The 55,807-nt window shown below is 66.1% G+C and carries 53 protein-coding genes (1 of these 53 cut by a window edge); 29 read left to right on the forward strand and 24 right to left on the reverse strand.

Annotation, left to right across the window (positions count from 1 at the left end):
- Positions 1 to 190: 190 nt before the first annotated feature.
- A complete protein-coding gene (locus ACSQ24_RS28695) occupies positions 191 to 1,210 on the reverse strand; it encodes a glycosyltransferase family 2 protein (protein ID WP_436098199.1) in 1,020 nt (339 codons plus the stop codon).
- Positions 1,211 to 1,368: 158 nt separating this feature from the next.
- Here ACSQ24_RS28695 and ACSQ24_RS28700 point away from each other — a divergent pair, with 158 nt between their 5' ends.
- Complete coding sequence (locus tag ACSQ24_RS28700) at positions 1,369 to 2,523, forward strand: glycosyltransferase (RefSeq protein WP_436098200.1); 1,155 nt, start codon at positions 1,369 to 1,371, stop codon at positions 2,521 to 2,523.
- Positions 2,524 to 2,540: 17 nt separating this feature from the next.
- Here ACSQ24_RS28700 and ACSQ24_RS28705 read toward each other — a convergent pair whose 3' ends face one another.
- The 3 genes from ACSQ24_RS28705 to ACSQ24_RS28715 form a co-directional block, all read right to left on the reverse strand.
- Positions 2,541 to 4,010, reverse strand: a complete 1,470-nt coding sequence (locus ACSQ24_RS28705) for a mannose-1-phosphate guanylyltransferase/mannose-6-phosphate isomerase (RefSeq protein WP_436098201.1) — start codon at positions 4,008 to 4,010, stop codon at positions 2,541 to 2,543.
- A complete protein-coding gene (locus ACSQ24_RS28710) occupies positions 4,007 to 4,771 on the reverse strand; it encodes a hypothetical protein (protein ID WP_436098202.1) in 765 nt (254 codons plus the stop codon). Before ACSQ24_RS28710 ends, ACSQ24_RS28705 begins: the two co-directional genes overlap by 4 nt.
- A gap of 111 nt (positions 4,772 to 4,882) precedes the next feature.
- Positions 4,883 to 5,110 (reverse strand): hypothetical protein, encoded by a 228-nt coding sequence (locus ACSQ24_RS28715; RefSeq protein WP_436098203.1) that lies wholly within the window; start codon positions 5,108 to 5,110, stop codon positions 4,883 to 4,885.
- Between the two features lie 247 nt (positions 5,111 to 5,357).
- On the opposite strand from ACSQ24_RS28715, the gene ACSQ24_RS28720 reads away from it, so the two are divergent.
- The 8 genes from ACSQ24_RS28720 to ACSQ24_RS28755 all read left to right on the forward strand — a co-directional run bounded on the left by ACSQ24_RS28720 (position 5,358) and on the right by ACSQ24_RS28755 (position 15,427).
- A complete protein-coding gene (locus ACSQ24_RS28720; protein WP_436098204.1) occupies positions 5,358 to 6,638 on the forward strand; it encodes a polysaccharide biosynthesis/export family protein in 1,281 nt (426 codons plus the stop codon).
- A gap of 72 nt (positions 6,639 to 6,710) precedes the next feature.
- On the forward strand, positions 6,711 to 7,334 hold the full coding sequence (locus ACSQ24_RS28725; protein WP_436098205.1) for a LuxR C-terminal-related transcriptional regulator: 624 nt from the start codon (positions 6,711 to 6,713) through the stop codon (positions 7,332 to 7,334).
- 295 nt (positions 7,335 to 7,629) lie between these two features.
- Complete coding sequence (locus ACSQ24_RS28730; RefSeq protein WP_436098206.1) at positions 7,630 to 8,322, forward strand: sugar transferase; 693 nt, start codon at positions 7,630 to 7,632, stop codon at positions 8,320 to 8,322.
- A gap of 73 nt (positions 8,323 to 8,395) precedes the next feature.
- Positions 8,396 to 9,553 (forward strand): glycosyltransferase, encoded by a 1,158-nt coding sequence (locus ACSQ24_RS28735; protein ID WP_436098207.1) that lies wholly within the window; start codon positions 8,396 to 8,398, stop codon positions 9,551 to 9,553.
- A 37-nt stretch (positions 9,554 to 9,590) separates the two neighbouring features.
- Positions 9,591 to 10,283 (forward strand): class I SAM-dependent methyltransferase, encoded by a 693-nt coding sequence (locus ACSQ24_RS28740; protein WP_436098208.1) that lies wholly within the window; start codon positions 9,591 to 9,593, stop codon positions 10,281 to 10,283.
- 67 nt (positions 10,284 to 10,350) lie between these two features.
- Positions 10,351 to 11,754: a hypothetical protein gene (locus ACSQ24_RS28745; protein ID WP_436098209.1), complete on the forward strand. Its 1,404-nt coding sequence runs from the start codon at positions 10,351 to 10,353 to the stop codon at positions 11,752 to 11,754.
- On the forward strand, positions 11,751 to 13,754 hold the full coding sequence (locus ACSQ24_RS28750) for a glycosyltransferase (RefSeq protein ID WP_436098210.1): 2,004 nt from the start codon (positions 11,751 to 11,753) through the stop codon (positions 13,752 to 13,754). The genes ACSQ24_RS28745 and ACSQ24_RS28750 overlap by 4 nt, the downstream gene beginning before the upstream one ends.
- Positions 13,751 to 15,427, forward strand: a complete 1,677-nt coding sequence (locus ACSQ24_RS28755; protein ID WP_436098211.1) for a hypothetical protein — start codon at positions 13,751 to 13,753, stop codon at positions 15,425 to 15,427. The genes ACSQ24_RS28750 and ACSQ24_RS28755 overlap by 4 nt, the downstream gene beginning before the upstream one ends.
- An 81-nt stretch (positions 15,428 to 15,508) precedes the next feature.
- On the opposite strand, the gene ACSQ24_RS28760 is transcribed toward ACSQ24_RS28755, so the two are convergent.
- The 3 genes from ACSQ24_RS28760 to ACSQ24_RS28770 form a co-directional block, all read right to left on the reverse strand.
- Positions 15,509 to 16,651, reverse strand: a complete 1,143-nt coding sequence (locus tag ACSQ24_RS28760; protein ID WP_436098212.1) for an acyltransferase family protein — start codon at positions 16,649 to 16,651, stop codon at positions 15,509 to 15,511.
- Positions 16,635 to 18,128 (reverse strand): oligosaccharide flippase family protein, encoded by a 1,494-nt coding sequence (locus ACSQ24_RS28765; RefSeq protein ID WP_436098213.1) that lies wholly within the window; start codon positions 18,126 to 18,128, stop codon positions 16,635 to 16,637. The genes ACSQ24_RS28760 and ACSQ24_RS28765 overlap by 17 nt, the downstream gene beginning before the upstream one ends.
- Positions 18,129 to 18,222: 94 nt before the next feature.
- Positions 18,223 to 20,199: a hydrolase gene (locus ACSQ24_RS28770; protein ID WP_436098214.1), complete on the reverse strand. Its 1,977-nt coding sequence runs from the start codon at positions 20,197 to 20,199 to the stop codon at positions 18,223 to 18,225.
- Between the two features lie 264 nt (positions 20,200 to 20,463).
- Here ACSQ24_RS28770 and ACSQ24_RS28775 point away from each other — a divergent pair, with 264 nt between their 5' ends.
- From ACSQ24_RS28775 to ACSQ24_RS28815, 9 genes are all read left to right on the forward strand, one after another.
- On the forward strand, positions 20,464 to 21,813 hold the full coding sequence (locus ACSQ24_RS28775; RefSeq protein ID WP_436098215.1) for an FAD-dependent oxidoreductase: 1,350 nt from the start codon (positions 20,464 to 20,466) through the stop codon (positions 21,811 to 21,813).
- 76 nt (positions 21,814 to 21,889) lie between these two features.
- Positions 21,890 to 22,984: a glycosyltransferase family 4 protein gene (locus ACSQ24_RS28780; protein WP_436098216.1), complete on the forward strand. Its 1,095-nt coding sequence runs from the start codon at positions 21,890 to 21,892 to the stop codon at positions 22,982 to 22,984.
- A gap of 50 nt (positions 22,985 to 23,034) precedes the next feature.
- Entirely contained in the window at positions 23,035 to 23,967 is a 933-nt protein-coding gene (locus ACSQ24_RS28785; RefSeq protein ID WP_436098217.1) for a 1,3-beta-glucanase, read from the forward strand.
- 403 nt (positions 23,968 to 24,370) lie between these two features.
- Positions 24,371 to 25,957 carry an ABC transporter substrate-binding protein gene (locus tag ACSQ24_RS28790; RefSeq protein WP_436098218.1) on the forward strand — a complete coding sequence of 529 codons (1,587 nt, stop codon included), beginning with the start codon at positions 24,371 to 24,373 and terminating at the stop codon, positions 25,955 to 25,957.
- 138 nt (positions 25,958 to 26,095) lie between these two features.
- Entirely contained in the window at positions 26,096 to 27,109 is a 1,014-nt protein-coding gene (locus tag ACSQ24_RS28795; RefSeq protein WP_436098219.1) for an ABC transporter permease, read from the forward strand.
- 14 nt (positions 27,110 to 27,123) lie between these two features.
- On the forward strand, positions 27,124 to 28,047 hold the full coding sequence (locus ACSQ24_RS28800; protein ID WP_436098314.1) for an ABC transporter permease: 924 nt from the start codon (positions 27,124 to 27,126) through the stop codon (positions 28,045 to 28,047).
- Position 28,048: 1 nt separating this feature from the next.
- Entirely contained in the window at positions 28,049 to 29,761 is a 1,713-nt protein-coding gene (locus ACSQ24_RS28805; RefSeq protein ID WP_436098220.1) for a dipeptide ABC transporter ATP-binding protein, read from the forward strand.
- A gap of 54 nt (positions 29,762 to 29,815) precedes the next feature.
- The gene (hpxZ, locus tag ACSQ24_RS28810; RefSeq protein ID WP_429067397.1) at positions 29,816 to 30,196 is read left to right on the forward strand and encodes an oxalurate catabolism protein HpxZ; all 381 of its coding nucleotides are present in this window, start codon (positions 29,816 to 29,818) and stop codon (positions 30,194 to 30,196) included.
- 97 nt (positions 30,197 to 30,293) lie between these two features.
- Positions 30,294 to 30,983 (forward strand): GntR family transcriptional regulator, encoded by a 690-nt coding sequence (locus ACSQ24_RS28815; protein WP_436098221.1) that lies wholly within the window; start codon positions 30,294 to 30,296, stop codon positions 30,981 to 30,983.
- Here ACSQ24_RS28815 and atzF read toward each other — a convergent pair.
- A complete protein-coding gene (atzF, locus tag ACSQ24_RS28820; RefSeq protein ID WP_436098222.1) occupies positions 30,965 to 32,788 on the reverse strand; it encodes an allophanate hydrolase in 1,824 nt (607 codons plus the stop codon). The two genes, ACSQ24_RS28815 and atzF, sit on opposite strands and share 19 nt — an antisense overlap.
- A 291-nt stretch (positions 32,789 to 33,079) precedes the next feature.
- Here atzF and ACSQ24_RS28825 point away from each other — a divergent pair, with 291 nt between their 5' ends.
- The 5 genes from ACSQ24_RS28825 to ACSQ24_RS28845 all read left to right on the forward strand — a co-directional run bounded on the left by ACSQ24_RS28825 (position 33,080) and on the right by ACSQ24_RS28845 (position 38,054).
- The gene (locus ACSQ24_RS28825; RefSeq protein ID WP_436098223.1) at positions 33,080 to 33,766 is read left to right on the forward strand and encodes a cysteine hydrolase family protein; all 687 of its coding nucleotides are present in this window, start codon (positions 33,080 to 33,082) and stop codon (positions 33,764 to 33,766) included.
- A 28-nt stretch (positions 33,767 to 33,794) separates the two neighbouring features.
- Entirely contained in the window at positions 33,795 to 35,399 is a 1,605-nt protein-coding gene (locus tag ACSQ24_RS28830) for a regulator (protein ID WP_436098224.1), read from the forward strand.
- Positions 35,396 to 35,620, forward strand: a complete 225-nt coding sequence (locus tag ACSQ24_RS28835; RefSeq protein ID WP_436098225.1) for a DUF4089 domain-containing protein — start codon at positions 35,396 to 35,398, stop codon at positions 35,618 to 35,620. Before ACSQ24_RS28830 ends, ACSQ24_RS28835 begins: the two co-directional genes overlap by 4 nt.
- Positions 35,617 to 37,017: an AtzE family amidohydrolase gene (locus tag ACSQ24_RS28840; protein WP_436098226.1), complete on the forward strand. Its 1,401-nt coding sequence runs from the start codon at positions 35,617 to 35,619 to the stop codon at positions 37,015 to 37,017. The genes ACSQ24_RS28835 and ACSQ24_RS28840 overlap by 4 nt, the downstream gene beginning before the upstream one ends.
- Positions 37,018 to 37,247: 230 nt before the next feature.
- Entirely contained in the window at positions 37,248 to 38,054 is an 807-nt protein-coding gene (locus tag ACSQ24_RS28845; RefSeq protein ID WP_436098227.1) for a DUF72 domain-containing protein, read from the forward strand.
- Positions 38,055 to 38,057: 3 nt separating this feature from the next.
- Here the strand turns inward: ACSQ24_RS28845 and ACSQ24_RS28850 are convergent, their stop codons facing one another.
- The 6 genes from ACSQ24_RS28850 to htpX all read right to left on the reverse strand — a co-directional run bounded on the left by ACSQ24_RS28850 (position 38,058) and on the right by htpX (position 44,604).
- Complete coding sequence (locus tag ACSQ24_RS28850) at positions 38,058 to 38,540, reverse strand: YbaK/EbsC family protein (protein WP_436098228.1); 483 nt, start codon at positions 38,538 to 38,540, stop codon at positions 38,058 to 38,060.
- Positions 38,537 to 38,815, reverse strand: coding sequence for a hypothetical protein (locus ACSQ24_RS28855; RefSeq protein ID WP_436098229.1), 279 nt, complete (start codon positions 38,813 to 38,815; stop codon positions 38,537 to 38,539). The genes ACSQ24_RS28850 and ACSQ24_RS28855 overlap by 4 nt, the downstream gene beginning before the upstream one ends.
- 25 nt (positions 38,816 to 38,840) lie before the next feature.
- Positions 38,841 to 40,433 (reverse strand): bifunctional phosphoribosylaminoimidazolecarboxamide formyltransferase/IMP cyclohydrolase, encoded by a 1,593-nt coding sequence (gene purH, locus ACSQ24_RS28860; RefSeq protein ID WP_436098230.1) that lies wholly within the window; start codon positions 40,431 to 40,433, stop codon positions 38,841 to 38,843.
- Positions 40,434 to 40,547: 114 nt separating this feature from the next.
- Complete coding sequence (locus ACSQ24_RS28865; RefSeq protein WP_436098231.1) at positions 40,548 to 42,290, reverse strand: heparinase II/III family protein; 1,743 nt, start codon at positions 42,288 to 42,290, stop codon at positions 40,548 to 40,550.
- Positions 42,291 to 42,347: 57 nt separating this feature from the next.
- Complete coding sequence (locus ACSQ24_RS28870) at positions 42,348 to 43,682, reverse strand: RsmB/NOP family class I SAM-dependent RNA methyltransferase (protein WP_436098232.1); 1,335 nt, start codon at positions 43,680 to 43,682, stop codon at positions 42,348 to 42,350.
- Between the two features lies 1 nt (position 43,683).
- The gene (gene htpX, locus ACSQ24_RS28875) at positions 43,684 to 44,604 is read right to left on the reverse strand and encodes a zinc metalloprotease HtpX (RefSeq protein WP_436098233.1); all 921 of its coding nucleotides are present in this window, start codon (positions 44,602 to 44,604) and stop codon (positions 43,684 to 43,686) included.
- Between the two features lie 108 nt (positions 44,605 to 44,712).
- Between htpX and ACSQ24_RS28880 the strand changes: the two genes are divergently transcribed.
- Positions 44,713 to 44,934, forward strand: a complete 222-nt coding sequence (locus tag ACSQ24_RS28880) for a DUF1674 domain-containing protein (protein WP_436098234.1) — start codon at positions 44,713 to 44,715, stop codon at positions 44,932 to 44,934.
- Between the two features lie 77 nt (positions 44,935 to 45,011).
- A complete protein-coding gene (locus ACSQ24_RS28885; RefSeq protein ID WP_436098235.1) occupies positions 45,012 to 46,310 on the forward strand; it encodes a class I SAM-dependent methyltransferase in 1,299 nt (432 codons plus the stop codon).
- Between the two features lie 6 nt (positions 46,311 to 46,316).
- Here the strand turns inward: ACSQ24_RS28885 and ACSQ24_RS28890 are convergent, their stop codons facing one another.
- From ACSQ24_RS28890 to ACSQ24_RS28900, 3 genes are all read right to left on the reverse strand, one after another.
- Positions 46,317 to 46,520 carry a hypothetical protein gene (locus tag ACSQ24_RS28890; RefSeq protein ID WP_436098236.1) on the reverse strand — a complete coding sequence of 68 codons (204 nt, stop codon included), beginning with the start codon at positions 46,518 to 46,520 and terminating at the stop codon, positions 46,317 to 46,319.
- 7 nt (positions 46,521 to 46,527) lie between these two features.
- Positions 46,528 to 46,659, reverse strand: coding sequence for a hypothetical protein (locus ACSQ24_RS28895; RefSeq protein WP_436098237.1), 132 nt, complete (start codon positions 46,657 to 46,659; stop codon positions 46,528 to 46,530).
- Positions 46,660 to 46,782: 123 nt separating this feature from the next.
- On the reverse strand, positions 46,783 to 47,100 hold the full coding sequence (locus ACSQ24_RS28900) for a DUF2853 family protein (RefSeq protein WP_210208378.1): 318 nt from the start codon (positions 47,098 to 47,100) through the stop codon (positions 46,783 to 46,785).
- A 235-nt stretch (positions 47,101 to 47,335) separates the two neighbouring features.
- Between ACSQ24_RS28900 and ACSQ24_RS28905 the strand changes: the two genes are divergently transcribed.
- Positions 47,336 to 48,283 carry a 2-hydroxyacid dehydrogenase gene (locus tag ACSQ24_RS28905; protein WP_436098238.1) on the forward strand — a complete coding sequence of 316 codons (948 nt, stop codon included), beginning with the start codon at positions 47,336 to 47,338 and terminating at the stop codon, positions 48,281 to 48,283.
- Positions 48,284 to 48,318: 35 nt separating this feature from the next.
- On the opposite strand, the gene ACSQ24_RS28910 is transcribed toward ACSQ24_RS28905, so the two are convergent.
- From ACSQ24_RS28910 to ACSQ24_RS28930, 5 genes are all read right to left on the reverse strand, one after another.
- The gene (locus ACSQ24_RS28910; RefSeq protein WP_436098239.1) at positions 48,319 to 48,846 is read right to left on the reverse strand and encodes a L,D-transpeptidase; all 528 of its coding nucleotides are present in this window, start codon (positions 48,844 to 48,846) and stop codon (positions 48,319 to 48,321) included.
- A gap of 122 nt (positions 48,847 to 48,968) precedes the next feature.
- The gene (locus ACSQ24_RS28915; RefSeq protein ID WP_436098240.1) at positions 48,969 to 49,118 is read right to left on the reverse strand and encodes a hypothetical protein; all 150 of its coding nucleotides are present in this window, start codon (positions 49,116 to 49,118) and stop codon (positions 48,969 to 48,971) included.
- A gap of 100 nt (positions 49,119 to 49,218) precedes the next feature.
- A complete protein-coding gene (locus ACSQ24_RS28920) occupies positions 49,219 to 49,665 on the reverse strand; it encodes an NfeD family protein (RefSeq protein WP_436098241.1) in 447 nt (148 codons plus the stop codon).
- Between the two features lie 2 nt (positions 49,666 to 49,667).
- A complete protein-coding gene (locus ACSQ24_RS28925; RefSeq protein WP_436098242.1) occupies positions 49,668 to 50,657 on the reverse strand; it encodes an SPFH domain-containing protein in 990 nt (329 codons plus the stop codon).
- Between the two features lie 93 nt (positions 50,658 to 50,750).
- The gene (locus tag ACSQ24_RS28930; RefSeq protein WP_436098243.1) at positions 50,751 to 51,248 is read right to left on the reverse strand and encodes a MarR family winged helix-turn-helix transcriptional regulator; all 498 of its coding nucleotides are present in this window, start codon (positions 51,246 to 51,248) and stop codon (positions 50,751 to 50,753) included.
- 45 nt (positions 51,249 to 51,293) lie between these two features.
- On the opposite strand from ACSQ24_RS28930, the gene ACSQ24_RS28935 reads away from it, so the two are divergent.
- Positions 51,294 to 52,193: an alpha/beta fold hydrolase gene (locus ACSQ24_RS28935; protein ID WP_436098244.1), complete on the forward strand. Its 900-nt coding sequence runs from the start codon at positions 51,294 to 51,296 to the stop codon at positions 52,191 to 52,193.
- Between the two features lies 1 nt (position 52,194).
- Here ACSQ24_RS28935 and ACSQ24_RS28940 read toward each other — a convergent pair whose 3' ends face one another.
- Together ACSQ24_RS28940 and hemH are read right to left on the reverse strand one after the other, a co-directional pair.
- Positions 52,195 to 52,725 carry a hypothetical protein gene (locus tag ACSQ24_RS28940; protein ID WP_436098245.1) on the reverse strand — a complete coding sequence of 177 codons (531 nt, stop codon included), beginning with the start codon at positions 52,723 to 52,725 and terminating at the stop codon, positions 52,195 to 52,197.
- A gap of 32 nt (positions 52,726 to 52,757) precedes the next feature.
- Positions 52,758 to 53,795 carry a ferrochelatase gene (gene hemH / locus ACSQ24_RS28945; RefSeq protein ID WP_436098246.1) on the reverse strand — a complete coding sequence of 346 codons (1,038 nt, stop codon included), beginning with the start codon at positions 53,793 to 53,795 and terminating at the stop codon, positions 52,758 to 52,760.
- A gap of 151 nt (positions 53,796 to 53,946) precedes the next feature.
- Here hemH and ACSQ24_RS28950 point away from each other — a divergent pair, with 151 nt between their 5' ends.
- Together ACSQ24_RS28950 and ung are read left to right on the forward strand one after the other, a co-directional pair.
- Positions 53,947 to 55,467: a bifunctional metallophosphatase/5'-nucleotidase gene (locus ACSQ24_RS28950; protein ID WP_436098247.1), complete on the forward strand. Its 1,521-nt coding sequence runs from the start codon at positions 53,947 to 53,949 to the stop codon at positions 55,465 to 55,467.
- Positions 55,464 to 55,807, forward strand: the beginning of a protein-coding gene (gene ung, locus ACSQ24_RS28955; RefSeq protein WP_436098248.1) for a uracil-DNA glycosylase. It continues 355 nt past the right edge of the window; 344 of the gene's 699 nt are visible here — the first part of the coding sequence; the start codon lies at positions 55,464 to 55,466; the stop codon falls past the right edge of the window. The genes ACSQ24_RS28950 and ung overlap by 4 nt, the downstream gene beginning before the upstream one ends.

The following is a 55,807-nucleotide window of genomic DNA, read 5'->3' on the forward strand; positions in this document are numbered from 1 at the left end:
GTCGCCCAGTGCCGAATCGTCCAGAAGGCTCTCGATACCCGGAGAGCCGCGCAGGCTTGAATCCGGCAGGCCAACGACGCCGTGCCGGCGCACCGCCAAACGCAAATCTTCGTGCCGGGCTGATCAGGCAGCGGCGTTCAAGCTGGAGCTTTGACCTGCTTATGACGTCGGTGTGAATGCTGTCCGGAGCTCATGCCAGGCCACCGGTCAGCACCTTCGCAAGCGCGCGGGCTGAGCGCTGCTCCGGGCGATAGCGGATTTCGATGAGATGGCGAGACATGCTGACGGGTAGAACGGCGACGAGGGCATGAAACAGCGAGAGCGCGAGTTTTTTCCGCAGTGAGAAGTACTCTCGGGCGACGACTCCAATCAACCTGGGAAGCTGAAAATAACGATTTGTTTCGCCGTTGATCGAGGCAAGGATCAGCTTCTTCTCCAGATAGAAGAACGTCCGCCTGACATCGAGCTGCCGCGATCTCGAATCCTTGGGCATGACCATGTTGAGATGGTCGATCAGGTGCTCGAAGCGTGTCATGTGCTGTTCGATCTTGTCAGTATCGATCGTTCGCCCTACGCCCGACATGTTGCGGCTGTGGACACGGTAAAGCCCGAGCTCCACCGGGAGGGACACGACCTCACCGAAGAAGGGGGCGGCGAGAATGATGATCCCGTCGACCGCATCGTCATAATCGGCGTCGCGCAGCAATTCGCAGAGATCGCGCCTGAACACGTTCCCTGAGGTCGGCGGGCTGACATAGACGCCGGTCCTGCGGACACGCTCCCTGAGGTCGCCGGGCTCGCGAAACAGCTCGGGTTCTGGAACCGCCGAGCCCAGGAACGTGCTGTCGCCGTCGACGCGGCTCAGGCAGAATTGCAGCTTTGCGGTCGACGGTTGCAGATGCGGGACGATCGCATCGAGCGCGCCCGGAGCGAGCTCGTCGTCGGCATCGAGGAACAACACGAACGGCGCCGTCGTCTGGTCGAGACCGAAGGTGCAGGCCCGGCGCTGGCCGCTATTCTCGATCCGGTAGGCGGAGACCCCCGTGCGGCTGATCACCTCCCATGAGGCGTCCGTCGAGCCGTCGTCGACGACGACGAGTTCGCAATCGCTGCGGTTCTGCGCGAGCACGCTGCAGATCGCGCGCTCGACATATTCGGCGTAGTTGTAGCAGTTGACGATCACCGCGATCTTGAACGTCGAACCGGTCATGCGCCGCCCCGCTGAAGCTTCGATCCCGACGCCGTTCGCAGTGGCGGCATGGTGCGCGCCATCGGACGCAAAGCGCTCCTTGGCGCAGACATTGCAAGAGCCGTACCGCACAGAGCAGGTCAGTCGGCGGCCCTGGGGCGATGGCGATCGGAAGCGCGATGTCGGGCAGGAGGACCAGGATTCTCTACATCGTGCCGCCGACGCGGTCGTTCGCCGGTATTGAGCGCGTCACCGACTCGATCTGCTCGGCATTGGCGACCGAGTATGAGCAGGATCTTGAGGTTTCCGTCCTCTACACCTCGCCCTTCGAACAAATCGTCGGCCAGCAGCGGCCATATGACGTCATTCTGAGCTTCTCAAAGGGACGGCTCGACCTGCTGCGCCGGGTCCGTCGAACGATTGCCAATGGGCAATTCGACCTCGTGGTCGTGCCGCAGGTCGAGCCGACGGCGGTGTTCTGGCTCTGCTGCCTCGGCATCCGGCGCCGCTTCATTCTCTATCTCCACGGAAATCCCAGGCTCGAGCGTCGCTCACTCAAGGCGAGCCTGCTGTTCAAGGCGATGCGGTTCCTGGTACTGCCGCGGCTGGCGCGCGTCTTCGGCACGTCGCCGCGCCAGCTCGAAGCCTTCCAGGCCGACTATCCGAGCAGGGTCGAGCATGTCTGGGTGCCGAATCCGGTGCGCTCGTTCGACATGCCGGTGCGGGCGCCCGCCATAGGCAGCCCGGTCCGCTTCGTCACGGTTGGCCGCTTCGCTTACCAGAAGGGCTACGACATCCTGCTGCGCGTCTTCGCCGCCTTCTGCGAGAAACGCGAGGGCGCCGAGCTGATCCTCGTCGGCTATGGCGAAGAGGAGCCTACGATCCGCGCCTTGATCGACGAGCTCGGCCTCGCCGGTAAGGTCACGATCGAACATCACCCCGACAGCCCGGCGATCCCGCTTTCGCGCAGCGACATCTATCTCTCGGGCGCGCGCTGGGAAGGCTGGTCGCTCGCCATTTGCGAGGCGCTGCGGTTCGGGCTGCCTGTGATCGCCTTCGACTGCGAGTTCGGACCGAGCGACATCATTCTCGATGAGCGCATCGGCCGCCTCGTCGCGCTGGGGGATATGGCCGGCTTCGTCGCCGCGATGGTGCACTATCACGACCATGCCGTGTCCGAGCGTCGCCATGCGCAGTATCGGGCCGACTACATCGATCGCTTCAGCCTCGATAAGGTCGTGCATGCGCATGCACGAGCCCTGCTCGCTGCCGATGGGCGCGTCGAAATCCAGCAGCTCGGCGCGATGAGCGCCGAACCCGCCAGAGCATCCTGACGAGGCAACGCGGCTGCTCACACCCGTCGATAGATGTCCTCGTAGCGGACAATATCGTCCTCGCCGAGATAAGAGCCGGACTGCACCTCGATGATCTCGAGCAGGATCTTGCCAGGGTTGGCCATCCGGTGGACACAGCCGATCGGCAGATAAATCGACTCGTTCTCGTGCACGAGGATGGTCTCATCGTCGCGCGTCACCTCCGCGATGCCGCGGACCACGACCCAATGCTCCGCACGATGGTGATGGCTTTGCAGGGACAGCTTCTGGCCTGGATCGACGACGATACGCTTGACCTGGAAGCGCTCCCCGAGATCGAGCGTCTGATAATAGCCCCATGGCCGATAGACCCGGCGGGAGCTGACAACGGCCGGATGCCCGTCGGCCTTGAGCCGCTCGAAGGCACCCTTGACCTCTTCGGCGCGATCGCGCTTCGTCACCATCACCGCATCGTTCTCGACGATGACAACGGCATCCTCGATGCCGACCAGCACGGTGAGCGGGCCGCTGCTCTGGACATAGCAATTGCGGCTGTCGACGAATTCGACATTCTCGCCGCCGGCATTGCCGGCCTCGTCTTGCGCCGAAGCTTCCCAGACGCTCGACCAGCTGCCGACATCCGACCAACCAAAAGAGGCGGGCACGACACTGGCAAGCTCGGTCCGCTCCATCATGGCGTAGTCGATCGACTTGCGCGGTGCGGCGCCGAAGCGCTCGGCGTCGAGGCGATGGAAGCCGATATCCTCGCGCGCCTCCACCATCGCTGCTATCGCCGCACTCGCCATTGCCGGCTCGTGCCTGGAGAGCTCCGTCATGAAGCTGTCGGCGCGGAACAGGAACATGCCGCTGTTCCAGAGATAGCCTTCGTCGAGATAGCGTGCCGCCGTGGCCGCATCAGGCTTCTCGACGAAGCTCAACACCTTCCGGGCTCCTTCGCCGCCCGGTTCCGGCCGGATGTAACCATAGCCCGTGGCGGGTTTGTCCGGGACGATGCCAAACGTCACGAGCCGGCCCTGGCTGGCAGCCGCTGCTGCAGTCTCGACCGAGGCGCGGAACGCCGCGAGGTCGCCGATCAAATGGTCGGAAGCGAGTACGAGCACGAGGGCTTGCGGATCGCGCTTCTGGACGAAACTCACGGCGGCGGCGATCGCCGGTCCGGAATCGCGGCGGGCCGGCTCGAGCAGGATCTCGCCGGTCATCCCGACCTGCTTCATCTGGCTCAGCACAAGGAAGCGGAAATCATCATGGGTGACGATGACGGGGGCACGAAACAGCGGATCCTGGATCCGGCCCAGCGTCTGCTGGAACATCGATTCCTCGCCGAGCAGCGAGATGAACTGTTTCGGAAAGGCTTCCCGCGAGGCGGGCCAGAGCCGCGATCCTGCTCCACCGCAAAGCACGACGGGTACAATCGTACCGGCGGTATTCGCGACCGGGGAGGGCGCGGCGGCGAGCGCCGATGCCTGCGTAAGGGGATCGAGCTTCACGAGGCCCTCACAGATGGTTTGAGCCGCTCCAAACCAGAGACGAGCAGCAGGCCGAGGCCAAGTCCAACGGCCTTGACCAAGACGTCGTGCAAGGTGCCGTGGCGCGTCGGTGCCCAAGCTTGGGCGAACTCTAGCGAGACGACCGCGGCAAGACCGATGGTAAAGATCGCAATCTGCTGCCGAGGATAGCCGAGTGCGAACGCAGCCGCGGCGGCCAGGAAGGCAAGACTGCGCTCGACATCGGGCATCAGCCACGCCACCGATGGCCGCTGCTCGACGCCGGACAGCGTCGCATAGACGATGACGATCAGGAGCAGCCAGGCCGAGAAGCGGGAGAGACGCCTGATCGCCGCCATTCGCGCGCGCGCCCCGCGCAGAAGGCGCGTCAACAATCCGTCCGAGCCTGCTCCTTGGCGTAACGCGCCGCCGATGCCCGAATCATCGATCTCGTCACGCCAGGCGGTGAGCATCGAGCTTTGCGCCCGCAATTGCTCGAGCCGGCGGAAGGCCGCCATCATCTGCGCCTCTGCCTCGACCAGGTTGGCCTCGTCGGCCGGCTCCCGGTCAAAATAGATTCCGTCCTCATTGCCCATCAGGGCCGCCGCGCGGGTGCGGGCCTCGTCGAGCCGGCGAGCTAACCCGGTGCACTCGCGTTCGATCCCGGCAAGGGACTGCCCGAGTTGCCGGTACAGCGGTCCAAGCCTGTCGAGATCCGTCTGGCGGTCTCGATGCGAACTACGAAACCGCGCCGGAAGCCTCATTGCCCCGTCTCCCATCGCAATGGCGGGCGGCGGTCCGAAGCGCGATTGCGCGAACCATCCTTGCGGGGATGATCAGCAATTCATGTGCCAGAAGATCGGTCGCGCAGCCGATCAGCGCGGCGGGCGGGGCCCGAGGATATCGAGGACGCCGCGTGGCCGTTGCTCGTCGCTTGTCACGGCCCGAGACCTGAGGGCGGTCAAAACGACAGCCAAAACAGCGACGATCGCGCTGGCGACAATAGCGGTGGCGATCAACGCCACCAGCAAGCCATGCGACCACATCAGCCAGAGGGTCAGTGCACCGCTGGCGAAGGCAGCCAGGAAAAAGACGATCAGCATCACTCGTGCTTTCGCGGCTCGCTATCGGCCAATGACTATAGCTTCGCTCCGCGGCCCGAGAAAGGCTTCGGGCGCGCGAGGGATACACAAGTCTGAGCACTCATGGTTAAGAGCGAGCTAACAGTCCGCAGCGGACTGGCAGCGGATTTGCTTGGGGGTCGTCAGAGTAGTCTGCATGGAGTGTTTCGTGAGGCATCTCACCCTCCCCAACCGTCTTTTGCCCAAGTGCACCCGAGCCGCCGGCCGAGTGCTTGCGCTGCTGGTAGCGGCGCTGCCCCTGGTTCTCGCCGCCGGTGGCGACCCACGGGTCAACGCGAGCGAGTTCGAGTACCGTGTCGCGGCGCAGGATCGGCTGAAGATCAAGGTGTCGGAATGGAGGCCGAACTCACGCGAGCTTTTCGAATGGTCGGCGCTCAGCGGCGAGTTCGCCGTCAGTTCGACCGGTATGCTCTCGCTGCCTGTCGTGGGCACTTTCTCGGTTGACGGAAAGGCGCCCGCCGAGATTGCAGCGCTGATATCAGAACGGCTGAAGGGCACCGCCGGACTTGTGAATGCGCCGGCGGCAGCCGTCGAGATCGCGCAGTATCGGCCGATCTACGTGGTCGGGACCGTCGAGAAGCCCGGGGAATACGCCTTCCGGCCGACGATGACTGCGCTGCAGGCGGTCGCCATCGCCGGCGGATTCCAGCGCATGGAGCTCGCGCTTGGCCGCTTCGAGCGCGAGACGATCATCGCCGAAGGCGAAATCAGTGTGCAGCAGACACAATTGCTCGCCCTGCAAGTGCGCCGCGACAGACTTCTGGCGGAGGCTCGCAAGGCCGAGGCGATCACCTTCTCGGATGACCTCCGCCGGAGTTTGAACGACAGCGCCACTCAGGCGATGCGCGAGGAAAGTGCGTTGTTCGCCTCGCATCGCAAGGCCGCCAAGTCACAGGGCGATCTCCTGCAGCAATCGCGATCCCTGCTTGAAGAGGAGTTGCGTACGCTCGGCGCCAAGGCCGTGACGCAGCAGCGTCAGCAGGACCTTGTTCGGCGCGAACTTAACAATATCAACAGCCTGATCAGCAAGGGACTGGCAGTGAGCCCGCGCCAGCTCGCTGTCGAACAGAATCTCGCGCAATCCGAGAGTCAGGCGCTTGACCTGATGCTCGCGACGGCCCGGGCAAAACAGGAGATCAGCCGGCTCGACCGGACGCTGTCCGATCTCGAGAACCAGCGGGAGATCGATATCGGGCGCGAACTGCGCGCAACGCAACTGTCGCTCAAGCAGACGGACGACAGGATCATCGCGCTGCGCGCGCTCATCCACGAATCGACAGCGCTCGCGCCGAGATTGCAGAGCCAGCAGGAAAAGCAGCTCGCGCGCATGCGCTTCAGCGTCCAGCGACGCCAGGGTGGCGCGGTCAACGAAATCGCGATCGAGGAGATGTCGCCGATCCTGCCTGGAGACATCGTCAGGGTGGAGCGGGCATCGCTGCAATCGATCATCTCGTCGCTGCCACCGACCGCTGCGGGAGCCCAGAACTAGCATATCGCGGACATCTGCGGCCGATCTGCGATCGGCTGCACCCAGGCTCCCGTCCAATATGGAGGTTGGCCTATGCTGTCGTTCGAGCGGCCCGCTCGTATCTTTCTCGCGGACGAACACCCGATCTTCGTGGCGGGGCTGCGATTCTGCCTGGCTGAGCAATTCCATATCGACGTGATAGGGGAGGCTCATTCGTCTGCCCGTCTCGCACAAGTCATCGAGGCGGCCGCTCCCGATGTCGCGGTCGTGAGCGAGAGTTTCAACGGCGTCTCGGTAGCCGAGGGTCTTTTAAATGATCTTCCATCGCAACGGGTGCTCGTCGTGGCGGAAGAACTCGATAATGCCCGGGCCCACCAGTTGCTGGCCTTGGGCGCACGCGGCTATGTCCTGAAACAGTCACCCGTCTCCGTCATGTGCAAGGCGATCGCAACAATTCTTCGCGGCGGCCACTTTCTTGATGCCGCGGATGCCGTGCAGATTCCAGCGGGGGGGCGGCGAGGGTTGGCCCTGACCGAAAGGGAGCAAGAAATTCTGCGCCTGATCGCCTTGGGGTTCAGTATTCGTGAAGCGGCCGAGCGCATCGGTATTACCACTAAATCGGCGGAAACCTACAAGCTGCGTGCCAGCAACAAGCTGAGCATCGATAGCCGCCAACAGATCGTGCAGTACGCCATCACTCAAGGGTGGTTTGAGTAGCGCGATTAAATAATTTAGCTTTCTTTAGATCGATCAAGACGCTCTCGTCAGAGCTCCATCTGCGTCATCGCGACGCAACCGCGGGCCTGTCCGCGTTGATGGCTCGTTAGCCGGGATGCCACGGAAAGGAGCGGAATCGCATGGAATTTGTCAGGAAAATTACCGACAACGCCCAAGTCGTAGTCAGTTTACGAGTGCATTGAACAAACATGCTGCATCGCACAAAAGCCTATTGTCATGTATTCGTCTCGCGTTAATAATCTATTAAGATGCGGTTTAGGCGTAGGGTGCTGCAATGAGCCGATTCCCGGACTCTCAGAATTTGCCTGCGTCCTTCTCACTACCTCTGCGTGTATCGCAAGTTGAATACAAATCGGCTCGGGTTGCAGCAAAGCGGGCATTCGACCTTGCGGCAGGTGTGGCCCTGATCTTCCTGCTGGCGCCCCTCATGCTACTGATCGCCGGCTTGATCAGGGCAGGCGACGGCGGTCCTGCGTTCTTCCGGCAGGCGAGGATCGGCCGCAGCGGCAAGAGTTTCCGCTGCTGGAAGTTTCGCACGATGGCCAGAAACGCCGACGATGAGCTCCAGCGCCTGCTCGCTTCCGATCCGGGCGCAGCGCGGGAGTGGGCTGAAAACCAGAAGCTGACCCGCGATCCGCGGATTACGCCCATCGGCGTGTTCCTGCGGCGCTCGAGCCTCGACGAACTGCCGCAACTCTTCAACATCATCTCCGGCGAAATGAGCTTCGTTGGACCGCGCCCGATCGTGGCCGCCGAGCGCGAGCGCTATGGCGAGGCCTTCACTCATTGCTTCTCGGTTCCTCCAGGGCTCACCGGCCTCTGGCAGATCAGCGGTCGCAGCGACTGTTCCTACGCAACGCGGATCTCGCTCGACAGCCAATACGCTTCGGAATGGCGCCTCCTGCTCGATGCCAAGATCCTGATCCGAACGGTACCTGCGGTCCTGATGCAGAAGGGCAGCCGGTAAGGCTGCCCAAGACCACGAGCCTGTCGGGCATGTCACGCCCGAACCACATGAGTTCCATGGAGGTCCTCGGCCCATGAAAGTCGCGATCGTTCATTATTGGCTCGTCGGGATGCGCGGCGGCGAGAAGGTGATCGAGGCGCTGTGCCGGATGTATCCGGACGCGGACGTCTTCACCCATGTCTACGTGCCCGATGCAGTCTCCGACGGGATTCGGCGCCACAAGGTCACGACGAGCTTCATCGGTCGGCTGCCGCGCGCAGCAAAGCTCTATCAGCGCTATCTGCCGCTGATGCCGCTGGCGCTCGAACAGCTCGACCTGCGCGGCTACGACCTGATCATCTCGAGCGAGTCCGGACCGGCCAAGGGCATCGTGCCGCCGCCCGGCACCATGCACATCTGCTATTGCCATTCGCCGATGCGTTACATCTGGAACATGTTCCACGAATACAGGGAGCGTTCCGACCCGATCACACGTTTAGTCATGCCGGCGCTAGCGCATTACATCCGCAACTGGGACAGCATCTCGGCCAATCGCGTCGATCACTTCATCGCCAACTCCGAGACGGTCGCCTCCCGGCTGCACCGCTACTATCGTCGTGCCTCGACCGTGATCCATCCACCGGTCGACGTCGATGCGTTCGAGGTGCTGCCGAATGGTTTGGTCGAGGATTACTGCCTGATGGTCGGCGAGCTTGTCGGCTACAAGCGGCCCGAGCTCGCCGTCGAAGCCTTCAATCGCACCGGTCGGCGCCTGGTGGTGATCGGTGGCGGCGAGATGCTGGCCGAACTGCGCCGCATCGCCAAGCCGAACGTGACCGTGCTCGGGCCGCAGCCTTTCAGCGTGCTGCGCTACCATTACTCGCGCTGCCGGGCCCTGGTCTTCCCCGGCGAGGAAGACTTCGGGATCGTGCCGGTCGAGGCCATGGCGAGCGGACGGCCGGTGATTGCCTTCCGCCGCGGCGGCGCGACCGAGACGGTGATCGACGGTATGAGCGGCGTCTTCTTCGACGAGCAGAGCGTCGATGCGCTCATCGCCGCTGAAGAGCGAGCGCGGGCGATCACCTGGCAGCCGCGCGAGATTGCGGCCTATGCCCGCAACTTCTCGACGGCGGTCTTCGAGAAGCAGATGAGACTTCACATAAACCAGCTGCTCAAGCCGCTAGCCGGGACGATCTCGATGGCCATGCCGGCGGCGCAGCCACGCCCGGCCCTGGTCCACAGCTTGGTGTGATCGACGCCGTCCCCTTGCGATCTTCAGGAAGAATCTGATGCAGACGATCTACCAGAGTGAAGTCTACGCCGATTTGAATCCCAGCTGGCACGAAGAGGATTCGCCGTGGAAGGCGCGACAGATCGAGACGATCCTGCGCAAGAACGCGATCAGCTTCGACAAGGCCTGCGAGGTCGGCTGTGGGACCGGCGAGATCCTGTTCAACCTGGCGAAGGCCTTCCCGGCAGCGCGCTTCCACGGCTACGAAATCTCGCCGCACGCCTATCAGCGCGCCAAATATAAGGAAACCGACAAGGTCACCTTCTCGCTGGGCGATTTCACGGCGGAGGGCGCGTCGGACTACGACCTGCTCGTGATCGCCGACGTCATCGAGCACGTCGAGGACTACATCGCCTTCATCAAGGCCTTGCGCGGCAAGGGCCGCTACAAGGTCTTCCACATCCCGCTCGATCTCTCCGTCCAGTCGCTGCTGCGCGGCTGGCCGATCACCAAGCTGCGCGAGAACGTCGGTCACCTGCACTATTTCTTCAAGGAGACCGCGCTCGCGACCCTGGCGGATTGCGGCTACAGGGTCATCGACCACGCCTATACGGCGAGCCGGCTGGAGCTGCCGAACCAGACGCTGAGCAGCCGATTGATGCGCTTGCCGCGCCGGTTCTGCTTCTCGCTCAACCCCGATCTGACGGTGCGCGTGCTCGGCGGCTATTCGCTGCTGGTATTGGCCGAATGACCATGGCTGGCGGGCACGACCGGAGCGGAGTCGGGCGGTCGTCACCGCAGCGAAAGGCGCGGGAGCCATGAGCATCGAGCCGATCGGGGTGCTGACCCTCCTCATCGGATTGATCTGCCTGATGCTGGGCACGGGCGCGCTCGTCTACGGGCTGGCGATCATGGCAGTCCTCGGGGCGGCCGCAGCCATGCTCATCGGCGCCGCCAACATCCAGCCCGGACATGTGATGCTGGCGTTCCTTGCCTTCGGCGCCCTCAGTCACCGCCGCGAGGCCGCTGCCGCCATCCGTGCGCTGCATCCGAACGAACCCGGCTTCTGGTTCACCTGCCTCGTCGCCTATGGCGTCGCCAGCGCCTTCCTGATGCCGCGCGTCCTCGCCGGTGTGACCGAGATCATCCCGCTCGGTACCACTGCCTTCGACGATACGGGCTCGACCGTGCCGCTGGCGCCGGTTTCCAGCAATGTCACGCAAAGCCTCTACCTCTCCACCACCCTGCTTTGCCTGATCACACTGACGGCCGTCGCCGCGACACACGAGGGCTTCTCGGCCGTCTTCAACGCGCTTCTCGCCTGCTGCGTCGCCAACACCGCCTTCGCCGTCCTAGACGTCGCGACCTACGCCACCGGAACGCAAGACCTGCTCGGCTTCATCCGCAATGCCCGCTACACGCTGCACACCGACTCCGAAATCGCCGGCATGAAGCGGATCGTCGGCTCGTACACCGAGGCCTCGGTCTTCGCGCGCTCGACGCTCGGCGTGCTCGGCTTCACCGGAACCTTGTGGCTCTGCGGCGTGCGCGCGCGGCTCACCGGCACGATCGCCGCGTTGTCGTTCGTCCTGATCGTCCTGTCGACCTCTTCGACCGGACTCGCCGGCGCGCCGGTGATGCTGCTCCTGCTCTACGGCTTCGCCTTCGCCCGGCTCGTCCAGGGCAGTGCCAGGCGCCAAGCCGCGATGTTCGCCCTCGGTGCACCGGTCATCGGGCTGGCAGTGGTGCTGCTGATCCTGCTCGATCCGGAAGCAACGGCGAAAGTCTACGGCTATGTCGATCTCGTCGTGCTCAACAAGGCGAGTTCCGATTCCGGCGTCGAGCGCAGCTCCTGGAACGTCGTCTCCTTCCAGAACTTTCTGGACAGCTGGGGGCTCGGTGTCGGGCTCGGCACCGCCCGCGCCTCGAGCTTTGCCGTCGCGCTGCTCGCGAGCGTCGGGATTCCGGGCGCGCTCTTCTACGCGGTCTTCGTCTTCGAATGCTTCCTGCGTCCGCGCGGCCAGCTGGCGAGCCTGGAGGCCGACATCGCGGTTGCCGCGCGCAACGGCTACGCCGGCCTGCTCATCGGCGACCTCCTCGTCGGCCCGATCATCGATCAGGGCTTCTTCTTCTGCATGCTGGCCGCGGTGGCCGCGGCGATCAGGCCGCGAGCTTCGGACGTCCTCAGACCTCTCCCTTTGGTCATCGGAGCAAGGCTATGACGGATAGCTTCGCGGTGAACGGCCGCTTCCTGTCGCAGGATATGACCGGCGTCCAGCGCTACGCGCGCAACGTGGTGGCGGCCCTCGACACGAGCCTCGAGGCCACCGGGCAGAAGGCGACCCTGATTGCGCCGCGGGGCGCTCCCGCCATGGCGCTGCAGGCGATCGACGTGATCCGCAGCGGGCGCTTGAGCGGGCATGGCTGGGAACAGGCCGAGCTGCCGCGGCTCTGGCCGGGGCGGCTCCTCAATCTCTGCAACACGGCACCGGTGATGAAGGGCGACCAGATCGTCTGCATCCACGACGCGAACGTCTTCACTGCGCCTGAGAGCTATGGCCGCGGCTTTCGCACGGCATACCGGGCGTTGCAGCCGCTGCTGGCGCGCCGCAGCGCCCGGATCGCCACCGTCTCGCAGGCCTCGGCCCGGCAGCTGGCGCGGCATCTGCCGCTTCGCGCCGCCGATATCGCCGTGCTCCCGGATGGCCACGAGCATGCGCTCGCCTGGGACCCTGCCAGGGCGGAGCGGGCCCCGGGGCTGCTGGCGGCGCGAGTCGATGCGGAGCGGCCGTTCATCCTCGCTCTGGGCTCGCATGCGCGCCACAAGAACCTCGCCCTCCTTGTCACGATCGCGCCCCGCCTTGCGGAGCTTGGTATCGACGTCCTGGTCGCCGGAGGCGGCGGCGGCATCTTTGCAGAGGAGCAGCTTGCGCAGGCAGCCAATGTCAGGCTGCTGGGGCGGGTCAGCGACGACGATCTCGCCTTCCTGCTCGAACGCGCGCTGTGTCTCGCCTTCCCGTCCTGGACCGAAGGCTTCGGTCTGCCGATCGTCGAGGCGATGGCGCGGGGCTGCCCGGTCGTCTCCTCCGATCGCGCCAGCATGCCGGAGGTTTGCGGCGACGCCGCGCTGCTCGCATCGCCGGCGGACCCGGCTGCCTGGGTCGGGCATATCAGGAGGCTGGCTGAGTCGGTTGCCCTCCGGCAGGAATTGAGCGAGCGCGGCCGCGGGCGCCTGCTGCTGTTCTCCTGGCGCAGCACCGCCGAGGGCTATCTGGAGCTGGCGCGGTCGCCGAAAGCACATCGCGCTGCGCCGACGGCGCCTGCAACTCCGGCGCCACGCATCGCGGCCGTCATCGCCACCCGCGGCCGGCCGGAGGTGGTGACGGAGACGGTCCTGCACCTTCTCAAGCACCAGACGCTGAAGCCCGACAGCGTCATCGTCTCCTGCATCGACCCCGCCGATGCCGGCGGCCTGCAGGGTCGCAACGATGTCGTGGTGCTGACCGGCCCTGCCGGGCTGGCGGCCCAGCGCAACACGGCCCTCGCGCATCTGCCACGCGGCACCGAGATCGTCGCCTTCTTCGACGACGACTTCGTCGCCCATGAGGGCTGGCTGGCCACGGCGGCCCAGACCTTTCGCGACGAATCGAGCATCGTCGCCTTCACTGGCCGGATCCTGGCCGATGGCGTGACCGGCCCCGGCATCGAGCTTGCGGAAGCGGTGAGGCTGGTTGCCACCCCGCCGCCGAGCGACTGGTCCTGGATCGAGCCCTACAGCCCATACGGGTGCAACATGGCCTTTCGTCTCGCCAGCATCGGCGACCTGCGCTTCGACGAGCGGCTGGTGCTCTATGGCTGGCTCGAGGACCGCGATTTCGCGGCGGCCCTCGCGCGGCGCGGCGGGCGACTGGTCAAGTCCGCCGATGCGATCGGCGTCCACATGGGCGTCAAGGGCGGTCGAATGGCCGGTGAGCGCTTCGGTTACTCGCAGATCGTCAATCCGCTCTACATGCTGCGCAAGGGCACGATGACGCTCGGCCAGGTCGCCGACCATCTCTTCCGGAACATGTCGAGCAATCTCGGGCGCTCGCTGCGCCCCGAGCCGTTCATCGACCGTCGTGGCCGGCTCAGGGGCAACCTGCTCGGGATTGCCGACATCCTGCGCGGGCGCATGCAGCCCGAGCGCGCCGCCGCCTTGCAGCCGAGGGGGAAATTCAGATGATGCTGGGAAAGCCGGGCGCATCCGGTGCGCCATTCCGGATCCTGCCCCTGCCGGATACCCAACCGGCACAGATCAGTGACGGCCCGGTCGCCCTGCTTCGCATGATCGGAGCCGCTGGCCTGCGCCATAAGGGCAGGCTGGCGATCTGGATTGCGCTCTGCCTCGCGGCGGCCTTCGCCCATATTCGAACGACGCCGCCGACCTATACAGCGACTGCGACCGTGCTGCTCGAACCGCGGCGGCAGGTTCCAAGTGCGGCGCGCGAGATCGCCGCACCGAGCTCGCTCGACCTGAACGCTGCCGACAGCGAGTTGCAAGTGATCCGCTCGGAGCGCCTGTTGAGCACGGTCTTCGACGCGCTGGCGTTGAGCAACCATCCGGAGCTGGGTCCGCAGCCCCCGGGGCCGTTGCAGATGCTGACCAACCGCGTCGGCGCCGCCCTTCGCAGTGTCTGGACCGTATCGACCGGCGTGGCGGCTCAGCCGGGCGCCGAAGCCCCGCTTCGCGTCGATCCGCGGCGCAGCGCCTTCGAGAATTTCGCGCGGCACTTCTCGGCGCGGCGCGTCGGCCAGTCCTATGTGCTCGAGATCACTTACTCCTCTGCCGATCCGGAATTGCCGGCGCGCATCGCCAACGCCGCTGCCTCCGCCTATCTGCTGCAATCGGTCGCCTTCAAGGCCGACGCTGCGCGCAGCGGCGCCGAATTCCTGCAAGGCAGGCTGGATGCGCTCGACTCCCAGGTCCAGGCGGCCAATGCGGCCGTCCGCAGCGGCGCGCTGCCGGCGCGGCCAATCCCGGACGCCGATGCGCGGATCATCGGCGCGGCTCAGGCGCCGCTCGGCCCTTCCGCCCCGCGCGGCAGCCTGATCATGGCGTTCGCCGGCGTTTTCGGACTGCTCGGTGGCGTGTTCGTTGCGGCGCTCGCCTCGGTCTTCGATCGCCGTGTCCGCCGTCCCCAGGATCTCATGCGCGAGACCGGCCTGTCCTGTCTCGCCGTCGTCCCGGAGATCGCAGGCTGGCGCAGGCAGGGGCGCGCCTCGGCCTCGGACAACGCGATGCTGGTGGCGCGCGAGCATGCCGGCCCCTTCGCGGCGGCGATCCGCGATCTGGGAGCGGCGATCGATATCGCGTGGGCCACGAGTCGTTCCGAAGGCAGCCCAGTCGTGGCGATCGGCTCATGGCGAGCAGGCGCCGGCGCTACGCTGCTGACGATGAACCTGGCGCAGCTGCTCAATCATCGCGGCCGGCAGGTCAGCGTTCTCAGCGCCGATGCGTCCCCGGCGCGTGGCGAGGACGGTAGCGCCGCCGGACCATCGCTGACCGACGTGATCGCCGGCGGCAGCACGGGGCAGGCGGCCTTCGCCAATGCCGATGGCGTCCGCCTGCTTCCAATCCGCTCGGCGATGCCGCAGCTCAACCGCTTCGTCGATTTCCGCGATCCGCGCGCCGGGCTGGTCATCGCGCAGGCAAGACAGCGCGGTGAGGTGCTGATCGACTTGCCGCCGCTCTGCGAATCCTCCGATGCGGTTGCGCTCGCCACTCATGCCGACATCGTCGTCCTCGTCGCCGCCGAGGGCGCGACGACCTATGACGAATTGAACGATGCGCTCGGTGTCCTCCAGCGTGCCGGCATCGCCGTCATCGGCGCCGTGATCAATCGCGGCAGGTCGTGATGGGGCTGCAGGAGGCCGCAGCGTATCACCGCGGTTCTTCGGCCCAGCCTGAGACCGACCTGTCGCGACAAGGCGAACTTCTCAGCCGGCTGCGCCGCGGACATCGCGGCGCCCGATCCTAAATTCCCTCAGCCGTCTACGCAACTGGCCGAGCAAGCCGAGAAACGGTCGCTCGAGCCAGCGCTCGGCGGCATGGGCAACGGCGAACATCAGGAGGAAGCTCCCTGCCAGCAGCCCGGCAAGTGCGAGGACATGCTGGCTCGCGCGCAGATAGGCCTCCGCCACGATCGTGTAGATGAACGGCACGTGGATCAGGTAGAGCGGGAACGAGATCGCGCCGAGATATCGCCCGATCCGGCCCGAGAGAGCTGCAATTAGCCAGCGCGAGCGAGTGCAGCCGTAGACGATGAGCATCGCAGCGACCGGGTAGAGCAGCCCGCCCTTCCTCTCAGGCTTCAAGGCCTCCGGCAGCCAGTCCAGGCCGAGCACGCGCGCCGCATCGCCGCTCTGCGAGCCGATCACGAGACCGAGCAGTACGGCGGATACCGGCAGGGCCGACGGTAATCGTCCCGAAGCCCAGGCCTCGCGCAGGATGATACCGAGCGGAAAGCAGACATAGTCATAGCGCCGCAGCGCGATGAAGATCACGGCGCTGCCGAGCGCGATCGCGAGGCGGAATCGTGGCCTTGCAAATAAGCAGGCGGCGAAGCACAGGATCGAGCCCAGCAGCTCGGGCCGCATCGTCCATAGGACATTGTTGAAGAACGAGCCGCCGCTCAGGAATATCCCGGCCATGCCGTTGTAGATCGCCGCGGCCGGACCGGGGATCGATCCTTGATGGGTCCAATCGAGCCAGTGGCTGCCGGTAAGCTTGGCCAGTTGCGTAGCGGAGGTCGGGAATAGGCTCAGCAAGAGCCAGGCCGCGAGTGTGCTGGCCGTCGCCGGGATCGCGAGCCGCAGATAGCGGATGGTGACGTCGATCCAGATCAGGTCGGATTTGCGCAGGGTCGCGTTGGTCACGACGAAGCCACTCAGGACGAAGAAAACCGAGACCGCGAAGGTGCCGTTCCAGGCCACTGCTAGGGGCGTGTAGGCGAGCCAGTGCGCGCCGGGCTGCTGCTCCGGCACCAGCCACGGGGTCAGGGCCGACATCAGATGGAAGATCACGACCGCGACTGCCGCAACTCCGCGCAACCCGTCTAGGTGGTCAAGTCGCTGGCTCACGCGCTTCTCCAGGCTTGTCGACACCAATCCGCGGGCGCCACCAACGGTCAGAGAGCTCCAGGCGCCCGGCGCCGATCGCGAGCCACATGCCGCAGGCGAGCAAGGTCAATCCGTAGAGCAGCGCGCCGAGGGCCGCGACCAATGCGAGTTCGGCTGGGGCCGGCAGATGCCAGGGGATGAGAAAGCCGCGCAGGCCGAGTACGCCGGCCGTCATGACGGCCGCCGCAACGGCGATCTTCCAGAGATTGAGGAGCTGCTCGGCGATACCGATAAAGAGCAGGCTGCGGAGCCAGCGCAGGAAGAAGACCGCCATGACCGCAGCCGCGACTAGCCGAGCGGCCGCCATGCCGACAGCGCCCCATTGCAGAAAGCCGATGACGACGGCCGGCGAGCGAATGGCGAGATCGTAGAGATTGAGCCGGAAGATCACCTCAGGCCGGCCCAGTGCCAGGCTCAGCGAATACAGTGTCTGGAAATAGGGCGTCGCCGTCACCGAGAGCGACAGCAGGCTCAGCAGCCAATCGGCGCCATGCCATTTCGGACCGAGCAGGACCTCGATGATCAGATCGGACGTCAGTGCGATTCCCAGGCTGCAAGGCACCGAAGCGAGCATGCTGAAGCGTGCCGCCTTGAGGAAGGCGAGCCGCAGGCGCTGATCCTCCGCCTTGATCCGGGCGAACGCGGCCATGATCGGTTGCAGTGCCGGCCCGATCAGACTCTGGGTCGGCATGACCGACAGGTCGGCAGCGACCGCATAGCGGCCGAGCGTCTCCTTGGCACCGCCGAGCCCGAGCAGGATGCGATCGAACTGCCAGTTCACCGCTGAGACGAACTGGGCGCAGGTGAACCAGCCAACGAAACTGGCAAAATCCGGCAGTCGGGACAGCGACAGAGCCGGCCGATAGGGGGCGAGCAGGTAGGAGATTGCGCAGCTGAAGACGGGTGCGGCGACGAAATTGATGACCAGGGCCCAATAACCGCCGCCGAGCAGGAGGGTTGCGATGGCGAGACAGAAGGCTGCGAGCTTGCCGCCGGTCTCAAGGAGGAAGTTGCGCAGGAAGCCGAGCTCGCGGATGAACATGACGAGGCCGGGGCTGGCGAGACCGCGTGCGATCGGTGCGAAGGCGAGCGCGAGAATGACCGGGACGAGCTGCTGATCGCCGTTGAGCCACGCGAACGGCCAGGCGACGGTAAGCAGCACCACGGAAATTGCGAGACCGCGTAGGGCGCCGAGCGTGAAGCCCGTGTCGAGATGCGCCTTGTCGACATGAGGCAGGCGGACCAGCGCCTGCGTCACCGGAACCTCGAGCACCATGTCGACGATCGCGACGCAGGACATGGCGAGCGCCGTCAGGCCGAAATCCGCCGGCGCCAGCATCCGCGCCATGATCAATAGCGTGAAGAAGTCGATGAACCGGCCGAGGAAGCGCGACGCGACCAGCCAGCCGGCACCCCGGAACGCCTTCATCGCCAGCATGGCGATCCGTCCTCGGAGCCGCGCGGCACGCGTCGGCACAAATCTCGGCCTGCGGCGACCGCTCTGAAAGTCGCCCTGATCACACGGCCTCCCATCAGCGGTGGTAGCCGGTGGAGAGTCCGCGTAGCGCATGGAAGGCTTCGACTGCCGTCAGCAGCGGCAGGTGCGAACGTGGAAAGGCTCGCACGATCGCGCCTTCGCGCCAAAGCTGAGTGCGGATCGATGCCAGGCGGGACAGCGCGCTGCCCAGCGGCGCAACGCCATCTCCGACAGTGCCGGCCCGGCCGAAATCGACGGAGCGCTCGCCGATAGCCAGCGCCGCGAGGTCGGCCGCGACCGGTCGAGTGACGGCCTGCCTGAGCCGCGGCCAGGCGCGGGCCGCATCGGCCATGATCGCCGTTCCGCCCCCGACGTCGTCGATATAGGCGAGGGCGCCGGACAAAAGAGGATTGCCGGCGGCAGGATCAACGGCCCCGAAGGCAATGTCACCGGCGTTGCAGATGGTCGCGCCGTCCGCGCCTTCGGCGAAGGATCGTACTGATGGAATCGCCGGCTCGAACAGGCTCTCGACCAACTGCCAATAGCGCAGCACCGTCGAGCGGACGGCGAGGGGGCTGTAGCGGTTGCGCTCGACGGCAAGCCCGACGACACGCGGGAAATGCTCCTCGCTGAGGCCCTTGTAGTTGCAGCGCGCGAGCTGGATGGTCTCGAAGCTCAAATCCGGCACGCCGGCTGCGAGCAGGCGCTGGGTGCTGCCGTAAAGCCCGGTGTCGCACAGGATGATCCGCCTTGCGCCGCAGCTGGCTGCGGAAAGATGGCGTAAGAAGAGTGTGTTCTGCCTGTCGATGTCGGCGGTGACGGCAGTGCCGGCCGGCCTGTCGAGCATGGCGAAGAAGCGCTCTGGCGCGAATGGTTCGTTCCATGACTGAAGCAGCTCATAGCGACCGCCACCCAACGCGGTGGCGACGTCGGCGAAGCTGCTGCCGCGGAATTCGCGCCCGAGTTCGTCGAGTGCCGCCTGGCTGCGGGTCATGACGGCCGCTCTGGCCGCAACCAGGCGCGAAACCATCAGGTTCTCGCGCGGCATTGCGAGCGGCAGGTTCAGCCGCTTGGCGATCCGCTCGAACGCTGCCCGAATGCCGAGTCCGCCGCGCGCGCAGAACAGCAGGGCCGCGTCGCCGCGCTTGCGGGCCTCGTCGGCGTAGAGCCAGATCGCCAGGCAGAATTCGGCCACGATCGGGCCGAGCACCTCGCGCCCGAACGCATGGGGATCGCGAGTATATTGCGCTGGAGTGCCGGCATGGGCCCGTTGCCTTCGGAGGATGCGGCCGAGCTCGCTTGCCCCGCCGTGAAGACGCGACAGATGACGCTTCAGCTTCGGGCGCGGGAGGTGGAGCGTGCGCAGGCCAAGTGAGGACGGTACGGCGTGGTCGGCGAGCCAATCGTCGCCGACATGCAAGGTCCGGCCGGCATCGACCCCTTCTGCGGCAAGGACGGCATGGAAGAGCTCGCCGCGTCGCTTGGTCAGGCCGAGGTCGGCGCTGGAATAAATCCGATCGAGCAGTTCTGGGCCATGGAGATGGCTGACCAACGCGCCGAGCACCGAAGCCGGCAGCCCGATGTCGCTGATCGCGATGACGCGCCGGCCTTCGCTGCGACAGCGGCGCAGCAGTGCCGCGAGTTGCAGGTTCGGCCGTAGCGATGCCTTTTCAATATCGAGCTCGATCGCGAGCCGCGTCTCGCACAGCGGCTCCGTTCGCGTCTCGGGCAAGCCGAGAATGGTGAGCTGGCGCCGGATCACGTCGCGCAGCCTGACCTCGCCGTCCTGCTCCGCCATGTCGAGCGCGCGATAGGCCAGCCGCTGCGCCTCCAGACGGGCCTCGACCAGCCAGCTCTCCGAAACCGGCAGGCCCTGTTCGGCCAGTCTGCGAGCGAAGATGCGCTCGCCGCCGACGATACGAGCGCGCTCCGAGCGAAGCGTGCGCAACAGCAAGGTGTCGAACAGGTCGGTCGAGACCAGCTCGATCCCCTCCAACAGCTCCGCCTCGTTCGGATGTGGCCAGCCCGGCATCATACGCTCCGTGCTCAGACGCATTGGTTGACACCGTCGCGACGAGCCGACGGCCGACGCGAAAACGCACGCCTTACGCAGATGAAGCAGGGACCATGCCAGTTCAGGATGGTTGCTTCGGCAGATCGCAAGCGCGATTGCTCATTCACATCGCATTCGCTGCACGATTGAGCAGGAAAAGGCGCGCTGTGCCGGCGAGTTTTGCTTTCGGCTGATCTTACGGGGGACTAGCCTCTTATCATGTCCGATCAGTGAGGTTCGGCGATGGAAGAGGTGATCCAGCAGATCGACGATGCCGAGAGCACGGCCGCCGAGCGCTGCGACGTCATCGTCCTGGGCGCGGGCGTCTCCGGCCTGGTCTCGGCCTCGGTGCTCGCCCAGCAGGGCTGCAGGCGGATCGTCGTCGTCGACGAATACCCGCACATCGGCGGCAATCACATCGACTGGTCGTCGGGCGGGTACACCTTCGATATCGGTAGCCTGATCTTCCAGGATGACTCGCCGCTGCTGCAGCATTTCCCGGAATTGCTGCCGCTTTACGTGCCGATCCGGCCGCGTTGGGCAAGGCTGAATCCGCAACGGCTCATCACCGCATATCCGATCTCGGTAAAGGACGACATCCTGCGCGCCGGGCCGCTCGAGGTTGCTCGTATCCTGGCATCGGCGGCCTATGCCCGCCTTTTCAAACGGCGGATGCGCAACGCCCGCGAGTTTGCCCGTCATTGGATCGGGGCCAGGCTACTGCACCGCTCGGGTCTCGACGCCTACATGACCCGATTCTATGGCATTGCGTCCGATCAGATCGGCATCGAACTGGCGCGCAAGCGCATGCAATGGATCAGCGAGCACGCTTCGCTGCGCGCCATGCTCGGCCGCCTGCGCCGAACGAAGCCGTCGGCACCGACCAATTGCCAGCTGGCGCGCCCGCGCGAAGGCTTCGCGGCGCTCTACGCCGCTGCGGCCGCGACGCTGTCCGCGCGTGGCGTCAGCTTCCTGATGGGGGCAAAGCTCGACCGGATCGAGAAACTCGACAATCGTTTCGTCCTGTTCCGCGAGGGCAAGGCGATCGTCGCCGATCGCGTCGTTTCGACGATCCCGATCCCGCAACTGCAGGCACTCTGCAACCTGCCGGTCTCGCAGGAGCTCGAGACGATCACGCTGCTGGCGCTCTACTTCAGCTTCGACGGCGTGCGCGGCTTCGATGAGGAAATCATCTACAACTTCTCCTATGACGGTGCCTGGAAGCGCCTGACGATGTATTCCGACTTCTACGGTCGCGCGCAGAGGCGCGAGTATTTCGGCGTCGAGGTGATCGCCAATCATATCGGCAAATCCGTCGCCCAGGCCGAGGCGGATTTCCGCGCCCATGTCGCGGTGAACGGCCTCTTCCGCGGCGATCTCAGGCTCGAAGGCAGCCAATTCCTCGACAACGCCTATCCGGTCTACCGCAATGGAGCGGATGAGAGCGCTGCCGAGGCGGTCAAGGCCCTGAAGGCCTTCGGGATCGAATCGTTGGGCCGCCAGGGCGGTTTCAATTACCAGCCGACGGCACGGGTCTCGACGATCGAGGCCGAAGCGGCGTTGCGGGGCGCTCGCGCGGTCCCGGCACAGTAAATGCAGGGCCTTCGCGCCCAGCGACGCAGAGGCGCGAGCGCAGGCGAGTTGGCGGTCCGAGCATCGTGATGGGCCCATGCGTATCCTCCATTTGCTGAATCACACGACGCAGTCGAACGGCCATGTCCACGCTGCGGTCGACCTTGCCTGCGAGCAGAGCCGGCTCGGCCATATCGTCGCTGTGGCCAGCGGCGGTGGCGATTTCGATGCGCTGCTCGCCCGCAATGGCGTCAAGGTTTTCACGATCGACCATCGGCGCAAGGGGGCGACGTTATTGCGGTCCGCCTGGGCGCTGCGGCGACTGGTCGGCACTTTCAGCGCCGACATCGTCCATGCCCATATGATGACGAGCGCCGTGCTTGCCTGGCCGATCTGCAAGCTCGCCGGTATCCCGCTGGTCGCGACGGTTCACAATGAATTCGAGAAGAGCGCGGTTCTCATGGGGCTCGGGACCCGTGTCATCGCGGTCAGCGCCGCTGTTGGTATATCGATGCGCCGGCGCGGCATCCCGGCCGCCAAGCTGCGCGTCATTCTCAACGGCACCATCGGCTCGGCCCGCCTGGCAAACCGCGAGATCACGCCGATCGCGCTCGCTTCACCAAGCCTCCTCTTCGTTGGCGGTCTGCACCCGCGCAAGGGATTGGCCGATCTCTTTGCCGCCTTCGATCTGGTCCATCGCCGACATCCGCGGGCACGCTTGCACATCGTCGGCGATGGACCCTTCGCGCAGATCTACCGCGACATGGTCGCCGGTTTGTCCTGCCGCGAGGCCGTGCGCTTCGAAGGCAGCAAGGTCGATCCTTTCCCCTGGATGCGCGGCGCCGATATCTTCGTGTTGCCGTCTCATGCCGATCCGGCGCCGCTTGTCCTGCCGGAGGCAAGGGAGGCGGGCTGCGCCATCGTGGCGACGCATATCGACGGCATCCCCGAATTGCTGGAGGGCGGGGAGGCGGGCGTGCTGGTACCGGCCCGCGATCCCGATGCGCTTGCCACTGCCCTGTCCGAGCTGATCGCAACCCCTGATGCGATCAGTCATTGGCGCGAGCGAAGCCAGTACCGGATCGAGCATCTGAAGATCGCCCGCGTCGCCCGCGAGACGCTCGACCTCTACGACGAGGCGATCCTGCAACTCGGCCGGAGGGCCGGCTCGGCGCTGCCCCATACGAATTGAAGACGCTGGAGCTGCTTGCGGCAGTCCAGCCAGCCACCCGGAGATGAGCCATGCCGATCATGCCATCCCGCCGGACGTTCCTGCGCGCAGCCGCCGCTGTCGCGACAGCGGCAGGCGCCCGTCCCAGTTCGGCGGACGCGCAGCAGGATGCGCCGGATCCGACGCTCGGCCGCAGGCTCGTCTTCGATGAAGCCTTCGCCAGCCTTGATCCGGCCATCTGGCAGGCCGGCCCCAAGGCGACCACCCATGAGCCGGGTTTCTATGGTCGCTCGGCCTTCAGCCGGCGCGGCGGCGAGGAGGGCTTCGACCCCTATGCGATCGTCGCCGATCCGCTGGCCTCCGGAGGTCACGCGCTCGAGATTTCGGCCCGCTATCTCGGGCGGCCGATGAACGTGCCGGCTTATTACGGCAACGCGCTGCCGGAGTTCCAGTGGATCTCCGGCAATCTCCAGACCGCCCGCAGGGACGGCACCATCTTGAGAGGCTGGCGCAACGGCTATTTCGAGGCGCGGATGCGGTTCCCGGCGCATCCGCTGAGCTTCCCGGCCTTCTGGCTGATGAACGGCCGCAGCATCCTCTTCCCCAAGACCAGCGTCGAAATCGATATCGTCGAGCACAAGGGCTGGGAGCACAGGCTCTACGGCGCCTATCTGCACGAATGGGGTCAGCCGGGCGAGCGGCACGAGGGGGTCGGCGTCCCCACGGAGGTCGATCTGACCAGCGGCTATTTCCGCTATGGCGGGCTGATCGACGGCGATCGTTGCGTCCTCTATTTCGAGCGCAAGCCGATTCGCGATCCGAAGACCGGTGGCGCGCTCGAATGGCGGATCGGGCGTGCGAACGAGATCGATGCGCAGGGCGATGTGTTCTGGCCCCTGATCACGCTCGCCTTGCGATCCGACGTCCCGTTTCCGCAGCCACTCAGACCGGAGGACCGGGAAGCGCAGTTGAGGGTAGACTACGTCCGCGTCTACGGCAGCTAGCCGGAGGGCTATGCCGCCCGCCAGAGCGAACACGCCGCCGCCTTCACCATTCTCGATTCAGCTGAGATCGGCATTCATGCCGCATTAGGTAGCGCAGCCGAGCGCGCATGGTAATATAGCCTATTTCATAGGCATTTTCACGTCATTGCATACAACGTGGGATGAAGCGCCCACTGAAGTGTGCTTTTCCCTAGAGATTTCAATTCACTACCTGCTGGCACGCTACGTGCTTCGGAAGCGTCATGTGCGCTGACGCCGAACCGCATTCACGCCCAAGTTCTATCCGAGCCGCCATCCGCCGCGGCTGCGCTCTCGCGGCAGCCGAAAGCGCGATCCGCAAGCTCGCCTCCGAAGATCCGGCGCGTCACGACATCCGATTGGCAAAATCAGGGGTTTCCGACTGATGATCACACGCCGCGCCGCCATCGCCGCAGGTCTTGCCGCGCCCTTCGTCGCGCGAAGCCAGGCGCAAGCCCAGGCAGTGGGCCGAGCCGAAACCCTGCTGCTGGTTCAGGAGTACGGGCCGAACAGCCTCGATATGCAGGGCATCGGCTCCTCGCAGCCCGTCAATGGCGTCGCGTTGAACTGCTATGACCGCCTGCTGCGCTTCAAGCCGGTGCCGATTCCCGGCGGCGGCGGCAACACCATCTCGATGGGCGAACTCGAAGGCGAGCTGGCCGAAAGCTGGCAGATCGCGTCGGACGGCATGAGCTGCACCTTCAAGCTGCGCGATGCCACCTTCCATTCCGGCCGCAAGGTCACGGCGGCCGACGTGAAATGGTCGCTCGACCGTGCCTGTACCATCGGCGGTTTCGCGACGACGCAGATGAATGCCGGCTCGCTGGAGAAACCCGAGCAATTCGTCATCGTCGACGAGAAGACGTTTCGCGTCGATTTCATCCGCAAGGACAAGATGACGCTGCCGAACCTCGCGGTCACGATCCCCTTCGTGTTCGACTCCGAGCTGGCGATCAAGAATGGCGGTGGCGACCCCCATGCCAAGGAATGGCTGAAGAACAATATCGCCGGCTCGGGGGCCTACAAGGTCGAAAGCTGGAAGCCCGGCGTCGAGACGATCTATGTCCGCAATGACGACTGGAAATGCGGAAAGCTGCCGCAGCTGCGCCGCATCATCGCGCGCGACATCGCCTCGCCTTCGACCCGCAGGGCCCTGATGGAGCGCGGCGACGCGGACGTCTCATACGGTTTGCCGCCGAAGGACTTCAAGGACCTGCTCGATGCCGGCAAGGTCAACGTCGTCGGCGTTCCGATCCCCAACGGCGTCTGGGGTTGCTATCTCAACACGCAGGTCGGCCCGTTCAAGGACGTGCGCCTGCGCCAGGCCGTGGCCTGGGTGATGCCCTACGAGAAAATCCTGCAGGCCTCGCTGTTCGGCCGCGGCGTCTCGATGGCCGGCGGCAAAGATCCCAAGGTCGCCTGGCCGCAGCCCTTCCCCTACACCTCCGACGTCGCCAAGGCCAAGGCCCTGGTCGATGCCGCCGGCGGACCGTTCTCGACGACGCTGTATTTCGACGCCGGCAACGCGACCGTCGCCGAGCCGATGGCGGTGCTGATCAAGGAAGCGCTCGCCGCGATCGGCATCACCGTCGAGATCAACAAGGTGCCAGGCGCAAATTTCCGCACCGAGATCGCCAAGAAGACCAATCCGATGGTCCTCAACCGCTTCGCCGGCTGGCTCGACTATCCCGATTACTACCTGTTCTGGACGATGCACGGCAACAACTCGATCTTCAACATCGCCGCCTACCAGAATCCGGCGCTCGACAAGCTCGTCGATGCCGCGCGCTTCGCGCCCGACAAGACCTCTTACGACGCCAATGTCATCGACTTCATCAAGCTGGTGAACAACGAGGTGCCGATGGTGCCGATCAACCAGCCGACCCATGACGTCGCGCTGCAGAAGGCGATCGGCGGCTACCAGTTCCAGCCCTGCCGCGAGCCGGATTTTCGCTACCTGACCAAGGGGTAAGGCGCGGATGATCGCTCACCGTCGTTGCGAGGCCGCGCGGCCGACGAAGCGATTCAGGAGCGACCGCGCTCGACCTTCCTCTGGATTGCTTCGCTACGCTCGCAATGACGAAGCGCCCAGCACGCGGAAAGGAACACCATGCTGCGCATGATCGGCCAGCGTCTGATGACGACGATCCCGTCGGTCATCGGCGTGATCATCGTCACCTTCCTGCTGACGCGGGTGCTGCCGGGCGATACCGCGGCCTATTTCGCCGGCCCGGCCGCCTCGCCCCAGGCGATCATTGAAATCCGCTCCAAGCTCGGGCTCGACCAGCCGCTGCCGGTACAGTTCGTCTCCTATGTCACGGCGCTGGTGAAGGGCGATCTCGGAACCTCGCTGACGACCGGCCAGGCGGTGACCAAGGATCTCGCCGCGCGCCTGCCTGCCTCCGCGGAACTGACGCTGGCGGGGCTGATCCTGGCGATGGCGGTGGCTCTGCCTCTGGGTGTACTGGCGGCGGTGAAGCAGGGCTCCTGGATCGACCATCTCTGCCGCATCGTGGCGACCGCGGGCGTCTCGCTGCCGGTGTTCTTCACCGGGCTCCTGCTGGTCTATGTGTTCTATTTCATCATTGGCTGGTCGCCGGCGCCGCTCGGCCGGCTCGACGTCTTCGCCTCCGAACCGCCACGCGTCACCGGCCTGTTCCTGATCGACACCTTGCTGGCACGGGATTTCGATACCTTCCGGGGGGCTTTCGCCCAGCTGATCCTGCCGGCGGTGACGCTCGCCATCTTCTCGCTGGCACCGATCACCCGCATGACCCGTGCCTCGATGCTGGCCGTGCTCGGCGCCGATTTCGTGCGCACCGCGCGCGCCAGCGGCCTGACCAACAGCAAGGTCATCGGCACCTATGCCTTCCGGAATGCGATGCTGCCGGTGGTCACGACGCTCGGCATGGTGTTCTCCTTCTTGCTGGGCGCCAATGTGCTGGTCGAGAAGGTCTTCGCCTGGCCCGGCGTCGGTTCCTACGCGGTCGAGGCGCTGATCGCGTCGGACTATGCACCGATCCAGGGCTTCGTGCTGACCATGGCGATCCTCTACGTCGCCCTGAACCTGATGATCGACGTGCTCTACGGTGTCATCGATCCCCGCGTCAGGCTGGAGGGTTGAAGACCGTGAACGACATGGCGAAGGTCGAGCCGGCACCTGCCCGAACAATCCCTGCCGAACCCGTTCCGGTGCTGCGCTTCGAGGCGCCGCCTTCCACCAGCCTGTGGGCGCATGCACGCCATATCATCGCCGAGAACCCGGTGACGGGGCTCGCCTTCGGGCTGTTCGCGCTGATCCTGCTGGCGGCGATCTTCGGCCCCTCGATCGTCCCGTACGACCCGCTCGCGAGCAACACCGACGCCGCCTTGCAGGCGCCGAGCCGGGCGCACTGGTTCGGCACGGACCAGCTCGGCCGCGACATCTTCAGCCGCGTGGTGGCTGCGACGCGGCTCGACTTCTCGATCGCGATCTTCTCGGTGGCGCTGGTCTTCCTGATGGGCGGGCTTGCCGGCGTCATGGCCGGGTTCTACGGCGGCTGGGTCGACAAGGTCGTCGGCCGCATCGCCGACACGATCATGGCCTTCCCGCTTTTCGTGCTGGCGATGGGCATCGTGGCGGCGCTGGGCAACTCGGTCGGCAACATCGTGCTGGCGACCGCGATCATCAATTTCCCACTCTATGCCCGTGTCGCGCGCGCCGAGGCGAATGTGCGCCGCGATTCCGGCTTCGTGCAGGCGGCGCGGCTTTCGGGCAATTCCGACTGGCGGCTGCTCCTCACCCAGATCGTGCCCAACATCATGCCGATCATGGCGGTGCAGATGTCGCTGACCATGGGCTATGCGATCCTGAATGCGGCAGGCCTCTCCTTCATCGGGCTTGGCGTGCGCCCACCGACCCCGGAATGGGGAATCATGGTGGCCGAGGGCGCGAGCTTCATCGTCTCCGGCGAGTGGTGGATCGCCTTCTTCCCCGGCCTCGCCCTGATGATCGCCGTGTTCTGCTTCAACCTGCTCGGCGACGGCGTGCGCGATCTCGTCGATCCCCAGCGGAGGAACTGAGGTGACAGCGGTGCCTCTGCTCGAGATCAGAAACCTCACCGTCGAATTCGCCACCCGCCGCGGCATGGTGCAGGCGGTCAAGGCGATCGATATCAGCGTCGCCAAGGGCGAGACGGTCGCGATCGTCGGCGAGTCCGGCTCGGGCAAGTCGGTGACGTCCTATGCCGTGGTGCGCATCCTCGATCGCGCCGGCCGCGTCGCCGAAGGCTCGATCTCGTTCTTCGGCGTCGATCTCGTGGCGGCCGACGAGGCCCAGATGCGCGATATGCGCGGACGCGAGATCTCGATGATCTTCCAGAACCCGCGCGCGGCACTCAATCCGATCCGCAAGGTCGGCAAGCAGATCGAGGACGTGCTGTTGCAGCATGTCCAGGCGACGCGTGCGACTGCCAAAGACAAGGCAATCGAGGCGCTGAGCAAGGTCAAGATCGCGCGGCCGGAGGAGCGCTACGACGCCTATCCGTTCGAGCTGTCGGGCGGCATGTGCCAGCGCGTCGTGATCGCGCTCGCGCTGGCCTGCCAGCCGCAATTGCTGATCGCGGACGAGCCGACGACCGGCCTCGACGTCACCACGCAGAAGGCGGTGATGGACCTCATCGTCGAGCTGACCCGCGAGCGGGGCATGTCGACGATCCTGATCACGCACGATCTCGGCCTCGCCGCCGCCTATTGCGACAAGGTCGTCGTGATGGAAAAGGGCAAGGTCGTCGAGACTGCGCTGGCCAGCGAGATCTTCCACAACCCGCGGCACCCCTACACCCGCAGGCTGATGCAGGCGACGCCGCGACTGGGCGCGAGCCTCGCAGATTTGCTGCCCGACGCGCTCAAAACCGTTCCCGCCGAAGCCAGGACGGCCGTGGCTGAGCCGAAACCGGCGGCGAATGCCGGCCCCCTGATGCAGGTCGAGAATCTGGTCAAGGAATATCCGCGGGCGGCAGGCGGCAGCATCTTCGGCAAGCTGCTGGGCAAGGGCCCGGGCGAGCGACCGGTACCGTTCCGCGCCGTCGATGGCATCAGCTTCAGCATCGCCAGGGGCGAGACGCTTGGGCTCGTCGGCGAATCCGGCTGCGGCAAATCGACGACCTCGATGATGGTCACGCGACTGATCGACCCCAGCGGCGGCAGGATCATCTTCGACGGCATAGATATCGGTGCGATTCCCGCCAAACAGTTCGCCGCGTCGCCGCAGCGCCGGCGCATCCAGATGGTGTTCCAGGACCCGACCGACAGCCTCAATCCGCGCTTCACCGCCGAGCGCGCCATCGCCGACCCGATCATGCGGATGGGCGCAGTCAAGGGACGCGATGCCCTGCGCGCGCGCTGCGAGGAGTTGGCACGGCTCGTGGGCCTGCCGGTCGAGCTGATCGATCGCTTCCCTCACCAGCTCTCCGGCGGGCAGAAGGCGCGCGTCGGCATTGCGCGTGCGATCGCGCTCGACCCCGATCTGGTCATTCTCGACGAGCCCACGGCGGCGCTCGACGTCTCCGTCCAGGCGGTGGTGCTGAACCTGCTCGAAGAACTCAAGGGACGGCTCGGCATGAGCTATCTCTTCGTCTCGCACGATCTCAACGTGGTGCGGCTGCTCTGCGACCGGGTGATCGTGATGAAGACGGGCTCGATCGTCGAAGAAGGCACGGCGGAGGAGGTGCTCGGCGATCCCAAGGCGCAGTATACGAGGGAGTTGCTGACCGCGATTCCGCATCCGCCGTTATGAGCGCGTCCTGCCCGCGATCGTCATTGCGGGATAGTCCTCTGGAGATGCCTGCAGATGAAGATCAACGATCCCGCCGTACTTGCCGAGGTGGAAGCGGCCTTCGCCGCCTATGAGGCCGCGCTCACCGGCAATGACGTCGCAACGCTGGATGCGATCTTCCGCAAGGCGCCCGAGACCTTGCGCTATGGCGTCGCCGAAAACCTCTACGGCCATGACGAGATCGCCGCCTTCCGCTCGGCGCGCTCGCCGGTCGGGCTCGAACGGACGCTGGAACGCACCGTCATCACAACTTACGGCGACACGACGGCGACCGCGAACACGATGTTCCGGCGCGACAGTATGGTCGGCAAGGTGGGGCGCCAGAGCCAGACCTGGGTCAAGTTTGCAGAAGGCTGGCGCGTCGTCAGCGCCCATGTCAGCATCATCCCCGAATGAGCGGCGGGCGGTCGCGCATTCTTCATGACGCCGTGACCAACATCGCTCTGCCTGCTATGCAGGCATCGACGATTTCCCCCGCTTTCCGATCCTGATCATGCCGCCCCGCCCCGCCGCCTTCTTGGCGATATCCAAGTCCGCAGCGCCACCGCGAACGCGGACGGAAGCGCTTCGCCTGCAGATCGCCGACGACATCGTATCGGGCGTGCTCGAACCGGGAACGCCCCTCGACGAGCAGGAGCTGGCGGCGCGGTTCGGCGTCTCGCGCACACCTGTGCGCGAGGCGATCCGCCAGCTCTCAGCCTCGGGGCTCGTCAGCGTCCGGCCGCATCGCGGCGCGGTCGTAGCCTTGCCCACCCCGACGCAGCTCGACGACATGTTCGAGGCGATGGCCGAGCTCGAGGCGCTCTGTGCGGGGCTCGCCGCCCGCAACATGACCGTGCCTGAACGGCGCGGCCTGGAGGGGCTGCATCAGGTGCTGCGCGCGCTCGTGCACGAAGGCGATCCCTTGCGCTATCATGAGACCAACGAGGCTTTTCACGCCGCGATCTACTCGGGCTCGCATAATGGCTACCTCGCCGAGTTGACCCTGATGACGCGCGCCCGGGTCGCGCCGTTTCGCAGGGCGCAGTTCCGGGCGGCCGGGCGCCTGGGAGGCTCCTATCAGGAGCATGACCTGGTCGTGCAGGCGATCCTGCGGGGCGACCAGCCCGGCGCGGCAGAGGCGATGCGCGCCCATATCGGCATCGTGCGCGATGCTTTCAGGAACTATGCCGGAGCGCCCTGAGGCTTGGCTTGCGCCGCGACGAAAGCCCGCCAGCCGCCGAATTCGGTCACATCGCGCGCGTCCTCGGTCGCGATCTGTTCGCAGAGGAAGCCCTTGACGCGCGTGCCGTCGGCGAGCGCCAGCGTGCCGATGCCCAGTGGCGAGGGAATGCCTGCGATGAAACGGCCAAAGCCGTCGGCAGGCAGCGCCCAGATCTCGAGCGCGATGGCTGCCCCGCCCTCCCGGATGCGGATCAGGCCCGGCCGCATCGGCGGGCCGCCGGGCAAGGCGAAGAGGCGGTAGTCCGCGGTCGTGGTGATTGCTCGCAGGAACGTGGCGCCCAGCGTAGTCAGCTCGCCGTTGAGTGGCATGCCCGACAGATGCGCACCGACGACCGCGATCTCGATCGTACCCTGCGGAGCGGCAAGCTGAAGATCCGCAAGCGGCGGCATCGACGCGTCCAATGCCCCGAGCGTCAAGCCGGAGGCGTGATGAAAGGCGCGGCCAAGGGCGGCTAGCGCCGCATCGCGGCCGGACGGTGCGATGAAGGTGACGCCTGCCGCCGTGCCGTCCGCCGTCAGGCTCACCGGCACGGCGAGCGCGCACATGTCGAGCAGGTTGACGAAATTGGTGTAGCGGCCGAGCAGTGAGTTCCTGCCGACCGGGTCGGCGGTCATCTCGGCGAGCGTCACCGGTCTCGGCGCCGTCGGCACCATCATCGCATCGATGCCTTTCAGCGCGGCCTTGGCGGCGAGAGCAAGCTCGGCCAGCCGGTATTGCGCCGCGAAGGTATCGGCCGCATCGGGCAATGGCTTGCCGGCAATGACCTGTCTGATGACGGGCAGGATCGCTTCGGGATCACGCGTCAGCAGCTCGCGGATCGCAACGAAGCGCTCGGCCACCCAGGGGCCGTCGTAAAGCAGACGCGCCGTCTCGTAGAATGGCGTCATATCGAGGGGCACGATCGTTGCGCCCAGCTCCTGCGCACGCTCGACCGCCAGCGCAAAGCTCGCGAATGCAGCCGGATCGCCGTCGAAATCGAGATCGGCGGGGCGCGGGACGGCAATTCTCTGATGCGGCGGCAGCGCGCCGGGCCGTCCGAGCGCCACGGCCCGGGAGAACGGGTCGGCGGCATCGATACCCGAGATCACCTCCAGCACCGCCATCGCGTCGTCGACCGTCAGTGCGAACACCGAAACGCAGTCAAGCGTGCGGCAGGCCGGCACGACGCCCGCTGTCGGAACCAGGCCGAGGCTCGGCTTGAGCCCGACGAGGTTCTGCAGACCGGCCGGCACGCGCCCGGAGCCGGCAGTGTCGGTGCCCAGCGCTACGGGGACGATGCCGGAAGCGACTGCGCTGGCGGAGCCCGAGCTGGAGCCGCCGGGCACCAGATCGGCCCGCAGCACATTGCGCGGCGTGCCATAGGGCGAGCGCGTGCCGTTCAGCCCGGTGGCGAACTGGTCGAGATTGGTCTTGCCGATCACGATGGCTCCGGCAGCCCTCAGCCGGGCCACCGCGGCGGCATCCTGCGCGGGCGTGTAGGCGAAAGCGGGGCAAGCCGCGGTGGTCGGCAGGCCAGCGACGTCGATATTGTCCTTGACGGCGACCGGCACGCCCCAGAGCGCACGCCCGCGCTGCCCCTCAGCCTGCAGCCGCTCTGCCTCGTCGAGCGCCTCGGCCTCGGGCCTGAGCGCAATGAACATCGCGGGATCGTCCAGCGTGCGCAGCCGGGCGTAGCTCGCGGCGACGGTCTCCGCGAGGCTGCGGCTCCCGTCGAGATGGGCGGAGAGGATATCGCTCAGGGTCTGCACGGGCAGGCTTTCCATTTCGATGGCATCGGCTGGCTGGCTATTAATTGATCAATCTTCCAGTATTGCATGCAAAGATTATGCAATGCGCCTCCGCTTGGCGGTCTCCCCGGAAAGGCCGGGACTGTCTACCGCAGGTCCTGCGGGCGGCAATGATCTCCGGGATCACGATTTTCCTTTCCAGATCAGCATCATGAAGCGGTCGCCCGTCGCCGTTGCTCCTTCCGATGGCAACCACACGTCCCGTGCCGGTGCAGGCACGGCCCTTGCAAAGCCTGTTCCGTTCGCTTTGCGGGGGAGCGCCGCCTGATGCCAGCCGTCGAGATCGCCGCGAAGCCAAGTGCTCTGCCTGTCGACTTCGCTCGCACGGCGCTGATCATCATCGACATGCAGCGCGACTTCCTGGAGCCGGGCGGCTTCGGTGCGGCGCTGGGCAACGACGTCTCGCTGCTCGTCAAGGCGGTCGCCCCCTGCCGCCGCGTGCTGGAGGGCGCGCGCGCCGCCGGCATGCTGGTGATCCACACCCGCGAGGGGCACAGGCCCGATCTCTCGGACGCGCCGCCGGCCAAGGTGCAGCGCGGGCCGGCGGAGAAGCGCATCGGTGCCGACGGGCCGATGGGACGTATCCTGATCCGCGGCGAGGCCGGGCACGACATCGTGCCGGCGCTGGCGCCGCTACCGGGCGAACCCGTGCTCGACAAGCCGGGCAAGGGCGCCTTCTACCAGACCGATCTCGACCTGATGCTGCGCAATCGCGGCATCGAGACGCTGCTGGTCTGCGGCGTCACGACCGAGGTCTGCGTTCATACGACCGTGCGCGAGGCGAACGACCGAGGCTATCGCTGCCTCGTGCTGGGCGATGCCTGTGCCTCGTATTTCCCCGAGTTCCACGAGGTAGGCCTGCGCATGATCGCGGCCCAGGGCGGTATCTTCGGCTGGGTTTCGACGACGGACGACGTGCTGGCGGCGCTCGCCCGGACGGAAAAGGCGGCGTGAACCGCTGAAACAGAGACAGGAGGGTGCGATGGCGGCGATGACAGGCTCTTCACCGAAGCTCTGGACGCCGGGCGACTGGAACGCCCTGTTCGGCTTTGGCACCAATATCCTCGTTAACCTGCTGGTGCTGACCGGCCTGCTGCAATTCGTCCTGAAGATGCCGTCGGAGATCGTGTTCGGGCGCATCCTGCCGGCGCTCGGGCTGATGATGCTGCTCTCGACCGGTTACTACGCCTGGCTCGCCTGGAAACTGGCTAAGGAAACCGGCCGCGACGATGTCTGCGCACTACCTTCGGGCATCAGCGTGCCGCATATGTTCGTCGTCACCTTCGTGATCATGCTGCCGATCGCGGCGATGACGGGCGATCCGGTCAAGGGCTGGGAGGCGGGCCTCGTCTGGGTCTTCTTCCAGAGCTTCATCCTGATGATCGGCGGCTTCATCGCGCCCTATATCCGCAGGATCACGCCGCGGGCGGCGCTGCTCGGTACGCTGGCTGGCGTCTCGATCGCCTTCATCTCGATGCGTCCGGCGCTGGAGATCTTCCTGACGCCCGCCATCGGACTGGTGTGCCTCGCCATCATCCTGGTGAGCTGGTTCGGCGGGCTGCGCTATCCGCGCGGCATTCCGGCGGGGCTGGTCGCGATCGCCTTCGGCATGGTCATCGCCTGGGGCAGCGCCGCCCTGGGGCTCGATGTCGGCGGCCTGAGCCTGACCAAGCTCGGCGCGGCCTTCGGCAATTTTGGCTTCTCGCTGCCGGTGCCGGCCTTCGACCACGTCTTCTCGGGCTTCCAGTTCCTCGGCATCATCCTGGTGACGGCGATCCCCTTCGGCATCTACGACCTCGTCGAGGCGATGGACAATGTCGAGAGCGCGGAGGCCGCCGGCGACCACTATCCGACGACACGGGTACTGACGGCCGACGGCGTCGTCTCGCTGATCGGCTGCCTGATGGGCAACCCCTTCATCAACGCGGTCTATATCGGCCATCCCGGCTGGAAGGCGATGGGCGGGCGCATCGGCTATTCGGCCGCGACCGGGCTCATGGTGATCGTGCTCTGCTGGTTCGGCATCGTCGCACTGCTGCTGGCGCTGATCCCGATCGTCGCGATCTCGCCGATCCTGCTCTATATCGGGATGCTGATCGGCGCCCAGGCTTTTCAGACGACGCCGGCGAGCCATGCGCCGGCTATCGTGCTGGCGGTGACACCACATCTGGCCGCATGGGCGAAGGTGCAGATCGACGGCGCGCTCGGCGCGGCGGGCACCAATGCAGCCACCGTCGGCATCGACAAGATGGCCAATATGGGCGTGCTCTATCACGGGCTCGAGCTGATGGGCGGCGGCGCCATCCTCTCCGGCCTCGTCCTCGGCGCGATCGCGGTCTTCGTGATCGAGAAGCAGTTCCTGAACGCGGCCGGCTTCGCCGCCGCCGGTGCGGTGCTGACCTATTTCGGCCTGATGCATGGCGAGGCCATCGGCATCGGCAAGGGCCTCGGCGTCACGCCCTCGATCAGCCTGGCTTATGCGATGGTCGCCGGCTTCCTGTATTTCTGCGCGCGTTCGCCGGCCGGCGTGAGCGAGCCAAAGACGATGACCACCGAGCCGCATGGCAAGCTGGAGCCCGCCGAATGAGCGACGTCAAGCCCGCCTTCGATGCGGCGCGCCATTGCGATGCGATGGCGCCGACGCTCGGTCTGACGATCACCGAGGATCAGCGCCCGGCAGTGCTGCAATTCCTGGCGATCGCCGAGACCATGTCCGGCATCGTCTTCCTTGCTCCGCTCGACGAGGCGGCCTTCGAGCCAGCCGGCGTGTTCCGTGCGGGAAGTCCCGGCGGCGGAGCACCCGCGTGAGTTTCGACGCCTTCGCACCGGCCCACCGTATCGCCGCCGATATCCGAGAGGGCGCGGTCAGCGCGAAGGAGGTCGTAGGCGGCTTTCTCCAGCGCATCCACGAGATCAACCCGGCAATCAACGCCTTCACCGACGTCACCGCCGAGCGCGCGCTCACGCAGGCTTCGGCCATCGACGCCCGTCGCGCTGCGGGCAAGGCACTCGGACCGCTCGCCGGCGTGCCTTTCGCCGCCAAGAACCTGTTCGACATCACCGGCCTGCCGACCCGGGCCGGCTCGAAGATCAACCGCGCACGTTTGCCGTCCGAACGCGATGCGGTGCTGATCGAGCGCCTGACCCTAGCCGACGCGGTGCTACTCGGCGGCCTCAACATGGGCGAATATGCCTATGACTTCACCGGCGAGAACGCCCATGACGGTCCCTGTCGCAATCCGCACGACCTCGCCCGCATGGCGGGGGGCTCCTCATCAGGCTCGGGCGCCGCGACGGCCGCGGGATTGGCGCCCATCTCGCTCGGCTCCGACACCAATGGCTCGATCCGGGTGCCGAGTTCGTTCTGCGGCGTCTTCGGGCTGAAGCCGACCTATGGCCGGCTGCCGCGCACGCGCAGCTTTCCATTCTGCGATTCGCTCGACCATCTCGGCCCCTTCGCCCGCGACGTGACCGACCTCGCGATGGCCTATGACCTGATGCAGGGCCATGACGCGCATGATCCGGCCTGTGCGGTCCGGGCGATCGAGCCAACGCTGCCCACGCTGAAGGACGGGGTCTCCGGCTTGCGCATCGCGATCGCCGGCGGGTATTTCGCGACGGATGCGATGCCGGAAGCGCAGGCCGCCGTCACCGCGGTCGCCCGGGTGCTCGGCGCAACCCGAGTGATCGATATCGCCGGAGCGGGCATCGCGCGTGCGGCTGCTTTCCTGATTACCAATGGCGAGAGTTCGGCCTTCCATCTCCTGCGGCTGCAGCAGCGCGCCGATGATTTCGACCCCGAGACCCGCGACCGCTTCCTCGCCGGCGCTATGCAGCCGACGGCCTGGTATCTCCAGGCGCAGCGGGCCAGGCGCTGGTTCCATGACGAGATGATGCAGCTGTTCGGGACCGTCGACCTGATCATCGCGCCGGCGACTCCTTGCGCCGCGCCGGAACTCGGCCAGAAGACCATGGTGCTGCAGGGCGAGACCATACCGCTCAGGCCCAATATCGGATTGTTCACGCAGCCGATCTCCTGCGTCGGGTTGCCGGTGGCGGCCGTGCCCGTCTTCGGGGACGAATTGCCGATCGGCGTTCAGCTCATCGCCGCCCCCTGGCGTGAGGATCTTTGCCTGCGCGCAGCCTATGCCGTCGCCCACGCCCAGGTCGCTTCCGCCAAACCTCCGCGGCTGAGCTGTAATTGAATCGCCTGCCCAAGGGTATGATCTGACGGCAGCGGGCCTTTGCAACGGGCACTTTCGGCCTCACGGCCAATCGTCGAGCTACTGCCGCGAATGATAAGGGCCAAGCGTGTGGCGTTGCCTTCGCGATCGTGTCAGCGACGAGAAGAAGCACCATGCTGCCGCCTATCGACAGTGCCTGCAGCGTACTACTCTACCAATCGGTTTGAGCGATAAGGTTGAGGATGCGGGCCATGGCCACCAGGATAGCCGGAAAGATCCATATCGGCATCGGCGGCTGGGTGTTCGAGCCCTGGCGTGGCGTCTTCTACCCGGACAAGCTCTCGCAGAAGCGCGCGCTCGAATATGCCGCGAGCAAACTGACCTCGATCGAGATCAACGGCACCTATTACGGCTCGCAGAAGCCGGAAAGCTTCGCCAGATGGCGGGCCGAGACGCCTGATGGCTTCGTCTTCGCGCTGAAGGGTTCGCGCTTCTGCACCAATCGCCGGGTTTTGGCTGAGGCGGGCCCGTCGGTCGAGAAGTTCGTGACCTCCGGCCTCAGTGAGCTCAAGGAGAAGCTCGGCCCGATCAACTGGCAGTTCATGGCGACCAAGGCGTTCGACCCGGCCGATTTCGAGGCGTTCCTGAAGCTGCTGCCGAAGGAGGTCGACGGCATCACGCTGCGCCATGCCGTGGAAGTGCGTCATCCGAGCTTCCGCTCTTCCGATTTCGTCGCCCTGCTGCGCGAGTACGGTGTCGCAGCGATCACCTCGGGCGATTCCAATTTCCCGCAGATCGCCGATGTGACGGCGCCCTTCGTCTATGCGCGGATCATGGGCACGAAGGAGGCCGAGCCCAACGGCTATCCCGCTGAGCAGCTCGATGCCTGGATCAGTCGCGCCCAGGCCTGGGCCAAGGGCGGCGCGCCCGAAGATCTGGAGCTGGTCGCGCCTGCCGCGAGCAAGATGCCGCGCGACGTCTTCCTCTATGTCATCAGCGGCGACAAGGTCCGCAATCCCGCCGCAGCGATGGCGCTGATCGAGCGGGTCGGCGCCTGAAATTTACTGCGCGGCCAGGGCCGCGGGCTCCTGACAGACATCGACCCATTGCGCGCCGGTGAGTGCGGCCATGCGGTCCGGGCTGATGCGCACTGCGGTCTGCGTCGAGCCGGCCGCCGGAACGACCTCGTCGAAGACCTTCAGCGAGACGTCGCAATAGACCGGGAGAGGGGTCGGCAATCCAAACGGGCAGACGCCGCCGACCGGGTGGCCGGTGATGGCGACGACCTCGTCGAGATCGAGCATGCGCGGCTTGGCGCCGAAGGCGGCCTTGGTCTTCTTGTTGTCGAGGCGGGCGTCGCCGCGGGTGACGAGCAGAACGACGCGCTCGCCGAGGCGGAAGGACAGCGTCTTGGCGATGCGGGCCGGCTCGACGCCGAAGGCCTCCGCCGCCAGCGTCACCGTGGCGCTGCTGCCGTCTGTCTCAAGGATCGCGATATCGGGGGCATGTTCGGCAAAGAAGGCACGGACGGATTCAAGGCTCACGAGACACCTCTGCCGAAACGCCACCAAATCAATCCCGCGACCAGCGCCGGCACGCCGAAGACGACAAGCAGGATCGGGGCCTCCTGCAGGAAGGTATAGCCGGCGCGGTTGATGCCGATGATCAGGTTGACCACCGAGGCGACGAACCAGAGCGGGATGAAGAGCTTCATCGCGAAGACGATCGGATGACGCCCGCCGGTGTTCAGCCGCGGCGCGATCAGGAGCAGGACGCCGAGCAGGGCGAAGCCGGCGGCGATGACCTTGACCGTGTGCATACCGGCTTCCCCCGTTGTCGCTGCCTCAGTGCCGGAAATGGCGGTGGCCGGTGAAGACCATGGCGAGGCCGGCTTCGTCGGCAGCCTTGATCACCTCGTCATCGCGCATCGAGCCGCCGGGCTGGATCACCGCGGTGGCGCCGGCTTCGGCCGCGGCAAGAAGGCCGTCGGCGAAGGGGAAGAAGGCGTCGGAGGCGACGACCGCGCCCTTGGCTAGGCTCTCGGGCACGCCGGCAGCCTTGGCCGCTTCACCGGCCTTCCAGGCGGCGATACGCGAGGAATCGACGCGGCTCATCTGACCGGCGCCGATGCCGACCGTGGCGAGGCCCTTGGCATAGACGATCGCGTTCGACTTGACGTGCTTGGCGACGCGGAAGGCGAAGCGCAGATCGGCGAGCTCGGCCTCGCTCGGCTGGCGCTTGGTCACGACCTTGAGCTCCATGTCGTCGACGACGGCGTTGTCGCGCGCCTGGGCGAGGAAGCCGCCGGCGACGGTGCGCAGGCTGAGGCCGGGCTTGCGGACATCCGGCAGGCCGCCGGTCAGGAGCAGGCGCAGATTCTTCTTGGCGGCGACGAGCGCGATCGCATCTTCGTCGGCGTCGGGGGCGATGATCACCTCGGTGAAGACCTCGACGATCTTCTTCGCCGCTTCCGCGTCGAGCTTGCGGTTCAGCGCAACGATGCCGCCGAAGGCCGAGACGGGGTCGCAGGCCAGGGCTCGCTCATAGGCTTCGAGCAGCGAGCCGCCCTCGGCGACGCCGCAGGGGTTGGCGTGCTTGACGATGACGCAGGCGGCGGTGCGGGCAGGGTCGAACTCGGCGACGCATTCGAAAGCGGCGTCGGTGTCGTTGATGTTGTTGTAGGAGAGCTGCTTGCCCTGGACCTGGCGGGCGGTGGCGACACCGGTGCGCTGCTCCGGCGTGCGGTAGAAGGCGGCCCATTGATGCGGGTTCTCGCCATAGCGCATCGTTTCGGCGAGACTGCCGCCAAGCGCGCGGAAGGCCGGCGAGGTGTCGCCTAGCTCGCCAGCGAACCAGTTCGAGATCGCGGCGTCATAGGCGGCGGTGCGCGAATAGGCCTTCTGGGCGAGCTTGCGCCGCAGGGTCAGCGTCGTTGCGCCCTTATGGGTCTCGAGATCGGCCAATACGGCGGCGTAGTCGGCGGCCTCGACCACGACGGCGACGTCATTGTGGTTCTTGGCGGCGGCGCGGATCATCGCCGGGCCGCCGATATCGATGTTCTCGATGCAGTCGTCATAAGGCTTGCCGGCGGCGACCGTCGCCTCGAACGGGTAGAGGTTGACGACGAGCAGGTCGATCGGCGCGATGCCATGGCCGAGCATCGAAGCCTGGTGCTCGGGATGCGAGCGGATGGCGAGCAGGCCGCCATGAACCTTGGGATGCAGCGTCTTGACGCGTCCGTCCATCATCTCGGGGAAGCCGGTCAGGTCGGAGACGTCGGTGACGGCAAGGCCAGCTTCGGCGATCGCCTTGGCAGTGCCCCCGGTCGAGACCAGGGCGATGCCCAGGCGGGAGAGGGCGCGGGCGAAGTCGATCAGCCCGGTCTTGTCGGAAACGGAAAGCAACGCGCGTTCGACGCGGCGGAGTTCGTTCGGCATGGGAGGATCAGGTCCGGGTTGATAAGCGCGAGGCGCGGAATACTCGCGCGCGCCCTATCACGCCCGGGCTTTGCTGCAAAGCACAAGACGCTTCAGCCTTGCCCTGCGGAGAGCTCAGAGCGGTAGATCGGGCTCCGCTTCGCCCCGCTCTCGCTCTGCCACTTCTGACCGGGGCGGACGCTGCGCGGGCGTGCCGAGGCGGGCGAAACGCCAAATGATCTGCGGCGTCGCCACGGCGTCGAACTCGATGACGAGCTGCACGGTCTTGTGGCGGCCGTCAGCAGCGGCGAAGAAGATGCTCTCCTCGAGACCGACCCGCAGGCCGGAAGCCTCGAAAGCCCAGATCTCGCCCGAGGGCAGCGCCAGCAACGCTCCCTCGCCATCGCGGATCAGGCTCGGCTTGACGTTCGGGTGCAAGTGGAAGCGTGCGATCGCCGGCAAGCTCGCCAGCGCTGCCGGTGCGCTGAACGAATCCTCGCCGGCAAGCTGGCTCCCATTACGGGCAAGTAGCAGGCGGCGAGTATGGATGGTGCCGAAGGCGCGCCGGTAGCCGTCATGGCTTCCGACCCATTCGTGCCCATCCTCGTTGTCCTGGCGGGCGACGCGGACATCGGCCGGTCCGGCTGTGATCCGCCTTTCGCCGAGCACCAGCCCGAAGACCGCGCTGGAGCGGTCGTCCAGCGTGACGGTCGAATGGGCGGCGGTGGCGCGGGCGGCGAGCCTGAGCTCGGGAGTACCGAAGCGACTGGCGCCGCAATTCACCACGATGCGCTGCGAGCCGGTCGAGAGTTCGAAGCTGAGGCAGCCTGCATTGGCCTCGACCGAGTTCGCGCCGCGTGGCGGCGGCCCCGCTTCGACGACGACGATGCTGGTGCCGGCGCTCAGCCGATCGTAGCCGGAATAGGCGGCGTGCTCGATCGGCCTGGCGCGGACATCGTCATAGGCGGCCAGCGTCGCCATCAGGTCGGGAGGCGTCGCGCCCATGCCATTGAACAGAGCGAGCGCCCCGTCGCCGTGGCGGAACAGCTTGAGATGCGGCATCATCCGGTCGATCGCCATGATGATGGCGCGCGGCGCTTCGAGCCCGCGCGCTGTGAAGGTCTCGCGCAGGGGCAGGAGGTCGAGCAGCAAGTCGATGATGATGCGGGGATTGCGGCTGAGATGGCCGCCATCCGGCAGGATCTGCTGTTCCAATTCGTCGGAGAGTGCGATTTCGTAGCGGCGCAATCGCCGCTCCTGACCGTCGAGACAGATGGCGGCAAAGCAGATTGCGATCAGGCATTGCAGGCGCGCCGCGCCCTCAACAGCGCCAGCGAGCGCGAGCTGGAGCCGCTCGGCCGTCTGGGCGACATGGCGGATGAAGCGCTCGTAGAAGGCATGGTCGGCGCCTTCGAGCAGCAGCGGCGAATGCGACAGGAAAGACATCAGCCGCCGGGCGATCGCGGCCGGACGCCGCGCGATCTCGTCACGGTCATGCTGGCGGGCGATGAACTCGTCGACGAGGGCGCGGGCATTGGCGCGAGCGATCGCCGTATCGGCGGCGCGCAAATGGCGCAGCCAAACGAAGCTATGGAGCGCCTCCGCCCAGGCCTCGCTCGGTGGCGTGACCAGGAAGGGCGATTCGCCATGGCAGTTCACGGTGCGTCCGGCGAGGGCGAAGTAGCCGGCATAAATGTCGCTCGCCGTGGTCGGATCGGCGGTGCGCAGGTCGTGCGGGGCGAAGAGCAGGCGGCTGGAGCGGAGCCGTCCGAACGGCCAGAGCGCACGTTTCGCCCCGGCAATCTGGCCGCGCGTACGCCGCGCCGCCCTGCCGATGGCTGCTCGTGCCAGGCCTCCGCGCTCCGACCAGCCGCTCAATGAATTCCGCTGCCTCGCCGTCCCGCTACCGCCTCGGTGAGGCGAATCCCGATCAACTCATACCCTGTTCAGGCGACATGCGTAAAATCCCGCCCATCCCGAGAGACGCGGGGTCTCTCCGGCGAGCTGGTGCGGCAGCGTGCGCAATTCGCCTAGCGGCGTCAGCGCCTCGGCCTGGCCACCGATCTCGGCAGGCTCGATCGGGACACGCTCGAAGCCCGGCGTGCGCGCCAGGAAGGCCTCGATCTGCGCCTCGCCCTCTTCCGGCTCCAGCGAGCAAGTGCAGTAGATCAGGCGCCCGCCCGGCCGGGTGAGTCGTCCCGCCTGGTCGAGCAGCCGGGCCTGCAGGGCGGTGAGCTTGGCGATATCCTCGGGTCGCTTGGTCCAGGCGACGTCGGGGTGGCGCCGGATCGTGCCGGTGGCGCTGCACGGCGCATCGAGCAGGACGGCGTCGAACGGCTCCGTCTCGAAGGTCGAGGCGTCGGCGATGACGATCTCGGCTTCCAGCCCGAGCCGGTCGAGATTGGCCCGGAGCCGGCGTAGGCGTGGGCCGGAGCGGTCGACCGCAGTGACCTGCGCACCCAATTGCGCAAGCTGCACGGTCTTGCCGCCCGGCGCGGCGCAGAGATCGGCGACGCGATCGCCCGGCTCGATGCCGAGCAGGCGGGCTGGCAAGGCGGCCGCCGCGTCCTGCACCCACCACTGTCCCTCGGCGAAGCCCGGCAATCCGGTGACCGCCTCGCGCCCGCGCAGGCGTACCGAGCCGGTCGGCAGGACGATGCCGTCGAGTTTGGCGGCCCAGCCGTCCGGATCGGATTTCACGGTCAGGTCGAGCGGCGGCTCCTCGGCATGGGCGGCGGCGATCGCCGTGGCGACATCGGCGCCATAGGTCTTCGTCCAACTCTCGCGCAGCCAATCGGGCGTGTCGGCCAGCGGATCGAGATCGACGAGGATCGCCTCGCGCTCCCGCGCCAGCCGCCGCAGCACGGCATTGCCAAGCGAGGCGTAGCGCGAGGAGCGGGCGTCCTCGTGCAGCTGGCGGATCGCGAGGTCGACCGCCGCATGATCGGGTACGTCGAGAAAGAGCAACTGCGCGGCGGCCGCGACCATGATCGGCTCGAAGGGGCCGGATTTGCGCGGGCTGCCGCGCTCGAGCCGGGCGCCGACAACCTGGCGGATCGTGCCGAGGCGGCGGAAGGAGACCGTTGCGATCGCCCGCGCCAGACCGGCATCGGCCGGCTCCAGGCCAGCCGATACCGCCATGCGCTCGAAGGTCTCGTCGAGAGCGGTCCCGGCGCGCAGCACCTCGTCGATCAGCGTCGCCGCCAGACGGCGCGCCGCGAGACCAGGTACGTCGTCAGCCGGCGCGCGGTTTTCGTGGGAGCCTGCCATGTCAGCCCCAGGGCCCGGGCTCGCGCCCACCGGCGAAGGGGTTCTGGCTCGCGCTGCCGACGAAACCGCCACGGCCTGAGGCTGCGCCCATGGCGCGCGCCTGCTCCATCAATGCGGCGATGCGGTTGCCGGTGTCGGGATGTGTCGAGAACAATGAATCCATGCCGCGGCCAGAGAGTGGGTTGATGATGAACATGTGCGCCGTAGCAGGCTTCGCCTCCGCCGTCTCGTTCGGGATATGGGACACGCCGCCGGCGATCTTGGCGAGCGCGTCGGCGAGCGCCACCGGGTTGCCGCAGATTTCGCCGCCGATCCGGTCGGCCTCGTATTCGCGCGAGCGCGAGACCGCCATCTGGATGATGGTCGCGGCCAGCGGGGCGAGGATCATCAGGGCGATCTGCACGATGGCGTTGGGACGATTGTCGCGCGAGCCGAAGAACATGCCGAAGGAGGCGAGGGTCGAGATCGCGCCGGCCATCGTCGCCGTGACCGTCATGGTTAGCGTGTCGTGGTTCTTGATGTGGGCGAGCTCGTGCGCCATCACGCCGGCAAGCTCGTCATAGGACAGCGTGCGCATGATGCCGGTCGTGGCCGCGACCGCGGCGTTCTGCGGATTGCGGCCTGTGGCGAAGGCGTTCGGCTGATCCTCCTGGATGAGGTAGACGCGCGGCATCGGCATGTCGGCTCGCTGGGCAAGATCGCGAACCATCCGGTAGAGCTCGGGCGCGCTGCGCTCGTCGACCTCCTGGGCGTTGTAGGCGGACAGCGCCAGCCGGTCGGAGTTCCAGTAGCTGAACAGATTGGTCGCGACCGCGATGCCGAGCGCGATCAACATGCCGCCAGCACCGGCGAGCAGGTAGCCGACCACGCCGAACAGCGCGGTGAGCGCCGCCATCAGCATGCCGGTACGGGCATAGTTCATCGAGAACCCCTTCTTGCGTCGTCGTCTCGGCGCGGAAACCCTCGCCGGAGTGCAGTTTCGTCCCTATGTGGTGGGGACGATGCCGATCCTGCAAGAGAATGGCCGATCATGAGCGCGCAGACCAAGACGGACGAAGGCGGAGCGACTGCGGCCGTCAAGGCGTTGTCGCCGGCGGCCGAGCGCGCGCTCGCCGAAGCCGAGGCACGCCGCGCGGTGATCGACGCCAAGGCCGCCGAGCTCCGTCGCGAGAAGGAGGTCGCCGGCCGCGGCGGGCTTGAGCCGGTGCGCTATGACGATTGGGAAGTGAAGGGGATCGCCAGCGATTTCTGAGCTGCGCGGAGCTGATGGTTGCCAAGGGGGCCGCAGCCGGCCAAAGACGAGGCTGACAGTAACCGGCTTTGATCAGCATGAGTGACGAAAAACGCCTGGAAGCGCTGCGGCGGCTCCTGACCGAAGCGTACCAAAAGCTTGGACTGAAGCTCGGCTTCTCGCTCTGGGACGGCTCACGCGTCCCGGCGGACTGGCCGCAGGACAGGCTGATGATCGCGATCCGCGATGCCGGCGTCGTCGCGGCGCTGCTGCGCAAGCCGAAGCTCGACACGCTGCTGCATCTGCATGTCGCCGACCGTATTTCGATCGAGAACGGCTCGATCTTCGATCTCGCGGCGGCGCGCCCGGACGGCAAGGTCGGCAGGCTGGCGCGCGGCATCTCCAAGGCGACGGTGTTCGACGTGGTGCGCCGCTTCATCTTCGCGCCGGGCGCGGCGCCGCAGGCGATCGACCATCTCAAGGGCGACGAGATCGCCCGCGACGGCAAGCCTGCGACGAACAAGGCCAATATCGCGCATCATTACGACGTCTCGAACGCGTTCTACCGGCTCTTCCTCGATGAGCGCATGGTCTACACCTGCGCCTATTTCACCGAGGATCATCAGGATCTCGAGCGGGCGCAGACCGACAAGCTCGAGATGATCTGCCGCAAGCTGCGCCTGAAGCCGGGCGACAAGCTGCTCGACATCGGCTGCGGCTGGGGGGCGCTGGTCTGCTACGCCGCACAACATTACGGCGTCGAGGCGCATGGCGTGACCTTGGCGGAAGAGCAGCTCAAGCTGGCGCAGGAGAAGGTCGAGGCGCTCGGCCTCGCAGGCAAGGTCACGCTCCATCTCAAGGACTTCACCCAGATGGAGGGGGAATTCGACAAGATCTCCTCGATCGGCATGTTCGAGCATGTCGGCATCCGCAATCACCCGACCTATTTCCAGGCGGTGAACCGGCTGCTCAAGCCGCGTGGGCTCTATCTGCACCACTCGATCTCGCGGCGCGCCAAGAAGACCGAGCGGGCCTTCAACAAGATGCCGGCGGAGTATCGCGCCTTGGTGCGCTATATCTTCCCGGGTGGCGAGCTTGACCATCTCGGCATGTCGATCGCCAATCTCGAGCGCTACGGCTTCGAGGTGCACGATGTCGAGGGCTGGCGCGAGCACTATCAGCGCACGACGCGGCTATGGTTCGAGCGGCTGAACGCGAACAAGGCTGCGGCGGAAGCGGAAGTCGGGCCGGAGCGGACCCGGATGTGGCTGCTCTATCTCGCCGGCTGTTCGCTCGCCTTCGAGCGCGGCGGGGCACTGGTCAACCAGACGCTGGTCTCGAAGCGGCGCAAGGGGCCATCGGGCCTGCCGCTGACGCGGGCCGATCTTTATCGCTGAGCGCGGTTACGAAAGGCGCAGCGCGAGCCGGCGAGAGCTGAACATCACAGCATCGGCGCCTGCCTCGGCGCGGGCATAGTGCAGGGCATCGTCCCGGCTGCGGAAATAGCCACCGCCGCGGCCATGCGTCTCGACTGCGATCCAGTGGCCCTCGCGGTCACGCCCAATCTTGAAATGCGGACGGGCGGCTGAGGTGGCGGCGGCCGGCATGGCAGCCTCAAAAGAAGCCGATCGTGGTGGCAAGGGCGAGGCCCGCGCCGAAGACGATCGTCGAAGCGAAGGCTGCCTCGGCAACGGTGAAGAGCGTCTGAGCGTGGCCGGAGAGGACAGAGCGGGACAGCGTGAACATCGAAACCCCCAAGCGGATCGTGTGCTCCAGTCTTGGGTCGCTCAGCGCGCTTTTCGCTGCGGGTTCTGAAAATGCGAATGGCGCCCAAGGGGCGCCATGCAGGCTGTGCGCCGGGGGCGGAGCCTATTTCTTCACGAAGGCGTCGAGCTTGCCGTAATGTTCGGCCAGCAGATAGTAGAAGGTCAGGCGCGACTTGGTCTTGTCCGCCTTCATGTGATCGCAGGTGGCCTTGACCGTGGCGTCGAGGTCGGCGCTCTTCAGGCCGAGCTTCTTCTTCAGGAAGTTCTCGCGAACACGCTCAAGTTCGGCAGGGTCCGAGCAGGCGACATAGCGCGTATCGGGCTTGCTCATGACCAATGCGTAGGCCTTGCTCATGCCGGCGAAGGCGGCCTCGTTGAGAGGCTTCTTGGCGAACTTCTTGACGTCGGCGAGATGATCCATCGGGTACCCCTCTGAAGACATATCGGTTCGAAAGGCGCGCTGGACTCAGCGTTACGCCTTCGAAAACGATATCCGGCTTTTTTGTCGCAGGCGAGAGGCAGGCTTGCGAAAAATCCCGTCGATTATTCGGCGATTCCGCGTTGCATCCGCGAGATGGCAGGCCGGCGCCCAGAGTTGTTGAAGCCGGTGCCGATAAATGCTGCGATGCAGCAATTCGCCTGGAGGCCTTTCAGCCATGAAGCCGACCATCCTGATGGCGCCGCGCATGCCGGCGCGCCTCGTGGCGCGCCTGGAGGAGCGATACGAGGTGCTGGGGCCGATGACCCATTCCGCGCCGGACGCGCTGCCGCCTGGGGCGGACGCGGCGCGCGTGCTGTTGACGGTCGGCACCTGGAAAACCGACGCTGCCTTGATCGACGCCTTGCCCAGCCTCGGTCTCATCGCCTGCTACGGCACGGGCAATGAGGGCATCGAGCGGGCGGCTGCCAAGGCGCGCGATATCCTGGTCAGCAATGCGGCCGACGCCAACGCGACGAGCGTCGCCGAATTCGCGGTCGGGCTCATGCTGGCGAGCGCCCGCCAGATCGGTGCTGCCGAACGCTTCGTGCGGGCTGGCCGCTGGCAAGGCAATGCGATCGAGCGCATGGCGCATGTCCCGGGCCTGGCCGGGCGCAAGCTCGGCATTTTCGGGCTGGGCGCCATCGGCCAGCGCATCGCGGTGCGGGCAACGGCCTTCGACATGACGGTTGGCTATCATAACCGGTCGCCCCGGCCGGAGCTGCCCTATCAGTATCACGACAGCCTGCTCGGCCTCGCCGAATGGGCTGACGTCCTGATGGTCTCGGTCCGTGCGACCAGCGAGACGCAGCACGCGATCGATGCTGCGGTCCTGCGCGCACTCGGCCCGCACGGCCATCTCGTCAACATATCGCGTGGCATTGCGGTCGATGAAGCCGCGCTGATCGAGGCGCTTGAGAGTGGCACGATCGCGGGCGCGGCGCTCGACGTCTACGAGCACGAGCCTGTTGTTCCGGATCGGCTCAAGGCGTTGGAGAATGCGGTGCTGACGCCCCACATCGCGGCGAACGCAGAATCGGCGCAGATCGCCCAGCAGGAGCTGCTGCTCGCCAATCTCGAGGCGTTCTTCGCCGGCCGGCCGCTGCTGTCACCGGTCGCGATCTAGGCGATCGGCGCGGGAGGTTGGCCTCGCTCCGGTCGTCAGGGCGCGACGACGACCGGGGTGCCCATGCGGACGCGGGCGTAGAGGTCGATCACGTCGCTGTTGTGCATGCGGAAGCAGCCATAGGAGGCGGCGGTGCCGACCGAGCGCGGGTTGTTGGTGCCGTGGATGGCGTATTGGCCACCGGGGCCGAGGCCGATGACGCGCGCGCCCATCGGGTTGTTGGGAGCGCCGCCGGGGATGACGTCCGGCAGCCGCGGATTGTCGCGCTTGACCTCTGCCGGCGGGCTCCAGGCCGGATCGACCATGAGCTCCTCGACATATTTGACGCCGCGCCACTGCTTGCCGGCTTTGCCGACGGCGATGGTGTAGCGCAGGGCCTGCCCTGGCGCGGCGATGTAGTAGAGCTTCCGCTCGGCCGTCCGGATCAGGATGGTGCCGGGTTGGTAGCGATAATCGGGGAAGTCGACGACCTCGCGGGCCTGGGCGGGGCGCACCGCCAGCAGCATCAGCAGCGAGAGCGCTGCCGCGATGATCAGATCGATCGGTCCGTGCCGGCTCGCCATGGTCCTCTCCCTGCGTGTTCCAACGCTGCGGGTGGATTTGGGCGGTTGCCGGTGAATCGAGGGTTCAGCAGCATGGTGAACCCTCGATTCAGGATGAATCCGGGCTTAACCGACTGACCGGCTCAGGCGATGGCGCCGCCGATCGCAAGCGCAGCCAGCAACAGCGACAGCAGCGCGGCGAGGGCGAGATCAATCGGACCGTGCGGAATGCTCATGATGGAATCCTCCGGCACCGCTCGCGATCCGACATCCGGCGGCACCGGCATCGTCATGACGGACCAACCCGAGGCGGTCCATCGACAAGGGAAACTGGCATGAACGTGTCGTTAAGCACTCCGGTGGGGTTTACCGAAAGTGGTGCGGCGGGGCGGTTCAGGCTTTCTCGACGACGAGTGTCGCGCCGTCGACCCGTACAACGCGGATCTCGGTGCCGGCGAGCAGCTCGGGGCCGGTGATCCGCCAGGACGAATCGCCGACGCGGATGCGGCCTTCGCCGCCGGCCATGGTCGCCTCCAGCTTGAAGACCTTGCCGATCAGCTGGCGGCCGCGATCGTTCAGGCCCGAGGCGGCGTCGGGTTCATCGCTGCGCCGGCGCGTGATGGCGCGGCCGACAAGAACACTGGCGACGGCGAGCATCGCGAAGACCAGCAAGGCGCCCTGCCAGGCGATACCGGTGATGCCGACGACGATGCCGGTCAGCAGCGCGGCGAGGCCGAACCAGAGCAGGAAGACGCCCGGCGCCAGCATTTCGCCGCCGACCAGGGCGAGCCCGAGCACGACCCAGGCCCAGCCGCCGAGGGAGGCGAACCAGTCGAGCATGGTCAGCCCTCCACGGAACGGCCGGCCGCGGGAACCGAGCCGGCCCGCCGGCTCGCCACCGCGTCGTCGCCGAAGACGGCCTTGGTCAGCTGGGCGATGCCGCCGACGGTGCCGGCAAGTGCCGCAGCCTCGATCGGCACGATCACCACCTTGCTGTTGGGGGCGCTCGCCATCGCCTTCAGCGCATCGGTATAGCGCTCGGCGATCAGGAAATTGGCGGCTTGGATATCGCCGCGGCTGATCGCCTCGCTGACCATGGCGGTCGCCGCCGCTTCGGCCTGAGCCGAGCGTTCGCGTGCCTCGGCGTCGCGGAAGGCGGCTTCCCGCCGGCCCTCGGCGGCGAGAATCTGCGATTGCTTCAGACCTTCGGCCTTCAGGATCTCGGCCTGGCGCATGCCGTCCGCTTCAAGCACGGCGGCGCGCTTCTCGCGCTCGGCCTTCATCTGCCGGTTCATCGCGCCGACGATGTCGGCCGGCGGCAGGATATCGCGGATCTCGATGCGCGTGACCTTGACGCCCCAGGGCGAGGCTGCGGCGTCCATGACGCGCAAGAGCCGCTCGTTGATCTCGTCACGATGCGAGAGCAGCTGATCGAGGTCCATCGAGCCGACCACGGTGCGGATATTGGTCATGGTCAGCACCATCAGTGCCTGATCGAGCGCCGAGACCTCGTAGCGCGCCTTGGCTGCGTCGAGGATCTGGTAGAAGGCGGCCGCGTCGATGCGCACGCCGGCATTGTCCTTGGTGATCGCTTCCTGCGAGGGAATGTCGAGCACCTGCTCCATCACATTCACCTTGTGGCCGATCCGGTCGAAGAGCGGGATGATCAGCCCGAGGCCGGCACCGAGCGTGCGCGAATAGCGGCCGAAGCGCTCGACGGTGAAATTGTAGCCCTGCGGCACCGTGCGCACGCCGAGCGCGATCGCGATGACGATCGCGACGACCAGCATAATCAGGGCGACCGTGGCGATATCCAAACCTTGCGAGCCCATCTCATCCCTTCCCCAGCTTCGGCGTAGCCGCTGCTCATCATAGCGATGTTTGCGAAGCTCTGATGCAGGCTCGCCAAATGCCCGTCTCTCGTGTCAGCTCTCCAGATATTTGACCACCCGCCACATCATCTCGCCGACGGTGTTGCACTCCTCATCGTTGAGGACGCCCATCATCGCTTCGATCTTGTTGGTGTGGATCGCCAGCGCCTTGCGGGTCAGCGTCTCGCCTTCCAGTGTCAGCCAGAGCCGGCGCACGCGGCGGTCGGTGTCGTCGCTGCGGCGTTCGATCAGGCCGCGGCGCTCGAGCTCGGGCAGGAGCATGCTCATGGCGCTGCGGCCGACGAGCAGCTTTTCGGCCAGCGCCTGCTGGGTCAGCCCGGGAGTGCGGAAGACGTTGGCGAGCACGTCGTAATGGGCGAGTTGGATGCCGAGCGGGGCCAGCGCCTCGGAGAAAACCTTCTTCCAGAGCTGATGCATGCGCGCGACGGCGAGCCAGTTCTTGAAGCGTGGCAGCTCCCAAGGCAGCGCCGATCCGGCGGTGCCGGCCGGCTCATCTGTTGGAGCGGAAATCGGCTCTTGCATTTTGTTCATGGCTGAACATAATAGTTCAAGACTGAACGAACAGGGTTCTCGATCATGCCAAGCGCAGCCCTTCGCGTCATTCGTCCTCTCGTCCGCATCGGCAGCTTCATCGCTCCACGCACCGCAGGGCGCGCCGCCTTCAAACTCTTCTGCACGCCGCCGCGCCAGCCGGGTCCGCAGACCCGGACCGGCAAGGCGATCAGCGCCGCCCGCTCCCGACTCGCACCGGCCATCAAACAGGCGGTATCCTACCCGTGCGGGACGGTCAGCACCTATCTGTTCGAACCAGAGCCTCGCTTGCAAGATGACGGTGCGCCCGCGCCGACCGTGATCCTGCTCCATGGCTGGAACAGCGAGGCGGCATTCATGAGCGCTTTCGTCCGGCCGCTGCTGGCCCAGGGCTTCCGCGTCGTCGCCTATGACATGCCGGCGCATGGCACCTCGACCGGGGCCGAGCTCAACATTCCGCTCGGCGTCGCCGCACTTGCCGCCGTTGCCCGCGTCTTCGCGCCGGTGCATGCGATCGTCGCCCATTCCTTCGGCGGGGCGATCGCGCTCGCTGGCCTTGCCCGCAGCGTGCCGGGCCAGCCGCGGGTCAGGACGAACCGGCTCGCGCTGGTCGCAGCGCCATCCTCGGTCACGACGATCACCCGCAATTTCGGCGCGACGATCGGGCTCGGTCGTCGTGGCCAGGCGGCGTTGGAGCGCCACATCCACAGCGTCGCCGGCAATCCGGTCGAGGCGTTCGAGGGCCGCGAGCAACTTGCCGCGATCGGCCTGCCGACCCTGGTGATCCACGACCGGCAGGACCGCGAGCTCGATTTCCACCATGCGCAGGCGCTGGCATCTGCTGGGTCCTTCGTCGCCCTTCAAGAGACGAGCGGGCTCGGCCACCGGCGGATCTTGCAGGCGAAGCCGGTGGTCGAGGGCGTGACGGGGTTCGTGGTGGGGTAGGTTAGCCTCCGTTCCACTCTCGCCAGAATAGCGTCAGATCCATCTTCGTCTCAGGCTTCGAAATGCAGCTTTCCAAATGCTGCCCCATCACGCCGACGCCATTCTCGAGGTGGATGAAATTGGCCTCGTTGTTGAAATCGTCGACATAGGCGACGAGTGCTTCGAACTCTTCGACGGCTGCTGCTCTTAAGCCGCGATGTGCAGCAGCCTCCAAGCGCTCCCGATCACCTTCCGCGACGGACCAGCCGCGCTGCTCCGCTGTTTTCAAAGGGTTTGTATAGCCGCCGAACAGGCAAACTGCTTTCCAGTTTCCGGATAGTAGTTCCGAAAAATCGAGCGTCAGATCAGTGGCGGGGGAAAGCGCTCGGTCGAATTTGCGCACGCGCTCAAAGGCGCGAGCGATCTGTTCATAGTCGCGGCCAGATCGATCATACTCCGGTTTGAAACGCAGGTTACCTGCGAAATCGAGGGCCAAGAAGAGCAAGTACAACGCAACCAAACCGCCGGTAAGGTCACCCAGCGCTCTGAGCAAGAATCTCCCAGTCCGCTTGAAATGCGCTTGCCTCACATCCAGCCCATCAGCTCCCGGCGCACCACCGCCTCGATCACCTGCATGCCTTCCTCGGAATCGTTCAGGCAGGGCAGATAGGCGAACTTCTCGCCGCCATTGTGCAGGAAGATCTCGCGGTTCTCGACGTCGAGTTCTTCCAGCGTCTCCAGGCAATCGGCCGAGAAGCCGGGTGCGACGATGGCGAGCGATTTGGTGCCGCCCTGTGCCAGCGCCTTCACCGTCTCGTCGGTATAGGGCTGCAGCCATTCATCCGGCCCGAAGCGCGACTGGAAGGTCAAGCGGAAGCGCTCCTCGGACAGGCCGAGCTTCTCGCCCAGCAGCCGGGCGGTGACGGCGCACTGGCAGTAATAGGGATCGCCCTTGAGCAGGTATTCCTTGGGCATGCCGTGCAGCGAGCAGAGGATGACCTCCGGCTCGAAGGACAGCTTGCCGAGCGAGCTTCGGATCGAGGCGGCGAGCGCGTCGATATAGGTCGGGTCGTCATAGTAGGGGTGGGCGACTCGCACCGTCGGCTGCCAGCGCATCTGCATCAGGGCGCGAAACGCCTGGTCGCAGGCGGTCGCAGAGGTCGGCGCGGCGTATTGCGGATAGAGCGGCACCAGGAGGATACGGTCGCAGCCCTGGTCGAGCAGCGCCTTCAGCCGGCTCTTCACATCGGGCAGGCCGTAGCGCATCGCCCAGGCGACGACGATGCGCTCGCCGGCGTCGCCTTTTAGACGCTCGGCGAGTTTCTCGGTCTGCGAGCGCGTGATGGTCTTGAGCGGGCCCTCATTGCGCTCATTGTTCCAGATCGAGGCGTAATCCTTGCCCTTCCGGCTGGGGCGCGTCGACAGGATGATCAGGTTGAGAATCGGCCACCATTTCCAGCGCGGTTCCTCGATGACGCGGCGGTCGGAGAGGAACTCCTTGAGGTAGGCCCGCATCGGCCGGTAGCTCGTGCCCTCGGGCGTGCCGAGATTCATCAGCAGCACGCCGATACGGCCGCTTTTGATGGTTGTGTGGTCGGGCGGCAAACTCGGCTTGAGGCTCATCACATCCGCTTTCGTTCGGCTGTGATTTAGACGAGTTACGGTTTTCGTCCAGCCGGGCAGCAAGGGGTGCGACACTGCGTAAGCAGGTCTCGCAAGCCGGCAAGGCTCTTGCTAGTCTTTGTCGAAATCAAAACCGCAGGGGTTCGCGCCGATGACCAAGATGACCCGCCGCCACGCGCTTCGCGTCCTCGGCGCTCCCGCAGCCCTTGCCGCGACCGCGCCGGTCGCCAAGGCGCAGACGCCGGCTGCGAGCTTCACGCTGCTGCTCGTCAACGACATCTACAAGATGAGCGACGACAAGGGCAAAGGCGGCTTCGCCCGGGCCTCCGGCATCGCCAAGGCCGAGCGGGCGCGCGGCATGCCGGTGCTGTTCTGCCATGCCGGCGACTGCTATTCGCCCTCGCTGATGTCGGGCTTCGACCAGGGCGCCCATATCGTCGCGATGCAGAACAAGATGGGCATCGACGTCTTCGTGCCGGGCAATCACGAATTCGATTTCGGCAAGGAGAATTATCTCAAGCTCACCGCGGCCCAGGCCTACCCGACCTTCGCGGCGAACCTGCGCGACGCCGCCGGCAACCCGCTGCCAGGGCACAAGGATTCCCAGATCTTCGAGCTCGGCGGCATCAAGGTCGGCGTGATCGGCACGACCTTCGACCCGACGCCGCAGCTCTCCAACCCCGGCGATCTGAAATTCTCCTCGACCATGGAGGCGTTGCGGCGCGAGGCGCGCAAGCTCAAATCGGAGGGCGCCGACATCCTCGTCGGCGTGGTCCATGCCGACCGGGCGATGGACTACGAGATCGTGCGTTCGCGCGTGGTCGACATCCTGCTCACCGGCCACGACCACGACCTCGCCATCGCCTATGACGGCAAGGTGGTGATGGTCGAGTCGAACGAGGAGGGCAATTACGTCACCGCGATCGACATCGCCGCCAAGGCGACGGGCGAGGGCGCCAATCGCCGCGTCGAATGGACGCCGACCTTCCGCGTCAACGACAGCCGCGCCGCGACGCCCGATCCCGAGGTCGCCGCCATCGTCAAGGGCTATGAGAGCGAGCTCTCCAAGGAGCTCGACGTCGAGATCGCGACGCTTGGTTCTCCGCTCGATTCGCGCACCGCCATGATCCGCACTCAGGAAACCGCGATCGGCAACCTGATCGCCGATGCGATCAGGGCGGCGACCGGCGCGCAGCTCGCCATCACCAATGCCGGCGGCATCCGCGCCAACAAGCAGTATGCGCCCGGTCACAAGCTGACGCGCCGTGATGTGCTGAGCGAGATGCCATTCGGCAATGCCACCGTCATGGTCGAGATCACCGGCAAGGATGTGAAGGACGCGATCGAGAACGGTTTGCGCGACGCGCCGCAGGGCGCAGGGCGCTTTCCCGTGGTGTCGGGGCTCACCTTCGAGGCTGACCTGAAGCAGCCGCAGGGCTCGCGTGTCACCTCCGTGAAGGTCGACGGCAAGGAGATTGAACCGGCCGGCAAATACACGGTCGCCTCCAACAACTTCATGCTGTCGGGCGGCGACGGATATACCGCGCTCGGCCGCGGCAAGACGCTGATTGGCCTGACTGACGGCAAGCTGATGGCGAACGAGGTGATGGTCTATGTGCGCCGGCTCGGCACGGTCGAGGCCAAGGTCGAGGGCCGGGCTATCCTGAAGTGAGCGGCTTTTGCGAGGCGCTGGGCGCCTTCCTTGCTTCGCCAGCCTCCGCTTCGTGGCGCGATCTTTCCGTCTTCCGCGACGGCACGGTGGCGCATGTCTGCGCCGCCGTCGACGCCGAGCGCGCCGCTGGCCATGTCATCGCGCCGGCGCCGGAGCGCTTCCTGGCGGCACTGGCGCTGACTCCGCTCGATCAGGTCCGCGCCGTCATTCTCGGCCAGGATCCCTATCCGACGCCGGGCCATGCCAACGGCCTCGCCTTCTCCTATGTCGGGCCGCCGCCGCTGCCGCGCTCGCTGGTCAACATCTACAAGGAGCGGGCTGAGGATACGCGCCTCGCCGC

This window comes from Allobosea sp. LjRoot237, from assembly GCF_964253285.1.
In the GTDB taxonomy this organism is placed as follows: domain Bacteria; phylum Pseudomonadota; class Alphaproteobacteria; order Rhizobiales; family Beijerinckiaceae; genus Allobosea.

Excerpts from the sequence above, each read along its gene's own strand:
- ACSQ24_RS28695 (WP_436098199.1), bottom strand. The coding sequence starts at position 1,210 with ATGACCGGTTCGACGTTCAAGATCGCGGTGATCGTCAACTGCTACAAC.
- ACSQ24_RS28700 (WP_436098200.1), top strand. The coding sequence starts at position 1,369 with ATGTCGGGCAGGAGGACCAGGATTCTCTACATCGTGCCGCCGACGCGG.
- ACSQ24_RS28710 (WP_436098202.1), bottom strand. The coding sequence starts at position 4,771 with ATGAGGCTTCCGGCGCGGTTTCGTAGTTCGCATCGAGACCGCCAGACG.
- ACSQ24_RS28715 (WP_436098203.1), bottom strand. The coding sequence starts at position 5,110 with ATGCTGATCGTCTTTTTCCTGGCTGCCTTCGCCAGCGGTGCACTGACC.
- ACSQ24_RS28725 (WP_436098205.1), top strand. The coding sequence starts at position 6,711 with ATGCTGTCGTTCGAGCGGCCCGCTCGTATCTTTCTCGCGGACGAACAC.
- ACSQ24_RS28730 (WP_436098206.1), top strand. The coding sequence starts at position 7,630 with ATGAGCCGATTCCCGGACTCTCAGAATTTGCCTGCGTCCTTCTCACTA.
- ACSQ24_RS28735 (WP_436098207.1), top strand. The coding sequence starts at position 8,396 with ATGAAAGTCGCGATCGTTCATTATTGGCTCGTCGGGATGCGCGGCGGC.
- ACSQ24_RS28740 (WP_436098208.1), top strand. The coding sequence starts at position 9,591 with ATGCAGACGATCTACCAGAGTGAAGTCTACGCCGATTTGAATCCCAGC.
- ACSQ24_RS28745 (WP_436098209.1), top strand. The coding sequence starts at position 10,351 with ATGAGCATCGAGCCGATCGGGGTGCTGACCCTCCTCATCGGATTGATC.
- ACSQ24_RS28750 (WP_436098210.1), top strand. The coding sequence starts at position 11,751 with ATGACGGATAGCTTCGCGGTGAACGGCCGCTTCCTGTCGCAGGATATG.
- ACSQ24_RS28755 (WP_436098211.1), top strand. The coding sequence starts at position 13,751 with ATGATGCTGGGAAAGCCGGGCGCATCCGGTGCGCCATTCCGGATCCTG.
- ACSQ24_RS28765 (WP_436098213.1), bottom strand. The coding sequence starts at position 18,128 with ATGCTGGCGATGAAGGCGTTCCGGGGTGCCGGCTGGCTGGTCGCGTCG.
- ACSQ24_RS28770 (WP_436098214.1), bottom strand. The coding sequence starts at position 20,199 with ATGCCGGGCTGGCCACATCCGAACGAGGCGGAGCTGTTGGAGGGGATC.
- ACSQ24_RS28775 (WP_436098215.1), top strand. The coding sequence starts at position 20,464 with ATGGAAGAGGTGATCCAGCAGATCGACGATGCCGAGAGCACGGCCGCC.
- ACSQ24_RS28780 (WP_436098216.1), top strand. The coding sequence starts at position 21,890 with ATGCGTATCCTCCATTTGCTGAATCACACGACGCAGTCGAACGGCCAT.
- ACSQ24_RS28785 (WP_436098217.1), top strand. The coding sequence starts at position 23,035 with ATGCCGATCATGCCATCCCGCCGGACGTTCCTGCGCGCAGCCGCCGCT.
- ACSQ24_RS28790 (WP_436098218.1), top strand. The coding sequence starts at position 24,371 with ATGATCACACGCCGCGCCGCCATCGCCGCAGGTCTTGCCGCGCCCTTC.
- ACSQ24_RS28795 (WP_436098219.1), top strand. The coding sequence starts at position 26,096 with ATGCTGCGCATGATCGGCCAGCGTCTGATGACGACGATCCCGTCGGTC.
- ACSQ24_RS28800 (WP_436098314.1), top strand. The coding sequence starts at position 27,124 with ATGGCGAAGGTCGAGCCGGCACCTGCCCGAACAATCCCTGCCGAACCC.
- hpxZ (WP_429067397.1), top strand. The coding sequence starts at position 29,816 with ATGAAGATCAACGATCCCGCCGTACTTGCCGAGGTGGAAGCGGCCTTC.
- ACSQ24_RS28815 (WP_436098221.1), top strand. The coding sequence starts at position 30,294 with ATGCCGCCCCGCCCCGCCGCCTTCTTGGCGATATCCAAGTCCGCAGCG.
- atzF (WP_436098222.1), bottom strand. The coding sequence starts at position 32,788 with ATGGAAAGCCTGCCCGTGCAGACCCTGAGCGATATCCTCTCCGCCCAT.
- ACSQ24_RS28825 (WP_436098223.1), top strand. The coding sequence starts at position 33,080 with ATGCCAGCCGTCGAGATCGCCGCGAAGCCAAGTGCTCTGCCTGTCGAC.
- ACSQ24_RS28830 (WP_436098224.1), top strand. The coding sequence starts at position 33,795 with ATGGCGGCGATGACAGGCTCTTCACCGAAGCTCTGGACGCCGGGCGAC.
- ACSQ24_RS28835 (WP_436098225.1), top strand. The coding sequence starts at position 35,396 with ATGAGCGACGTCAAGCCCGCCTTCGATGCGGCGCGCCATTGCGATGCG.
- ACSQ24_RS28845 (WP_436098227.1), top strand. The coding sequence starts at position 37,248 with ATGGCCACCAGGATAGCCGGAAAGATCCATATCGGCATCGGCGGCTGG.
- ACSQ24_RS28855 (WP_436098229.1), bottom strand. The coding sequence starts at position 38,815 with ATGCACACGGTCAAGGTCATCGCCGCCGGCTTCGCCCTGCTCGGCGTC.
- purH (WP_436098230.1), bottom strand. The coding sequence starts at position 40,433 with ATGCCGAACGAACTCCGCCGCGTCGAACGCGCGTTGCTTTCCGTTTCC.
- ACSQ24_RS28870 (WP_436098232.1), bottom strand. The coding sequence starts at position 43,682 with ATGGCAGGCTCCCACGAAAACCGCGCGCCGGCTGACGACGTACCTGGT.
- htpX (WP_436098233.1), bottom strand. The coding sequence starts at position 44,604 with ATGAACTATGCCCGTACCGGCATGCTGATGGCGGCGCTCACCGCGCTG.
- ACSQ24_RS28880 (WP_436098234.1), top strand. The coding sequence starts at position 44,713 with ATGAGCGCGCAGACCAAGACGGACGAAGGCGGAGCGACTGCGGCCGTC.
- ACSQ24_RS28885 (WP_436098235.1), top strand. The coding sequence starts at position 45,012 with ATGAGTGACGAAAAACGCCTGGAAGCGCTGCGGCGGCTCCTGACCGAA.
- ACSQ24_RS28890 (WP_436098236.1), bottom strand. The coding sequence starts at position 46,520 with ATGCCGGCCGCCGCCACCTCAGCCGCCCGTCCGCATTTCAAGATTGGG.
- ACSQ24_RS28895 (WP_436098237.1), bottom strand. The coding sequence starts at position 46,659 with ATGTTCACGCTGTCCCGCTCTGTCCTCTCCGGCCACGCTCAGACGCTC.
- ACSQ24_RS28900 (WP_210208378.1), bottom strand. The coding sequence starts at position 47,100 with ATGGATCATCTCGCCGACGTCAAGAAGTTCGCCAAGAAGCCTCTCAAC.
- ACSQ24_RS28905 (WP_436098238.1), top strand. The coding sequence starts at position 47,336 with ATGAAGCCGACCATCCTGATGGCGCCGCGCATGCCGGCGCGCCTCGTG.
- ACSQ24_RS28910 (WP_436098239.1), bottom strand. The coding sequence starts at position 48,846 with ATGGCGAGCCGGCACGGACCGATCGATCTGATCATCGCGGCAGCGCTC.
- ACSQ24_RS28915 (WP_436098240.1), bottom strand. The coding sequence starts at position 49,118 with ATGACGATGCCGGTGCCGCCGGATGTCGGATCGCGAGCGGTGCCGGAG.
- ACSQ24_RS28920 (WP_436098241.1), bottom strand. The coding sequence starts at position 49,665 with ATGCTCGACTGGTTCGCCTCCCTCGGCGGCTGGGCCTGGGTCGTGCTC.
- ACSQ24_RS28925 (WP_436098242.1), bottom strand. The coding sequence starts at position 50,657 with ATGGGCTCGCAAGGTTTGGATATCGCCACGGTCGCCCTGATTATGCTG.
- ACSQ24_RS28930 (WP_436098243.1), bottom strand. The coding sequence starts at position 51,248 with ATGAACAAAATGCAAGAGCCGATTTCCGCTCCAACAGATGAGCCGGCC.
- ACSQ24_RS28935 (WP_436098244.1), top strand. The coding sequence starts at position 51,294 with ATGCCAAGCGCAGCCCTTCGCGTCATTCGTCCTCTCGTCCGCATCGGC.
- hemH (WP_436098246.1), bottom strand. The coding sequence starts at position 53,795 with ATGAGCCTCAAGCCGAGTTTGCCGCCCGACCACACAACCATCAAAAGC.
- ACSQ24_RS28950 (WP_436098247.1), top strand. The coding sequence starts at position 53,947 with ATGACCAAGATGACCCGCCGCCACGCGCTTCGCGTCCTCGGCGCTCCC.